Origin of the sequence: Pseudomonas fluorescens, from assembly GCF_001648775.1 — a bacterium.
Taxonomy (GTDB): domain Bacteria; phylum Pseudomonadota; class Gammaproteobacteria; order Pseudomonadales; family Pseudomonadaceae; genus Aquipseudomonas; species Aquipseudomonas fluorescens_M.
On sequence record NZ_LVEJ01000001.1, the window covers coordinates 1 to 55,860 of the forward strand.

56 protein-coding genes, 1 pseudogene and 1 riboswitch (1 of these 58 only partly in view) are annotated in these 55,860 nt (G+C 60.7%); of the genes and pseudogenes, 27 read left to right on the forward strand and 30 right to left on the reverse strand.

Going from position 1 to position 55,860, the window contains the following annotated elements; translation table 11 throughout:
* Window positions 1-80 precede the first annotated feature (80 nt).
* Together A8O26_RS00005 and A8O26_RS00010 are read right to left on the reverse strand one after the other, a co-directional pair.
* Window positions 81-464, reverse strand: coding sequence for an MAPEG family protein (locus tag A8O26_RS00005; protein WP_008081053.1), 384 nt, complete (start codon window positions 462-464; stop codon window positions 81-83).
* Window positions 465-503: 39 nt separating this feature from the next.
* Complete coding sequence (locus A8O26_RS00010) at window positions 504-1,337, reverse strand: EamA family transporter (RefSeq protein WP_064116237.1); 834 nt, start codon at window positions 1,335-1,337, stop codon at window positions 504-506.
* A 212-nt stretch (window positions 1,338-1,549) separates the two neighbouring features.
* On the opposite strand from A8O26_RS00010, the gene A8O26_RS00015 reads away from it, so the two are divergent.
* Both A8O26_RS00015 and A8O26_RS00020 read left to right on the forward strand, forming a co-directional pair.
* Window positions 1,550-2,719, forward strand: a complete 1,170-nt coding sequence (locus tag A8O26_RS00015; RefSeq protein WP_064116238.1) for an MFS transporter — start codon at window positions 1,550-1,552, stop codon at window positions 2,717-2,719.
* A 288-nt stretch (window positions 2,720-3,007) separates the two neighbouring features.
* Window positions 3,008-4,273 (forward strand): cation:proton antiporter, encoded by a 1,266-nt coding sequence (locus A8O26_RS00020; protein ID WP_064116239.1) that lies wholly within the window; start codon window positions 3,008-3,010, stop codon window positions 4,271-4,273.
* Here A8O26_RS00020 and A8O26_RS00025 read toward each other — a convergent pair whose 3' ends face one another.
* The gene (locus A8O26_RS00025) at window positions 4,274-5,161 is read right to left on the reverse strand and encodes a formate/nitrite transporter family protein (RefSeq protein ID WP_064116240.1); all 888 of its coding nucleotides are present in this window, start codon (window positions 5,159-5,161) and stop codon (window positions 4,274-4,276) included. It lies immediately after the preceding gene.
* A 176-nt stretch (window positions 5,162-5,337) separates the two neighbouring features.
* Window positions 5,338-5,745, reverse strand: a complete 408-nt coding sequence (locus A8O26_RS00030; RefSeq protein WP_016984776.1) for an acyl-CoA thioesterase — start codon at window positions 5,743-5,745, stop codon at window positions 5,338-5,340.
* Window positions 5,746-5,943: 198 nt separating this feature from the next.
* A riboswitch (S-adenosyl-L-homocysteine riboswitch) is annotated at window positions 5,944-6,042 on the forward strand.
* A 23-nt stretch (window positions 6,043-6,065) separates the two neighbouring features.
* Between A8O26_RS00030 and ahcY the strand changes: the two genes are divergently transcribed.
* From ahcY to A8O26_RS00050, 4 genes are all read left to right on the forward strand, one after another.
* A complete protein-coding gene (gene ahcY, locus A8O26_RS00035) occupies window positions 6,066-7,475 on the forward strand; it encodes an adenosylhomocysteinase (protein ID WP_064116241.1) in 1,410 nt (469 codons plus the stop codon).
* 159 nt (window positions 7,476-7,634) lie between these two features.
* A complete protein-coding gene (gene metF, locus A8O26_RS00040; RefSeq protein ID WP_053124662.1) occupies window positions 7,635-8,480 on the forward strand; it encodes a methylenetetrahydrofolate reductase [NAD(P)H] in 846 nt (281 codons plus the stop codon).
* Between the two features lie 124 nt (window positions 8,481-8,604).
* On the forward strand, window positions 8,605-9,417 hold the full coding sequence (locus A8O26_RS00045) for a substrate-binding periplasmic protein (RefSeq protein ID WP_064116242.1): 813 nt from the start codon (window positions 8,605-8,607) through the stop codon (window positions 9,415-9,417).
* A gap of 222 nt (window positions 9,418-9,639) precedes the next feature.
* Window positions 9,640-11,526 carry a DEAD/DEAH box helicase gene (locus A8O26_RS00050; RefSeq protein ID WP_034153634.1) on the forward strand — a complete coding sequence of 629 codons (1,887 nt, stop codon included), beginning with the start codon at window positions 9,640-9,642 and terminating at the stop codon, window positions 11,524-11,526.
* Window positions 11,527-11,795: 269 nt separating this feature from the next.
* Here the strand turns inward: A8O26_RS00050 and A8O26_RS00055 are convergent, their stop codons facing one another.
* The 3 genes from A8O26_RS00055 to A8O26_RS00065 all read right to left on the reverse strand — a co-directional run bounded on the left by A8O26_RS00055 (window position 11,796) and on the right by A8O26_RS00065 (window position 15,010).
* Complete coding sequence (locus A8O26_RS00055; protein ID WP_064116243.1) at window positions 11,796-12,374, reverse strand: YceI family protein; 579 nt, start codon at window positions 12,372-12,374, stop codon at window positions 11,796-11,798.
* A 31-nt stretch (window positions 12,375-12,405) separates the two neighbouring features.
* Entirely contained in the window at window positions 12,406-12,957 is a 552-nt protein-coding gene (locus tag A8O26_RS00060; RefSeq protein WP_034153635.1) for a cytochrome b, read from the reverse strand.
* A gap of 259 nt (window positions 12,958-13,216) precedes the next feature.
* Window positions 13,217-15,010, reverse strand: a complete 1,794-nt coding sequence (locus tag A8O26_RS00065; protein ID WP_064116244.1) for a flavin monoamine oxidase family protein — start codon at window positions 15,008-15,010, stop codon at window positions 13,217-13,219.
* Window positions 15,011-15,233: 223 nt separating this feature from the next.
* Between A8O26_RS00065 and A8O26_RS00070 the strand changes: the two genes are divergently transcribed.
* Together A8O26_RS00070 and A8O26_RS00075 are read left to right on the forward strand one after the other, a co-directional pair.
* Window positions 15,234-16,640, forward strand: a complete 1,407-nt coding sequence (locus A8O26_RS00070; protein ID WP_064116245.1) for an adenosylmethionine--8-amino-7-oxononanoate transaminase — start codon at window positions 15,234-15,236, stop codon at window positions 16,638-16,640.
* 143 nt (window positions 16,641-16,783) lie between these two features.
* Complete coding sequence (locus A8O26_RS00075; RefSeq protein WP_064116246.1) at window positions 16,784-17,503, forward strand: 16S rRNA (uracil(1498)-N(3))-methyltransferase; 720 nt, start codon at window positions 16,784-16,786, stop codon at window positions 17,501-17,503.
* A gap of 74 nt (window positions 17,504-17,577) precedes the next feature.
* On the opposite strand, the pseudogene A8O26_RS30090 reads toward A8O26_RS00075, so the two are convergent.
* Window positions 17,578-17,673: pseudogene (locus A8O26_RS30090) on the reverse strand (metal ABC transporter ATP-binding protein); the annotation flags it as partial.
* A 5-nt stretch (window positions 17,674-17,678) separates the two neighbouring features.
* Window positions 17,679-18,296 (reverse strand): PAQR family membrane homeostasis protein TrhA, encoded by a 618-nt coding sequence (gene trhA, locus A8O26_RS00080; RefSeq protein WP_064116247.1) that lies wholly within the window; start codon window positions 18,294-18,296, stop codon window positions 17,679-17,681.
* Between the two features lie 141 nt (window positions 18,297-18,437).
* On the opposite strand from trhA, the gene A8O26_RS00085 reads away from it, so the two are divergent.
* Window positions 18,438-19,358, forward strand: a complete 921-nt coding sequence (locus A8O26_RS00085) for a LysR family transcriptional regulator (RefSeq protein WP_034153639.1) — start codon at window positions 18,438-18,440, stop codon at window positions 19,356-19,358.
* 310 nt (window positions 19,359-19,668) lie between these two features.
* Here the strand turns inward: A8O26_RS00085 and madM are convergent, their stop codons facing one another.
* From madM to pilG, 16 genes are all read right to left on the reverse strand, one after another.
* Complete coding sequence (gene madM / locus A8O26_RS00090; protein ID WP_007913704.1) at window positions 19,669-20,433, reverse strand: malonate transporter subunit MadM; 765 nt, start codon at window positions 20,431-20,433, stop codon at window positions 19,669-19,671.
* A gap of 1 nt (window position 20,434) precedes the next feature.
* The gene (gene madL, locus A8O26_RS00095; protein ID WP_038358777.1) at window positions 20,435-20,851 is read right to left on the reverse strand and encodes a malonate transporter subunit MadL; all 417 of its coding nucleotides are present in this window, start codon (window positions 20,849-20,851) and stop codon (window positions 20,435-20,437) included.
* A gap of 66 nt (window positions 20,852-20,917) precedes the next feature.
* Entirely contained in the window at window positions 20,918-21,838 is a 921-nt protein-coding gene (mdcH, locus tag A8O26_RS00100; protein WP_064116248.1) for a malonate decarboxylase subunit epsilon, read from the reverse strand.
* Window positions 21,835-22,455 (reverse strand): malonate decarboxylase holo-ACP synthase, encoded by a 621-nt coding sequence (locus tag A8O26_RS00105; protein WP_064116249.1) that lies wholly within the window; start codon window positions 22,453-22,455, stop codon window positions 21,835-21,837. The genes mdcH and A8O26_RS00105 overlap by 4 nt, the downstream gene beginning before the upstream one ends.
* Window positions 22,449-23,234, reverse strand: coding sequence for a biotin-independent malonate decarboxylase subunit gamma (gene mdcE, locus A8O26_RS00110; protein WP_064116250.1), 786 nt, complete (start codon window positions 23,232-23,234; stop codon window positions 22,449-22,451). The genes A8O26_RS00105 and mdcE overlap by 7 nt, the downstream gene beginning before the upstream one ends.
* Complete coding sequence (locus A8O26_RS00115) at window positions 23,231-24,082, reverse strand: biotin-independent malonate decarboxylase subunit beta (RefSeq protein ID WP_064116251.1); 852 nt, start codon at window positions 24,080-24,082, stop codon at window positions 23,231-23,233. Before A8O26_RS00115 ends, mdcE begins: the two co-directional genes overlap by 4 nt.
* Window positions 24,075-24,374: a malonate decarboxylase subunit delta gene (locus A8O26_RS00120; RefSeq protein WP_007913697.1), complete on the reverse strand. Its 300-nt coding sequence runs from the start codon at window positions 24,372-24,374 to the stop codon at window positions 24,075-24,077. Before A8O26_RS00120 ends, A8O26_RS00115 begins: the two co-directional genes overlap by 8 nt.
* Window positions 24,374-25,246, reverse strand: coding sequence for a triphosphoribosyl-dephospho-CoA synthase (locus A8O26_RS00125; protein WP_064116252.1), 873 nt, complete (start codon window positions 25,244-25,246; stop codon window positions 24,374-24,376). The genes A8O26_RS00120 and A8O26_RS00125 overlap by 1 nt, the downstream gene beginning before the upstream one ends.
* Window positions 25,246-26,916 (reverse strand): malonate decarboxylase subunit alpha, encoded by a 1,671-nt coding sequence (gene mdcA, locus A8O26_RS00130; RefSeq protein WP_064116253.1) that lies wholly within the window; start codon window positions 26,914-26,916, stop codon window positions 25,246-25,248. Before mdcA ends, A8O26_RS00125 begins: the two co-directional genes overlap by 1 nt.
* A 322-nt stretch (window positions 26,917-27,238) precedes the next feature.
* Entirely contained in the window at window positions 27,239-27,604 is a 366-nt protein-coding gene (locus A8O26_RS00135) for a DUF6124 family protein (protein WP_064116254.1), read from the reverse strand.
* A gap of 536 nt (window positions 27,605-28,140) precedes the next feature.
* Entirely contained in the window at window positions 28,141-28,611 is a 471-nt protein-coding gene (locus A8O26_RS00140) for a chemotaxis protein CheW (RefSeq protein ID WP_064116255.1), read from the reverse strand.
* On the reverse strand, window positions 28,604-34,501 hold the full coding sequence (locus A8O26_RS00145; RefSeq protein WP_064116256.1) for an Hpt domain-containing protein: 5,898 nt from the start codon (window positions 34,499-34,501) through the stop codon (window positions 28,604-28,606). The genes A8O26_RS00140 and A8O26_RS00145 overlap by 8 nt, the downstream gene beginning before the upstream one ends.
* A gap of 11 nt (window positions 34,502-34,512) precedes the next feature.
* Window positions 34,513-36,561, reverse strand: coding sequence for a methyl-accepting chemotaxis protein (locus A8O26_RS00150; protein ID WP_064116257.1), 2,049 nt, complete (start codon window positions 36,559-36,561; stop codon window positions 34,513-34,515).
* 154 nt (window positions 36,562-36,715) lie between these two features.
* On the reverse strand, window positions 36,716-37,255 hold the full coding sequence (locus A8O26_RS00155; RefSeq protein WP_064116258.1) for a chemotaxis protein CheW: 540 nt from the start codon (window positions 37,253-37,255) through the stop codon (window positions 36,716-36,718).
* Between the two features lie 10 nt (window positions 37,256-37,265).
* A complete protein-coding gene (gene pilH, locus A8O26_RS00160; RefSeq protein WP_007913674.1) occupies window positions 37,266-37,631 on the reverse strand; it encodes a twitching motility response regulator PilH in 366 nt (121 codons plus the stop codon).
* A gap of 60 nt (window positions 37,632-37,691) precedes the next feature.
* Entirely contained in the window at window positions 37,692-38,096 is a 405-nt protein-coding gene (gene pilG / locus A8O26_RS00165) for a twitching motility response regulator PilG (RefSeq protein ID WP_007913673.1), read from the reverse strand.
* 225 nt (window positions 38,097-38,321) lie between these two features.
* Between pilG and gshB the strand changes: the two genes are divergently transcribed.
* The 7 genes from gshB (at window position 38,322) to A8O26_RS00200 (ending at window position 44,367) form a co-directional block, all read left to right on the forward strand.
* A complete protein-coding gene (gene gshB / locus A8O26_RS00170) occupies window positions 38,322-39,293 on the forward strand; it encodes a glutathione synthase (protein ID WP_064116259.1) in 972 nt (323 codons plus the stop codon).
* A gap of 107 nt (window positions 39,294-39,400) precedes the next feature.
* Window positions 39,401-40,300, forward strand: coding sequence for an energy transducer TonB (locus tag A8O26_RS00175; protein WP_038358807.1), 900 nt, complete (start codon window positions 39,401-39,403; stop codon window positions 40,298-40,300).
* Between the two features lie 170 nt (window positions 40,301-40,470).
* Entirely contained in the window at window positions 40,471-41,043 is a 573-nt protein-coding gene (locus A8O26_RS00180; RefSeq protein ID WP_064116260.1) for a YqgE/AlgH family protein, read from the forward strand.
* A complete protein-coding gene (gene ruvX, locus A8O26_RS00185; RefSeq protein WP_034153652.1) occupies window positions 41,043-41,480 on the forward strand; it encodes a Holliday junction resolvase RuvX in 438 nt (145 codons plus the stop codon). The genes A8O26_RS00180 and ruvX overlap by 1 nt, the downstream gene beginning before the upstream one ends.
* A gap of 80 nt (window positions 41,481-41,560) precedes the next feature.
* Window positions 41,561-42,067 carry a bifunctional pyr operon transcriptional regulator/uracil phosphoribosyltransferase PyrR gene (gene pyrR, locus A8O26_RS00190; RefSeq protein WP_064116261.1) on the forward strand — a complete coding sequence of 169 codons (507 nt, stop codon included), beginning with the start codon at window positions 41,561-41,563 and terminating at the stop codon, window positions 42,065-42,067.
* A 27-nt stretch (window positions 42,068-42,094) separates the two neighbouring features.
* Window positions 42,095-43,099: an aspartate carbamoyltransferase catalytic subunit gene (locus A8O26_RS00195; RefSeq protein WP_007913665.1), complete on the forward strand. Its 1,005-nt coding sequence runs from the start codon at window positions 42,095-42,097 to the stop codon at window positions 43,097-43,099.
* Entirely contained in the window at window positions 43,096-44,367 is a 1,272-nt protein-coding gene (locus A8O26_RS00200) for a dihydroorotase (RefSeq protein WP_064116262.1), read from the forward strand. The genes A8O26_RS00195 and A8O26_RS00200 overlap by 4 nt, the downstream gene beginning before the upstream one ends.
* A gap of 93 nt (window positions 44,368-44,460) precedes the next feature.
* Here A8O26_RS00200 and A8O26_RS00205 read toward each other — a convergent pair whose 3' ends face one another.
* Complete coding sequence (locus A8O26_RS00205) at window positions 44,461-44,892, reverse strand: NINE protein (protein ID WP_064116263.1); 432 nt, start codon at window positions 44,890-44,892, stop codon at window positions 44,461-44,463.
* Between the two features lie 249 nt (window positions 44,893-45,141).
* Here A8O26_RS00205 and A8O26_RS00210 point away from each other — a divergent pair, with 249 nt between their 5' ends.
* Window positions 45,142-45,765, forward strand: coding sequence for a C40 family peptidase (locus A8O26_RS00210; protein ID WP_064116264.1), 624 nt, complete (start codon window positions 45,142-45,144; stop codon window positions 45,763-45,765).
* A 132-nt stretch (window positions 45,766-45,897) separates the two neighbouring features.
* Here A8O26_RS00210 and A8O26_RS00215 read toward each other — a convergent pair whose 3' ends face one another.
* The gene (locus A8O26_RS00215) at window positions 45,898-46,932 is read right to left on the reverse strand and encodes a type IV pilus twitching motility protein PilT (RefSeq protein ID WP_064116265.1); all 1,035 of its coding nucleotides are present in this window, start codon (window positions 46,930-46,932) and stop codon (window positions 45,898-45,900) included.
* A gap of 56 nt (window positions 46,933-46,988) precedes the next feature.
* Between A8O26_RS00215 and A8O26_RS00220 the strand changes: the two genes are divergently transcribed.
* The 10 genes from A8O26_RS00220 to A8O26_RS00265 all read left to right on the forward strand — a co-directional run bounded on the left by A8O26_RS00220 (window position 46,989) and on the right by A8O26_RS00265 (window position 54,009).
* Window positions 46,989-47,675, forward strand: a complete 687-nt coding sequence (locus A8O26_RS00220) for a YggS family pyridoxal phosphate-dependent enzyme (RefSeq protein WP_064116266.1) — start codon at window positions 46,989-46,991, stop codon at window positions 47,673-47,675.
* A 23-nt stretch (window positions 47,676-47,698) separates the two neighbouring features.
* A complete protein-coding gene (gene proC, locus A8O26_RS00225; protein ID WP_064116267.1) occupies window positions 47,699-48,517 on the forward strand; it encodes a pyrroline-5-carboxylate reductase in 819 nt (272 codons plus the stop codon).
* A 10-nt stretch (window positions 48,518-48,527) separates the two neighbouring features.
* On the forward strand, window positions 48,528-49,118 hold the full coding sequence (locus A8O26_RS00230) for a YggT family protein (RefSeq protein WP_064116268.1): 591 nt from the start codon (window positions 48,528-48,530) through the stop codon (window positions 49,116-49,118).
* Entirely contained in the window at window positions 49,115-49,411 is a 297-nt protein-coding gene (locus A8O26_RS00235) for a DUF167 domain-containing protein (protein WP_007913642.1), read from the forward strand. The genes A8O26_RS00230 and A8O26_RS00235 overlap by 4 nt, the downstream gene beginning before the upstream one ends.
* Window positions 49,412-49,639: 228 nt before the next feature.
* Entirely contained in the window at window positions 49,640-50,779 is a 1,140-nt protein-coding gene (gene metX, locus A8O26_RS00240) for a homoserine O-succinyltransferase MetX (protein ID WP_064116269.1), read from the forward strand.
* Window positions 50,780-50,786: 7 nt separating this feature from the next.
* Window positions 50,787-51,407 (forward strand): methionine biosynthesis protein MetW, encoded by a 621-nt coding sequence (gene metW / locus A8O26_RS00245; protein WP_064116270.1) that lies wholly within the window; start codon window positions 50,787-50,789, stop codon window positions 51,405-51,407.
* Window positions 51,408-51,433: 26 nt separating this feature from the next.
* Window positions 51,434-51,868 carry a DUF4426 domain-containing protein gene (locus A8O26_RS00250; RefSeq protein ID WP_064116271.1) on the forward strand — a complete coding sequence of 145 codons (435 nt, stop codon included), beginning with the start codon at window positions 51,434-51,436 and terminating at the stop codon, window positions 51,866-51,868.
* Window positions 51,865-52,461: an RdgB/HAM1 family non-canonical purine NTP pyrophosphatase gene (gene rdgB / locus A8O26_RS00255; protein WP_064116272.1), complete on the forward strand. Its 597-nt coding sequence runs from the start codon at window positions 51,865-51,867 to the stop codon at window positions 52,459-52,461. The genes A8O26_RS00250 and rdgB overlap by 4 nt, the downstream gene beginning before the upstream one ends.
* Window positions 52,458-53,663: a radical SAM family heme chaperone HemW gene (gene hemW / locus A8O26_RS00260; protein ID WP_064116273.1), complete on the forward strand. Its 1,206-nt coding sequence runs from the start codon at window positions 52,458-52,460 to the stop codon at window positions 53,661-53,663. The genes rdgB and hemW overlap by 4 nt, the downstream gene beginning before the upstream one ends.
* 22 nt (window positions 53,664-53,685) lie before the next feature.
* Complete coding sequence (locus A8O26_RS00265; protein ID WP_064116274.1) at window positions 53,686-54,009, forward strand: DUF3392 domain-containing protein; 324 nt, start codon at window positions 53,686-53,688, stop codon at window positions 54,007-54,009.
* A 130-nt stretch (window positions 54,010-54,139) separates the two neighbouring features.
* On the opposite strand, the gene trmB is transcribed toward A8O26_RS00265, so the two are convergent.
* The 3 genes in view from trmB to thiS are tightly spaced (at most 60 nt apart) and all read right to left on the reverse strand, a layout consistent with a single transcriptional unit that may run on beyond the window.
* Window positions 54,140-54,865 (reverse strand): tRNA (guanosine(46)-N7)-methyltransferase TrmB, encoded by a 726-nt coding sequence (trmB, locus tag A8O26_RS00270; RefSeq protein ID WP_064116275.1) that lies wholly within the window; start codon window positions 54,863-54,865, stop codon window positions 54,140-54,142.
* Between the two features lie 9 nt (window positions 54,866-54,874).
* A complete protein-coding gene (locus A8O26_RS00275; protein ID WP_064116276.1) occupies window positions 54,875-55,669 on the reverse strand; it encodes a thiazole synthase in 795 nt (264 codons plus the stop codon).
* A 60-nt stretch (window positions 55,670-55,729) separates the two neighbouring features.
* Window positions 55,730-55,860 carry the 3' portion of a sulfur carrier protein ThiS gene (gene thiS / locus A8O26_RS00280; protein ID WP_122604433.1) on the reverse strand. The gene runs 70 nt beyond the window's last position, so only the last 131 of its 201 coding nucleotides appear in the window; its start codon lies off the right edge, out of view — the gene reads right to left on this strand; it ends in the stop codon at window positions 55,730-55,732.

The window sequence follows — 55,860 nt, forward strand, 5'->3', positions numbered from 1 at the left end:
GTAACCATTTCATTAGTTGGAATGCATATCCATGTGGGAGCGAGCCTGCTCGCGAATAGGCCATCGGCAACACCCAATAATCAGACCGAGACAAAGAAGAACGAAGCAATCAACCCCATCCCCACAAACCACACCAGCGACCGCAAGATCGCCCAGTCCGCCAGATAGCAAATGATGTACAGCAGGCGACTGGTGATAAACAGCACTGCCAGCACATTGACCGTCACCAGCTCCGCCGTGCCCACCAGGTGCGCAACGATCACTGCCGCCGCAAATGCCGGCGTCACTTCAAAACTGTTCATCTGCGCTGCATGCGCACGCCTCGCCACCCCGTTGAGACTTTCGAGAAAGTCGCGCGGATCATGGTTGTCACTCAGCCGGTAGCCGCCCACGGCTTTCGCCACGCCAGTGCAGATATACGGCAGAAAAATTGCGATTAACACACACCACAGAGCCACCGTCATAACGCCGTCCTTTTTTCGAGTTATAGAATTCGCGAGCGGTCAGAACTTCATCACCAGCATGCCGATCAGCACCAGCCCACAGGCTAAGAGCCGCGGGCGGCCGAAAGGTTCTTTCAAGTAGCGCATACCGAATAGCACCACCAGAATCACGCTGATCTCACGTAACGCTGCCGCTTCGGCAATCGAGCCCAGCTGCATCGCCCACAGCACCAGAGCGTAGCTGGCCAACACGCAGACGCCCACCGCCAGGCCCAGCCTCCATTGCTCACGCCAGAACAGCATGAACGCCGGACGCTTGGCGACCGACGCCAGCAAGGGAAACGGCCAGGCACTGAGCAGCGTGACCCAGACCAGGTAATCGAGCGGATGCGACCAGCGCCGCAGTGCCTGGCCATCAATGTAGGTGTAGCAACCGATGCACAGGCCGATCAGCGCCACCACCGGCAGCATCGACCACGGCAAGTGCTTGCCACCGCCGCCCTGCCACAGCAGGCAAACCATGCCCAACGGAATCAGCATGATGCCGAATATCTGCTGGGGGGTGAGCACTTCACCGGCGAAGATCAGGGTCAGCGCCAGCACTACCAGCGGCGACAAACCGCGCATCAGTGGATAAACCAGACCGAGATCGCCGACCCGATACGCCTGAATCAGCAGGTAGCGATACAGCAATTCAAACGCTGCCGACGCGAGAATCCATGGCCAGATTTCCATGGGCGGCAGGCTCACGAATGGCAACGCGATGGCGACGACCAGCAGCGCCACGCTGTCCATGCACGCCACCACCAGCAACCGTTCGGCGCTGAACTTGATTAACGTATTCCACGTCGCATGCAACAGCGCCGCCATCAATACCAAAGCTGTCGCCAGCACGTTCCACTCCTTATTGTTGTTAGCGAGCCAATTAGTCAGATTATTGATTCTCGATGTGTCAGCAGCTGTTTATACTGCAAGCGACCACGCCGCACTCAGTTGCGCACAGAAAAATACCAATAATTCCTGCCTGCACCGGCCTCTATCGAGATCGGTCGTCGGCCTGCGTATGCCTGATCAAAGCGTCAAGACTACCGACAGAGACCTTGCGCATGCCACTCGCCTTGCTTGCCCTCGCTGTTGCCGCATTCGGCATCGGCACAACCGAATTCGTCATCATGGGCTTGTTGCCCGACGTCGCCCGTGACCTCGCCGTGAGCATTCCTCACGCAGGTCTGTTGATCACCGGTTACGCGTTGGGCGTGGTGTTCGGCGCGCCGATCCTGGCGATCGGCACCGCGAACATGCCGCGCAAAGCGACGTTGCTGGGCATGACGCTGATGTTCATCCTCGGCAATATCCTCTGCGCCCTCGCCCCGAATTACGCGACGTTGATGGCTGCTCGCGTGGTCACCGCGCTGTGTCACGGCGCGTTCTTCGGCATTGGCTCGGTGGTTGCCGCCGGGCTGGTCGCGCCGAACAAACGCGCACAGGCGATTGCCATGATGTTTACCGGCCTGACGCTGGCCAATGTCCTCGGCGTGCCATTGGGCACGGCGCTCGGGCAATACGCCGGTTGGCGCTCGACCTTCTGGGCAGTGTCGGTGATTGGCGTGATCGCGGCGCTCGCGCAGTGGTTATGGCTGCCAAAACACATCCCGATGGACAAGGCCAATCTCGCCAGCGAATTCAAAGTGCTGGGCAAGGTCAATGTGCTGTTGGCGTTGGGCATGAGTGTATTGGCGTCCACCAGCCTGTTCAGCGTGTTCACTTACATCGCGCCGATCCTGCAGGACATCACCGGTGTCAGCCCGCACGGCGTGACCGTGATGTTGCTGCTGTTCGGCGTCGGCCTGACCGGTGGCAGCATGCTCGGCGGGCGCTTGGCTGATAGCCGTTTGCTGCCGTCGCTGGTCGGTGTGGCCCTGGCGGTGGTGGTGATTCTGGCGGCGTTCAGTCAGACCAGTCGTTCGGTGGTGCCGGCGGCGATCACGCTGGTGCTGTGGGGGATTTTTGCTTTTGCGCTATGCCCGATTCTGCAACTGCTGATCATCGATCAGGCCCATGAAGCACCGAACCTTGGCTCGACGTTGAACCAGAGCGCGTTCAATCTCGGTAACGCGGCGGGGGCGTGGATTGGCGGGCTGGTGGTTGCCAGTGGTGCGGATCTGGCGGACTTGCCGTGGACGGGGGCGCTGGTTGGTGTACTGACGGTGCTGACGGCGCTGTTTTTCATCTATCTGCAACGTCGCGAAGCGGCTGCGGTCAATGTGTCCGGCTGATACGTGTTGTGCCAGACAGAGCCCTCACCCTAGCCCTCTCCCAGAGGGAGAGGGGACTGAACGGGGGATATTTAAGAGATACGCCGACGTGAACCCGCTTTGCTGAATCCATAATCGATAAGGTCTTCCAGGTCGATGCATGCCACAAGACAATAAGGTCGGCTCCCTCTCCCTCCGGGAGAGGGCTGGGGTGAGGGAAGCTTGTGCCCTCAGTCGTTCTCGGCCCATCCAATCCCTGCACCAAAGATTCGGTGCGCTATCTTTCACCCCTCATCCAAAGGACCCCGGATGCTTGAACTTGTCGCCGCTTTCATCTGCCTCACCACCCTCCTCACCTTCGTCAACTTCCGCTTCATCGGCCTGCCGCCGACCATCGGCGTAATGGTCACCGCACTGCTGTTCTCTCTGCTGTTGCAAGGCCTGAGCGTGCTCGGCTATCCCGGTCTCGAAGAACGCGTGCAACAACTGATCGGCCAGATCGACTTCGGCGATCTGCTGATGAACTGGATGCTGTCGTTCCTGCTGTTCGCCGGCGCCTTGCACGTCAACCTGAATGACCTGCGCAGCTACCGCTGGCCCATCGGCCTGCTGGCGACCTTCGGCGTATTGATTGCCACCACGGTGATCGGCAGCCTCGCCTATTACATTTTTGCCTTGTTCGGCTGGCACGTGAGTTTCCTCTACTGCCTGTTGTTCGGCGCATTGATTTCGCCGACCGACCCAATTGCCGTGCTCGGCGTGTTGCGGACCGCCAACGCCTCGAAGCCGCTGAAAACCACCATCGTCGGCGAGTCGTTGTTCAACGACGGCACAGCTGTTGTGGTGTTCACCGTATTGCTGGGCATCGCCCAACTTGGCGAAACCCCGACCGTCAGCGCCACGGCGATGTTGTTTGTTCATGAAGCCATCGGCGGTGTGTTGTTCGGCGGGCTGATCGGTTATCTGGTCTATCGGATGATCAAGAGCGTCGAACAGCATCAGATCACCGTGATGCTGACCCTGGCGCTGGTCATCGGCGGTTCGGCGATGGCCACGGAGATTCATGTTTCAGCGCCGATCGCGATGGTCGTCGCCGGTCTGATCATCGGCAACGTCGGGCGTAACCTGGCGATGAATGACATGACCCGCCGCTACCTCGACGGCTTCTGGGAATTGCTCGATGACATGCTCAACGCGCTGCTGTTCGCGCTGATCGGCATGGAGTTGTTGCTGCTGCCCTTCAACTGGCTGCACATGGCCGCGGCAGGTTTGCTGGCGGTGGCGATTCTGCTGTCGCGTCTGCTCACTGTAGCGCCAGCGATTCTGCTGCTGCGCCGCTGGCGGACAGTGCCGGCCGGCACCATCCGGATTTTGACCTGGGGCGGCTTGCGCGGCGGTGTTTCGGTGGCACTGGCGCTGGCCCTGCCGCTGGGCCCGGAGCGCGATCTGCTGCTGAGCATCACTTACATCGTGGTGCTGTCGTCGATCCTGTTGCAGGGTCTGACCATCGGCAAACTGGTCAAGCACGCGACTCGCAATGAGCCCGCAACCGTGACTGAACCAGCGCATCACTGATCATTTTTTGATCTCTCGCGGATCAGGTTTCTCGGCCTGATCCGCAGACTCTTTCGGCGCCCCGCTCTCGCTGCGGATCTGCGCATGACTGATCAGCGCGAAGATAAAGCTGCCGCCAATGATGTTCCCTGCCAGCGTCGGCCCCGCGAAGACCATCCAGAAATCACTCCACGGCAACTCGCCGGCGAACACCAGATACGACACCTCGGCCGAACCGACGACGATGTGGGTGAAATCGCCGAGCGCCATGAGGTAGGTGATGAGAATGATGATCCACATCTTCGCGCTCTCCATGGACGGAATCATCCAGACCATGGTGGCGATCATCCAGCCAGACACGATGCCTTTGGCGAACATCTGGCTGGCATGGTTTTCCATGACCTTGCGACCGATTTCGAGGAAGGCATGGTCAGTCTTGGTGTCGAAGATCGGCAGTTCGAGCATCACGTACGCGACCAGAATCGTGCCGCACAGGTTGCCGACCAGCACCACTGTCCACAGGCGGATCAGCCGGCCGAAGTTTTGCAGGGTCGGCTTGGTCATGACCGGCAGCACTGCAGTCAGGGTGTTTTCAGTAAACAGTTGCTGACGGGCGAGGATCACCGCGAGAAAACCTGCGCAGTAGCCGAAGCTGGCGATCACTTTGAATTCGTCGCCCTCAGGCAGACGCGAATTCAGCAAACCCATGCCCATCAATGACAGGCCCATGGTCAGCCCCGCCGCCAGCGCCGACCACCAGAGCGCGGCGATGCTGCGCTCCAGTTCCTGATCGCCTTGTGAGCGGATGATTTCATGCAGGACGGCCGCGCGGGGCGGCTGGCTCTTCTCGACTTCGTGCTGTTCTTTGGCCGAGAGGTCGGGGGTTTTGCCGTCAGTGGGAGTGGTCATGGCGTGGGAACCGTGGGGGGGTGGTGTTTACCTACGACCCCGGCGGTTCATGGCTGTTCAGTGGCCAGGTCAATCTACGGTGACAGGACCACCGCTTTCGCGAGCAGGCTCGCTCCCACAGGTACAGCGTGATCCTTGTGGGAGCGAGCCTGCTCGCGAAGAAAGCGCCGCTGATGTCACTTGGTAACTAATTCATCTTCCTGAAACTGGTCTTTCACATATTTGATTTCAGTGCGACCGTGCGGCGCCGGCAAACCGTCTTCGCCGAGGTTCACAAACACCATCTTCTCAACCGTCAGAATGCTCTTGCGGGTAATCTTGTTGCGCACTTCGCAGGTCAGGGTGATCGAGGTGCGGCCGAACTCGGTGGCGGTGATGCCCAGTTCGATGATGTCGCCCTGGCGCGAGGCGCTGACGAAGTTGATCTCGGAAATGTACTTGGTCACCACGCGCTGATTGCCCAACTGCACGATGGCGTAAATCGCCGCTTCCTCGTCGATCCAGCGCAGCAGGCTGCCGCCGAACAGGGTGCCGTTGGGGTTGAGGTCTTCGGGTTTTACCCATTTGCGGGTGTGGAAATTCATCTTCACTCCTGAGTGTCTTGCCGAACGATGGACGGTATCTTGGCAGACTGAGCGGTCAGGCTCCATGCGGCTTCGACTATGGTCGTCATTAACGATCTTCATCTGGCCGACAGAAACCCTTTGGAAGATCAGTCTAGACGGCTATAATCGCCCCCGTTTCAAAACGGTCATCTTCAATTGATACCGTTTTCCCGCCACCTGTCCGAGGGGCGCTGCAGCAGGTTCAACCTGTCAGGCTCGGATGGGGCGTTGACCGGCCACGGCCGGACACTAAACGCACAACGGCGCCCATTCGCATACATTACGAATGGAGGCTCTTCATGAGCGCTGTTATCACGCCTGCAGATTTTAACGATTACAAAGTTGCCGACATGTCCCTGGCTGCCTGGGGCCGTCGCGAAACCATCATCGCCGAATCGGAAATGCCGGCTCTGATGGGTCTGCGTCGCAAGTACTCCGGCGAGCAGCCGTTGAAAGGCGCCAAGATCCTCGGCTGCATCCACATGACCATTCAGACTGCCGTGCTGATCGAAACCCTGGTTGCCCTGGGTGCCGAAGTACGCTGGTCGTCGTGCAACATTTTCTCCACTCAGGATCAGGCTGCTGCCGCTATCGCTGCTGCCGGCATCCCGGTTTTCGCCTGGAAAGGCGAAACTGAAGAAGAGTACGAGTGGTGCCTGGAGCAGACCATCCTCAAGGATGGCGCGCCATGGGATGCCAACATGATCCTCGACGACGGCGGCGACCTGACTCAGCTGCTGCACGACAAGTACCCACAAGTACTGGACCGCGTTCACGGCGTGACCGAAGAAACCACCACCGGCGTACACCGTCTGCTGGACATGCTGGCCAAGGGCGAACTGCGCATCCCGGCCATCAACGTCAACGACTCGGTGACCAAGTCCAAGAACGACAACAAGTACGGCTGCCGTCACAGCCTGAACGACGCAATCAAGCGCGGTACCGACCACCTGCTGTCCGGCAAGCAAGCGCTGGTCATCGGTTACGGTGACGTGGGCAAGGGTTCGGCTCAGTCCCTGCGTCAGGAAGGCATGATCGTCAAGGTTTCCGAAGTTGACCCGATCTGCGCCATGCAAGCGTGCATGGACGGTTTCGAACTGGTGTCGCCGTTCATCGACGGGATCAACGACGGTTCCGAAGCAAGCATCGACAAAGCGCTGCTGGGCAAGATCGACCTGATCGTGACCACCACCGGTAACGTCAATGTTTGCGACTCGAACATGCTCAAAGCTCTGAAGAAGCGCGCTGTTGTCTGCAACATCGGTCACTTCGACAACGAAATCGACACCGCTTTCATGCGCAAGAACTGGGCATGGGAAGAAGTGAAGCCACAGGTACACAAGATCCACCGTACCGGCCCGGGCGCTTTCGACGCGCAAAACGATGACTACCTGATCCTGCTGGCCGAAGGCCGTCTGGTCAACCTGGGCAACGCCACTGGTCACCCAAGCCGCATCATGGACGGCTCGTTCGCCAACCAGGTGCTGGCGCAGATCTTCCTGTTCGGCCAGAAGTACGCCGACCTGTCGCCAGCCCAGAAAGCCGAGCGCCTGACCGTTGAAGTACTGCCGAAGAAACTCGACGAAGAAGTGGCTCTGGAAATGGTTCGCGGCTTCGGCGGCGTGGTCACCCAACTGACCAAGCAACAGGCTGACTACATCGGCGTCACCGTCGAAGGCCCGTTCAAGCCGCACGCTTACCGCTACTAACAGGCGCTGACTGCTCGCTTTCCCTGTGGGAGCGAGCCTGCTCGCGAAGGCGGCGTATCATTCAACATCCGTGTTGTCTGACCCAGCGCTTTCGCGAGCAGGCTCGCTCCCACACGGGATTGCAGCGCCTCGAAGGTTCTTGTTTCCAAGGGTATGACCATGTCCCAAGACCGTCGCTACAGCTTCGAGTTCTTCCCGACCAAGACCGATGCTGGGCATGAAAAACTGCTCGCCACTGCCCGTCAGCTGGCCACTTATAACCCCGACTTCTTTTCCTGCACCTATGGCGCTGGTGGTTCGACCCGTGATCGCACCCTCAACACCGTTCTGCAACTGGAAAGCGAAGTCAAAGTACCGGCCGCACCGCACCTGTCGTGCGTCGGCGACAGCAAGGACGACTTGCGCGGCCTGCTGAACGAGTACAAGGCGGCCGGCATCAAGCGCATCGTTGCGCTGCGTGGCGACCTGCCGTCCGGCATGGGCATGACCAGCGGTGAGCTGCGTCACGCCAATGAACTGGTGGAATTCATTCGTGAAGAAACCGGTGATCACTTCCACATCGAAGTCGCCGCTTACCCGGAGATGCATCCGCAAGCGCGCAACTACGAAGACGATCTGGCCAACTTCGTGCGCAAAGCCAAGGCTGGCGCCGACAGCGCAATCACCCAGTATTTCTTCAACGCCGACAGCTATTTCTACTTCGTCGACCGTTTGCAGGCACAGGGTGTCGATCTGCCGATCGTCCCGGGGATCATGCCGATCACAAACTACAGCAAACTCGCGCGCTTCTCCGATGCCTGCGGTGCGGAAATCCCGCGCTGGATCCGCAAGCAACTGGAAGCCTACGGCGACGACACACAAAGCATTCAGCGCTTTGGCGAGCAAGTCGTCAGCGAGATGTGCGAACGCCTGTTGCAGGGCGGCGCACCGGGGCTGCATTTTTATTCCATGAACCAGGCTGAACCTAGTCTGGCGATCTGGAATAACCTGAAGTTGCCGCGCTAAAAACTGCTGACGCTGTACCCAAAAGATCGCAGCCTCAACTGCGATCTTTTGCTTTTAACCCCCGAAACAGAGCTTGTGCCGGCACTTTCTGGCTCTTTCGCGTTTCTCGTCGTAATCTCAAGCCATGCCTTTGATCACGCAGTTATTCGCCGTGCTGGTTTTTGCTTGCCTGAGCTTCGCCGCTCGGGGCGAGAAGCTGCGTATTGTCACCGAGCCATGGGCGCCTTACGTGTATGAAGAAGGCGGCAAGAACCTCGGCCTGGACTACGAAACCACCGCCATCGTGTTCAAACGTCTGGGCATCGAGGTCGAATGGCAATTCCTGCCGTGGAAGCGCTGCCTGTCGATGCTCGAAACCGGTCAGGCCGACGGTGCGCTGGATATTTTTCACAGCGATGAACGCGACGCCACCCTGCTTTACCCGATCGAGCCGCTGTCGGACGTCGAGTTTGTGATGTTCTACGCCAACGACCGGCCGCACCCGTTCCGCCAACTCGAAGAGCTCAAAGGCCTGACCATCGGCACCTCGCCGGGTTATCTGTACAGCCCCGACTTTAGCGACTCGACGCTGTTTACCCGTGAACCGGCACCGACCCACGAAGCCAACTTTGGCAAACTGGTGCGCGGCCGCATCGACTTGCTGATCACCGATCGCCGCGTCGGTCAGCATTTGCTCGATGAATTGAATATTCGCGATCAGATCACTGAAAACCCCTCGGTCATTAGCCGCCAGAGCCAGTTTCTCGCAGTTCGACGCAATGCCGGCATGGATTTGCTGGTGCAGCGTTTCGGCGCCGAGCTCAAGCGATTCAAGCGTGAACCCGCGTATGCAGAGTTGAGCGCCCGCTATGGCGCCGCGCCCGCCAGCAGCCCCTCGATGGATTCAGCCACCGCCAGCGGCAAAACCGTTGAGCAGCAGGAAAGCGGCGCGCAGTGATTGCTCTGTTATACTCCGGCGTTCCCGCCAGGCTCACGCCCGGACGCCCGGAACCGTAACAGGCCTCTCGACCCGCTACAGCGCAGCTTTGCAGCCCGCGCGAGCGCTCCAGACGTGCCTTCGGAACCGCAGCAGGACCGGACGGGATTGCGTCCTCTTAAACGTGATTCGCGCCAGGCAAGACTCCCATTGGGCCAAGCCCTAACTAAAACAGGATTACTCATGTCCTTTGCTTCCCTCGGTCTCTCCGAGGCTTTAGTCCGCGCCATCGAAGATGCGGGCTATACCGAGCCTACTCCGGTGCAACAGCGGGCCATTCCCGCCGTGTTGCAAGGTCGCGACCTGATGGTTGCGGCACAGACAGGTACCGGTAAAACCGGCGGTTTCGCCCTTCCGATCCTGGAGCGGTTGTTCCCCAACGGTCACCCGGACAAATCCCAGCGTCATGGCCCGCGCCAACCGCGCGTACTGGTCCTGACCCCGACCCGCGAACTCGCGGCCCAGGTTCACGAGAGCTTCAAGATCTACGCCCGTGACCTGAAATTCGTCAGCGCCTGCATCTTCGGCGGCGTCGGCATGAACCCACAGGTTCAGGCCATGTCCCGTGGTGTTGACGTACTCGTCGCCTGCCCGGGTCGTTTGCTCGATCTGTGCGGCCAGGGCAGCGTTGACCTGTCCCATGTGGAAATCCTCGTCCTCGACGAAGCTGACCGCATGCTCGACATGGGTTTCGTGCACGACGTGAAGAAAGTCCTCGCGCGCCTGCCGTCCAAGCGTCAGAACCTGCTGTTCTCGGCGACGTTCTCCAAGGACATCACCGACCTCGCCGGCAAGCTGCTGCACAACCCGGAACGCATCGAAGTGACGCCGCCGAACACCACGGTCGAGCGCATCGAACAACGCGTCTTCCGTCTGCCGGCCAGCCACAAGCGTGCGCTGCTGGCGCACCTGATCACCGCCGGCGCGTGGGAACAGGTACTGGTGTTCACCCGTACCAAGCACGGCGCCAACCGTCTGGCCGAGTACCTGGACAAACACGGCCTACCGGCTGTGGCGATCCACGGCAACAAGAGCCAGAACGCTCGCACCAAAGCGCTGGCCGACTTCAAGGCCAACCAGGTACGCATTCTGGTAGCGACCGACATCGCCGCACGCGGTCTGGACATCGATCAGTTGCCACATGTGGTCAACTTCGAACTGCCGAACGTCGATGAAGATTACGTGCACCGTATCGGCCGTACTGGCCGTGCCGGTCGTTCGGGCGAGGCGATCTCGCTGGTCGCGCCGGACGAAGAAAAACTGCTGAAAAGCATCGAACGCATGACCAAGCAGAAAATCGCCGATGGCGACCTGATGGGCTTCGATTCGAGCACCATTGAAGCCGAGAAGCCGGAAGTGCGTGAGCGTCCGGACGTGCGTAACCCGCGCAACCCACGTGGCCCACGCGGCGACGGCCCGAATGGCGGCGGTGGCGGCGGCGGTCGTAAAGACAAAGGCAAAGACAAGGGCAAGGAAAAACCGGCCGGTGAACGTGGCGAGCGTCCTGCCCGTCAGCAGAAGCCGCGCGAAGGCACCCCGGCCCGCGAACAGCGCCCGAGTCAACCGCCACGTGCGGCGGCTGATCGTGCGCCGGACGAGTTCCTCGACGACGATGTAGATAACTTCGGTAACCGCGTTGACTACGTACCGAAGCCTGCTCCTGCCGGCGGCCGTGGTCGTCGTCCAGGCGCACCGGCTCAGGGCGCAGGCGCAGGTTCGGGCGCACCACGAGGCGGTCAGTCGCAGGGTCGTCAGAATGGTCCGCGCAACAGCAACGGCTCGAGCACCGGCACCCCGCCAGCCAAACGCAGCGGCGGCCCGCGCAACGGCGCACCGCGTGATGGTCAGTCGGGTCGTCGCGACGATTCCGCCTCGTCCTCGCGCAACCGCCGTCCAGCCCGTGACGATCAGCCTCGCAGCGAGCCAGCCGTGCAGAACCCGCGCAGCAACGGCCCGAAGATCATGCACAAGGAATCGAAAGCCGACCGCTTCCCGACGCCTGAGCAGCTCGATCAACTGCCAAGCCGCCCGCGTGGCGAAAAACCAGCGCTGCTGACTCGCAATCGCTGAGTTGACGCCGCCATAAAGGATGCCCCGCCTCGCAAGAGCCGGGGCATTTTTTTGCCGCCGCGAATCTCTGCATCACCACAATCCCCCTGTGGGAGCGAGCTTGCTCGCGAAAGCGTCGGATCAATCGAGACCTCTGGTGAATGACACACCGCATTCGCGAGCAAGCTCGCTCCCACAGTGGATATGCGGTGATCTCAAGTCATGAGACGGGCAATAAAAAAACGCCCCCGGTCTTTCGACCGGGGGCGTTTTTATGTGGCGGACGAAAGTTATTTAACTTTCACGCCTTCCAGCGAGATGTCCAGATCCGCAGTTTGCGAGGTAGGACCTGGGCCCTTGATCCCGAAATCGTTCAGGTTGAGGGTGGTGGTGGCGTTGAAGCCAGCACGCTCGCCGCCCCATGGATCCTTGCCTTCGCCGTTGAACGTAGCCTTGAAGGTTACTGGCTTGGTCACGCCGTGCAGGGTCAGGTCGCCGGTCACGTCAGCGGTCTTTTCACCGGTCGACTTAACAGCGGTGGAGACGAACTTGGCATCAGCAAACTTGCCGACATCCAGGAAGTCTTTGCTGGCGATGTGCTTGTCACGTTCAGCGTGGTTCGACCACAGGCTGGCGGTTTTCACATCAACAGCGATCTTGCTGGCTTCAGGCTTGGCCGAATCCCACGAGAACGTACCGTCGAAATCTTTGAAAGTACCGTGGATGAAGCTGTAACCCAGGTGGCTGATTTTCCAGTCAACGAAGGCGTGCTGGCCTTCCTTGTCGATTTTGTAGTCCGCAGCCATGGCCTGACCAGCCGAGAGCAGTGCAGAACCGATTGCCAGAGCGGCCAGAGTCTTTTTCAACATGCTTTCTTTTCCTTTGAGTCGAGGTTGAATTTCAGGCTTTGCGACCGAGCATTCGCTTCAGGGTCGCATCACGATCGATAAAGTGGTGCTTCAATGCTGCCAACGCATGGAGGCCGGAAAAAATTACCAGCGCCCACGCCAGCCAGAGATGAATCACCCCAGCGGTATCTGCCTGATCCGGTAGCCCGGAAACCAGTGCAGGAACTTCAAACAGGCCAAACACCGGGATCCCGACACCGTCTGCGGTGGAAATCAGGTAACCGGCAAGCATCACAGCGAACAGCGCCAGATACAGAAACCCGTGGCCGAACTTGGCGCCGATACGGGTCATGCGGCTGTAGCTTTGCAGCGTCGGCGGCGGTGGGCTGATAAAACGCCACAGCACCCGCAACACCATCACACCCAACAGCACCAGACCGATGCTCTTGTGCAGATCCGGCGCCTCTTTGCGCCAGCTGCTGTAGTAATCCAGCCCGACCATCCACAGGCCCAGCGCGAACAGCCCGAAGACCACCAGCGCTACACCCCAGTGCATGAAGATGCTGACCCAACCATAGCGCGAAGAAGAGTTACGTAGCTGCATTGCCCAAATCCTGTGAGAACTGCGAACCAAGACTAGCGAGTTATCTATCGAATTAAAGCGGAAAATTTCGCTTTGAAATATCGAGAAATACGATCAAGAGTTTGAAAGTGGCTTGTTAAGGAAAGATTAAAGGGAAAAGTGTGGCGGGATGTTGTTGCCAGGCAATGGATTTGCATTGTCTGAGCCTGCTCGCGATAGCGGTCTTACAGGCAAAAAAAAGCGCGGCATAAACGCCGCGCTTCTTCATTCACCGCAAGGCTTACTGCGCCTTGGTATCGGTCGTTGCCGCCGGAGCTGCTGCGGGCTTGGCCGCAGGTTTGGCCGCTGGCTTCTTCGCCGGCTCAGCCTTCTTCGCCGCCGGTTTCGCCGCAGGCTTTTTCGCCTCGGTTTTAGCTGCAGGCTTCTTAGCCACAGGCTTGGCCGCCGCTTTCTTCGCCGGTTCAGCTTTCACTGGTGCCGCAGGCTTCGGCGCTTCCACCGGAGCTGGCGCAACTGCCGGGGTCGGCGCAGGCGCTGGAGCAACCGGAGCAGGAGCCGGCTCTGGCGCCTTCACAGGCTCAGGTTTCTTCTCGTCATCCGAACCACCGAACAGGTTGCTGAAGAAGTTGCCCTTCTTCGCCGCCACGGCACCCGCCGCGCCTGCCGCTGCAGCGGCCGGGACCACTTTCGCCGGTTCAAACGATTTGCCCGCTGCCAGATCTTCAACCTGACTGGCTGCACGCTGACCAGTGCGCAGTGCGCCTTCCAGGGTGCCCGGGTACAAGGTATCGGTGTGTTCGCCAGCGAACGTCACGCGTTGCAGCGGACGTTCCCACAGGCGCCAGAACTTGCTGATCTGGCCCGGGCCGTAAGCCAGATACGCGCCGCCCATCGACGGGTCGGTGCTGTAGCGACGGATTTCATAACCGGTGAACGAGCCACGGGCCTGTGGATAAAACGCGTGCAGGCGGATCAGCACCTGATCGACCATCTGCTTGTCGCCGAACGCCTGCATCACGCGGGCGTTGTCGCCGGACAGGTTGATCACCACGTTGGCGCCGCCCTTCAGGGCTGGCTCGATCCACAACATCCCGAGACCTGCGTTGCTGTAGATCTCGCCGGACATGCGCGCCTTGCTCTCCCACACCGGCGTCTTGAACTTCAGCATGATCTGGTCGCGCCAGCCGTAGTTGGTGCCTTTGATCGCGGCCAGATGCTGGGCATCCAGTGCCGGCGTCAAAGCAATCTTGTTCAGCGCACGCAATGGCACGGCCAGCACCACGTAGTCAGCCTGATAGCCAACGCTGCCGACCTTGACGGTCACGCCGTCCTTGTCTTGATTGATCGCCGATACCGGCGAGTTGGTCTTGATGGTTTTGATCTGTTTAACGAACGCCTGCGCCAGCACCTGGCTGCCGCCGACCAGACGCGAAGCGCGCAGGTCACGGTCGGAGATGCCGCGATAGACGCGGTTCTGCTGAGCGAAGTACAACAGGGACAGACGCGAAGGTTCGTCGTAGTGAGTGCGGATGTCCTGGTTGATCAACTGACGCGCGGTGGCTGGCAGGTTCTGCTTGTCGAGCCAGCTCGACACGTTGATCTGATCCAGCGCGTGCAGCGTGCTGGTCGCCGCCGGGTTCTGCGGGTCGTCGATCGAACGCGCCAGATCGTCGAGGGTTTTCTGGTAGCGCTTCAAGGCATCGGCGGTGGCCGGTTGCTTGGTCGCCAGATCAGCGGCGGAGAAGTACTCGCCGTCGATCAGGTAGCCCGGGGTACGCACAAATTCCGGCGCGGGCGTGGTACCGAGCTTGAAGGTCGAGACGTACTTGTTCAGCACCGGCTGCGTCTTGTCGTTGCCGATCCACTCGCTGGTGGCCATGCCCGAGCGCCCGCCCAGGCTCGGCTTGGCTTCCAGCAGCGTGACCTGCCAGCCTTTGTTTTGCAGCTCATAAGCAGCGGTCAGGCCCGAGAGGCCGCCGCCGATCACGATTGCAGTTTTATCCTTGGCCAGCGCTGTAACGCTGAACAGCCCCAACATCACCAGCGCACAGGCGCGCAGCCAACCGACAGACATTCAGCGAACTCCGGAAATACACGTAGGAAAAAGCAGTTTTGCGGGTCAGACGACCCAAAGAACCGCGAAGAATACGTTAGCCATCAAAACGCCGCCAGCGACGTCTATCGGCTCATACAAAGTAGCTCAATCGACACAATGGGTTGTCCCCGCGCGACGCATTGCATAGGCTTGCGCGATTGTTTGCCCGCGCCTGTCGCGAGCCGCCTCGAGGAGACTGTAAATGGGCCTGAATAACCAGTGGATGCAACGCGACCTCGCGGTGTTGTGGCATCCCTGCACCCAGATGAAAGACCACGAACAGCTGCCGCTGATCCCGATCAAGCGCGGTGAAGGCGTCTGGCTCGAAGACTTCGAAGGCAAGCGCTACCTCGACGCTGTCAGCTCGTGGTGGGTCAACGTGTTCGGCCATGCCAACCCGCGCATCAACCAGCGCATCAAGGATCAGGTCGATCAACTGGAGCACGTGATTCTCGCCGGTTTCAGCCATCAACCGGTGATCGAGCTGTCCGAGCGTCTGGTGAAGATGACGCCGCAAGGCCTGAACCGGGTGTTCTACGCCGATAACGGTTCGTCCTGCATCGAAGTCGCGCTGAAAATGAGCTTTCATTACTGGCTCAATCGCGGCCAGCCAAACAAGAAACGCTTCGTCACCCTGACCAACAGCTACCACGGCGAAACCATGGCGGCGATGGCGGTCGGCGACGTGCCGCTGTTCACCGAAACCTACAAAGCGCTGCTGATGGACACCATCAAGGTGCCGAGCCCGGATTGCTACGGGCGCCCCGAAGGCATGAGCTGGGAAGAGCATTCGCGCAACATGTTCACGGCCATGGAACAGACACTGGCAGAGAACCAAGACAGCGTCGCGGCAGTGATCGTCGAGCCGCTGATTCAGGGCGCTGGCGGCATGCGCATGTATCACCCGGTGTATCTGAAGCTACTGCGCGAGTCCTGCGACCGTTATGGCGTGCATTTGATCCTTGATGAAATCGCCGTTGGTTTCGGCCGCACCGGGACGATGTTTGCCTGCGAACAGGCCGGCATTCGCCCGGATTTCCTTTGCCTGTCGAAAGCCCTGACCGGCGGCTACCTGCCGCTGGCCGCGTGCCTGACCACAGACGAGGTCTACAGCGCGTTCTACGACGACTATCCGACCTTGCGCGCCTTCCTCCATTCGCACAGCTACACCGGCAACCCGCTGGCGTGCGCGGCGGCACTGGCGACGCTGGATATCTTCGAGCAGGACAACGTCATCGAGAACAACAAGGCGCTGGCCCAGCGCATGGCCTCGGCGACAGCGCATCTGGTCGATCACCCGAACGTGTCGGAAGTGCGCCAGACCGGCATGGTGCTGGCCATCGAGATGGTCAAGGATAAAGCCACGAAAGAGGCCTACCCTTGGCAGGAACGACGCGGTTTGAAGGTGTTCCAGCATGCGCTGGAGCGTGGCGCGCTGCTGCGCCCGCTGGGCAGCGTGGTGTATTTCCTGCCGCCGTACGTGATCACCCCGGAGCAGATCGACTTCCTCGCCGAAGTCGCCAGCGAAGGCATCGATATCGCTACGCGTGACAGCGTCAGCGTGGCCGTGCCGAAAGACTTCCACCCGGGCTTCCGCGATCCAGGCTGATTCAAAATTTGTGGCGCCTGAACTGCCGCTTTCGCGAGCAAGCTCGCTCCCACAGGGGAATGCATTCCAAATGTGGGAGCGAGCTTGCTCGCGAATGAAGTCGACACCGTTTTAACTGATTCACATCTTTCCAGAGACCCGAAATGAGACTGTCCCGCTTCTTTATCGACGCCCCCCTGAGCACCGGCGAACACGAATTGCCGGAAGCCCAGGCGCATTACATCAGCCGCGTGCTGCGCATGGCCGAGGGCGATGCGGTGCAGCTGTTCGACGGTTCTGGCCATGAGTTTCGCGGCGCCCTGCTGGAAGTCGGCAAGAAACGCGTGACCGTGCAGATCGACGAGCAATTCGCCGGTCAGATCGAGTCGCCGCTGCACATCCACCTCGGCCAAGGCCTGTCCCGTGGCGAGCGCATGGATTGGGCGATCCAGAAAGCCACCGAACTGGGCGTGAATGAAATCACCCCGATCTTCAGTGACCGCTGCGAAGTCCGTCTCAAGGACGAACGCGCCGACAAACGCCTGCTGCACTGGCGTCAGGTGGCGATCAGTGCGTGCGAACAATGCGGTCGTTCGCGGGTGCCGGTGATTCATCCGCCGGTGTTGTTGGCAGACTGGATCAAGCAGAGCGAAGCCGAGTTGAAACTGGTGTTGCATCCGGTGGCAGAGCCGTTAGTGAGTCATGCCAAACCGGCGACGCTGGCGTTCTTGATCGGGCCTGAGGGCGGTTTGACGGATGCCGAAGTCGAGCAGGCCAAAGGCAACGGCTTCCACGCCGCCCGCCTCGGCCCGCGCGTATTGCGTACCGAGACCGCGCCGGTGGTTGCACTGGCGGTGGCCCAGCAGCTTTGGGGTGACTTCTAAGGCCCCATCGCTGGCAGGCTAGCTCCCACATTGGATCTAGGGTGTTCACAAAATCTGTGTTCACTGAAGATCTACTGTGGGAGCGAGCTTGCTCGCGAATGCGGTGTGTCATTCAGCAAAAATGTTGGTTGACCTGACACCTTCGCGAGCAAGCTCGCTCCCACAGGAATTGCATTTACAGGACGTAAAACAGAATCGCCACAAAGTGCAGCAAACTCCCGGCGATCACGAACAGATGCCAGATCCCGTGCGCATGTCGCAACCGGTGATCGAGGGCAAAAAAGATAATCCCCACCGTGTACAAAATCCCACCCGACGCCAGCCAGGCAAACCCTGTAGTGCCCAGCGCCGCGATCAAAGGTTTCACCGCCACCAACACAATCCAGCCCATCACCGCGTAAATCACGATCGACAGAATCCGCGCCTCGGAGCGCGGTTTGATCTCTTGCAGGATGCCGATCAGCGCCAGTCCCCAGACAATCCCGAACAGCGTCCAGCCCCACGGCCCGCGCAGGGTCACCAGGCAGAACGGCGTGTAGCTGCCGGCAATCAGCAGGTAGATCGAAAAATGATCGACTTTCTTCATGATCGCTTTCTTGCGCCCGCGCACGCTGTGGTACACGGTCGAGGCACTGTAGAGCACCAGCAAGGTAAACGCGTAAATCGCCACACTGACGATCTTCCACGGGCTGCCATCCAGGCAGGCGATCGCCAGCATCCATACGCCGCCGACAAAAGCCGCCACTGCCCCGACCAGATGGGTCCAGGCGTTCAATCGTTCTCCGTGATACATGTATTGCTCACCTCACATTCGTTACCGCAGCGCGCAAGGCTCGGGCCTTGAGCGTAAAAGCGCAATGTTTCTGTTCAACATCAGCCTGCGCGCGTCGTGGTAATTGGGCACAATCGGCCGATACCAAAAAGAGTCCGCGCCATGCTGATCGACGAAGAATTGACCCTGAAAAAACTCGAGGTGTTCCTCGCCTTCATGCGCACCGGCAACCTCGCCCGCGCCGCCGCCGAGCTGCAGACCAGCAACGTCAGCGTGCACCGCGCGATTCACTCGCTGGAAAGCGCCCTGCGCTGCCCGCTGTTCAAACACGAAGGCCGCAACCTGACGCCGCTGGAAAGCGCTTATGTGCTGGAAGAACGCGCGCAGAAGCTGATCAACGACGTCGTCGAAAGCGTGCGCCTGACCCGTGAAGCCGCCGGGTTCTCCGCCGAGCGCTTCAAACTTGGCTCGCTGTATTCGCTGACAGTGAAAACCGTGCCGCAGCTGATCATGGGTTTGAAGATCCGCCGCAGCGAACTCAATATCGACCTGATCCTCGGCTCGAACATCGACCTGCTCTACAAGCTGAAAAACATGGAAGTCGACGCGATCCTGGTGTCGCTGGACGACAGCATCAATGACCCGGATTGCGAACAGATTGCGCTGTTTTCCGACGACATCTTCCTCGCCACCCCGGCGGATTCAAAGTTCGCCCAGCGCAGTGAAGTGGACTTGGCGGAAGTGCGCGATGAAACGTTCATCACCCTGACCCAAGGCTTTGCCACGCATCAGGACGGTAACCGGGTATTCAAGCAGGCGGGGTTCGAGCCGAAGGTGGCGATGCAAGTGAATGACATTTTCACGCTGTTGAGCATGGTCAGTTCGGGGGTGGGTTATGCATTGCTGCCGGGGCGGATTGCGGCGGTGTATGAGAATCGGGTGAAGTTGATTCCGTTGCAGGAGAAGTACCGGTTGCAGCAGCATATTGGCGTGGTGTTTTTGAAGGCCAAGGAGAGGGATCCGAATTTGCTGGCGTTGCTGGCGGAGTGTCGGATGTATGCGAATCGGCAGGCAGGGGTTTAGATCAAGATCAAGATCAAGAGCTACCCCCTCACCCCAGCCCTCTCCCCCAAGGGGTAGAGGGGAAAGGGAGCAGATCTTCATGGGTTTCAAGACCTGAGTTCGACTCAGGACTTTCAAGTCGGCGTACCTCCAACATCAACCTCGGTCAGTCCCCTCTGCCTCAAAGGTTAGATGGGGAAAGCGAGCAGATCTCCGTGGGTTTCAAGGCCTGAGTTCGACATAAGAATTTCAGGTCGATGTATAACGCCAAGACACCTCGGTCAGTCCCCTCTCCCTCCGGGAGAGGGCTAGGGTGAGGGGCTGTTGATCTTCAGCCCACAATCCCGCGAACAATGAAAAACAACAGCGATGGCCCAAGCAAGCACCCAAGCCCGGTATGAAACGTAGCCGTCAACGCCCCGTAAGGCACCAACCGCCGATCCGTCGCCGCCAATCCGGCGGTCACGCCGCTGACAGTACCGGCCAACCCACCAAACACCATCGCCGAACGCGGGTTATCCAGGCCCATCCAGCGCGCCGCCACCGGCGTGCCGACCATCACCAGAATCGCCTTGATCAACCCGGTGGCAATCGACAGCGCCATCACATCCGACGTCGCGCCAATCGCCGCACCCGTCACCGGCCCAACAATATAAGTCACCGCACCCGCGCCAATGGTGGTCATGCTCACCGCATCGCGATAACCGAACGCCCACGCCATGCACGCGCCGACAATGAACGGCAAAATCGTGCCCAGCAACAACGCGATCACACCAATCAACCCGGCCTTCTTCGCCTCGGTCGCCTGCACTTCAAACGCGGTGGCCACAATCGCAAAGTCACGCAGCATCGCCCCGCCCATCAGGCCGATACCGGAGAACAGTGTCAGATCCGCCAAGCCCTTCTGGCCGCCAGTCATGGTGCCGCCGACCCAGGCCAACACCAGACCGATGACGATGGCAATTGCCGAGCCGTGAATGCGTCCGAACGTCAGGCGCTTGGAGAGCACCACCGACACCCACATGATCACGCCGACAAAAGCGAATGCAGTGACCAGCCCGTTGTGTTCCAGACCTTTCTCGATGAGATCCCACATATCAGCGACCTCCTACTGGGGTGCCGACCGGGGAGATTTCCGCCGGTTCGTCGGGCAATGGCTCGCCTTTATGCGTGCGGCTGATCAGGGCAATCGTGCAACCACAGACCACCACCGAACCGATCGCCGCCAGAACCGCGACCGGGCCGCCGTGCAGCGCGGTGACGACGTTCTGTTGCGCGGCCATCGCCACCACCACTGGAATGTACATGGCGCCCCAGAAGCCGACGCCCATCTCGCATTCCTTGGTCATGCCGCCGCGCTTCTGCATCCACAACCGCGCGCAGATCAACAGGATCATGGCGATGCCGACCCCGCCGACATTGGATTTCACGCCCAACAACACGCCGAGCATGTCACCCATGATCACCCCTGCCAGCGTACAGATCGCGAGCAGCGCCACACCGTAAATAATCATTGTTGTAGTCCTCAAAGTGCATCGTCGAATGTTGTTTTTGTTGTTCGAAGCTTGAGTCGCGGCGGTTTAGGGTTGGCGGCTACCCTCCTCAAGCAACAGCGCTTGCAGGGTGTCGAGGCGAGCACTGTCGAAGGCAGTGACCGTGCCCTGCTCGAACACCCGGCGTGCCAGTCCGGTGAGTACTGCACCGGGCGGCAGTTCGATCTGTAAACGCACGCCGCGCTCGTAGGCGCTTTGCACGGTGCCGCGCCAATCCACCACGCGGCACATGTTGAAGGCGAGGTCGTCGCGCAGCGCCTCTACTTTGGTCACAGGACGCGCGCGGCTGCCGCTCAGGTAAGCGATTTTCGGGGTTTTCAGTTCAATCTTGGTGAAGGCTTCGGCGAGGGTTTGCGCCGGTTCGTCCAGCAGTGGGCAGTGCGACGGCACACTCACTGCCAGACGTTTCGCCAGACCGGCACCACGACTGCGCGCCAGTTCGGCCACGGCTTGCATGGCTTTGTCACTACCGGCAATCACCACTTGGTTGTCGGCGTTGATGTTGGCCAGATACACCGGCGAATCTTCGCTGTGCACCTGCGCCATCAGCGTTTCGACTGTGGATAATTGCAGGCCGATAATCGCGGTCATGCCGTAGCCTTGTGGATAAGCTTGCTGCATCAGCTCACCGCGCAGGCTGACCAGATGCAACGCGTCGCTGAAGCTCAGCGCCCCGGCGACCACTGCTGCCGGATAGGCGCCGATGGACAGGCCGGCGACGTAATCCGCCGTGAGTCCGTCCTGCAACAGCTGCCGTGAAGCCGCGACTCCCGCGATCAGCAAACAGAGTTGAACTGCTCTAGTCGTGCTCAATGCTTCGGCAGAATCGAGTAGTAAAACATCTTCGCCGAGTACATCGCTGGCCTCGGTCAACGTTTCCCGAGGCAAGCGTTGAAGCATGCCCGCCTGCTGCGCGCCCTGGCCGGGGAATACCAACAAGCTGCTCACGCTGCCTGCTCCTGCGGATTCCACGGGTCAGTCACCAAACAGGCCTGATACTCGTTTTTCAGCAGCACGCGTGCCGATCCGCTGGCCCACTCGCGCAATGCGACCGCACCGAACGGCGTCTGCAACTGCATGTCGATCCGGCACACGGCTTGATCGAAAATCGCGACGAATTTGCGTGCCTGATTACGGGTGATCAGTTGCGGTGTCCGCAGAATCAGATCGAGATCGCTGGCCGCGTGCATCGCAGTAAAACCACTGGCCAATTCAAACCCGACACTGCCGCTGACACCCCAGATCCAACCGCAATCGTCGAGCATTGGCCGCAGTTGTTTGAGCGCGTGCATGACCGGCAAATCACGCTCGCACTCAACATGACAAAGCGCTTCCGGACTGACGCGACAGGCAATCGAATCGACCGCCATAAACGCCGCCAGCCGCTGCTCGCGCAGCACACCCCGCACGCCAACCGCGATTAAACCTTCCTCGCTCAACGCCCGCCGCACCACCACCGGTTGCCCGGAGGCCAGCGACTCGACTGCCCACAGCGGCGCATCCGCCGGCAACTGCGCCGGGGTCATGCCCCAGAGCAGGTCGTGGGCCAGAGGCGTGTTCACCACTGCGCCCTCAACAGTTCGCGAACCTTGCTGGAGGCCGCACGATTTTTCGCGCCGAGACGATTGCTCAGATCAGTGCTGGAGATATCGCTGATGGCCTGTTTGAGGCATTCGTTCACCCGCGCCAGATCCTCCGCCGTCGGCTGTTCAATCTGCTCAACCGACAGGGTTTCCCAAAGCAATCCGAGACTCGCATAACTGTCGATGTCATAAGCCATCGGCGGCACACTGGCGGCCAGTGCTTCCAGCTCTTCAACACTGCGCAACGTCACCCGCGCCGCCGACGCCTTGCCCATCGCATGCACCATCACACCCGGATCACGCAGCGCGATCAAACGATTGGCCTGGTAACCATGAGCCAGAAACGCCCCGGACATCGCTTTACCGACCAACAACGCAATCACCGGATGCCCGGCCAAACGCGCACGGGCGTAGCCGTCCGCCGCACCGGCCAGCGCCTGATGAATGCCAAGCGCTTCTTCGCGCCGACCATAAGCCTGGCTCGGCACATCGACGATGGCGATAATCGGGCGCTTCTGCGCTTTATCACGATCAGCAGTGATCGCATCATCCACAGCCTTGGCCAACCCCCAGCCTTCGAGCAAACCGACCTCACCATTGCGAGCGCGAGGAAAACGATTGTCCGGGTCAGCCACCACAGCGATGAAACGCCCCAGCTCACCGTCAGCAACTTTCAACGAGGGCGGCAGCCCTTCGACGGCGACAGCGCCCACGCTCAAGGCGTTGAACCAGTTCAAACCGCGCAGTGAATAACCGTTCATGAGCGCTCTCCTTGATACAGGTCGCGAACCACCGACGGTTCGATTTGCCGGTCAGTGTTCAAACTCGCCAGACGTTGCAGAAACCAGTCGGCACGTTGACTGCGCGGCTGCGCCGGCAAACCTTGCTGGAGCAATTCACCGACCTGCTGACGAATCTTCGCCACGTCATCGGCGACATAACGATCGACCAGACCACTGGCGAAACGCTGCTCGCCGCCAGTCAGGCTCCAGATGAATGGCCGGTCGCGCGAGTCGTACTCCTCGATCCCCGCTTCCTGCTCAATCACTTGCGGGCCGTTCAAACCGAGGCGTGCTTCCTGAGTCACCAACAAATAACTGCACAGCGCAGCGGCAATCGACATGCCGCCGAAACACCCAACACTGCCCGCGACCACACCGACCACCGGCTGGTACTGCTGCAAATCGACAATCGCCGCATGAATATCAGCAATCGCCGCCAGCCCGAGATTGGCTTCCTGCAAGCGCACGCCACCGGTTTCCAGCAACAACACCGCGCGCGTCGGAATGCCTTTGCGGTTGTCTTCAGCCGCCAGTTCCAGCGCGCCGGCAATCTTCGCCCCGCCGACTTCGCCAAGGCTGCCACCCTGAAACGCGCCTTCAATCGCGGCAATGACTACCGGCAAACCGTCGAGGCTGCCCTTGGCGATCACTACACCGTCATCGGCCTGCGGCACCACGCCCTGACGTTCAAGCCACGGCGACATCACCCGCTGAAACGGGTCGAGCAATTCGCGAAAGCTGCCGGCATCAAGCAAGGCTTTCGCCCGTTGCCGCGCACCGAGTTCGACGAAGCTGTGTTTGTTGAGCAACGCTGCGCTGTCAGTCATGGCCGATCTCCTCGAAACCTTGTTCCAGACGCAAGCGCACCACCCCCGGCGTCGCGCCGAAATCGTGGATATCGATGGCCATCGCCGGCGGCGTGGTGCCGTCGAACATCCGCGCAAACAGGTGCTGCCAGCGCAGCTGCGCGCCGTTGACCGAGGTCTGCACATTGATCGTCAGCTTGCCGGCCAGACCCGGTTCGATCAGCACTTCCAGATCACCCGAGCCGACACAACCGACCAGCGCGCGACCGCGTGGCGGCTGCCCGGCGGGGAATTCAAACGATAGGGTTTCCATCAAAACGCTCCCTGAAGGATGCCGTCGCGCTCGATACGGTCGAGCAACAGCGTGGCGGCGAGCAAGTCGGCGGCGCCACCGGGCGAGGCATTCAATGCGATGAGTTGTTGATCCAGTTCGTGCAAGCGGCGGCGACCGCTGAGGCTGGCGCTGCCACCGGCGTCGAGCACGGCTTGCGCGCCGAGTTGCATGGCCTGCAAACCCTCTTCACCGGCGCGATAGAGCACGCAGGTGTCGGCCAGATTGGTCATGATTGCGAGCAAGGCGTCGAGCCGGGCGTTCTGTTCACCGTGGCCGTTAGCGCGGCTGAGTTTGAGTTGCGGCAGACCGCGTTGCTGCACCGAGGGGAAGCCGAGTTGCGCTTCTTCCCGAGCGCCGCGAGCGCCGTAACGCAGGGCCACTTGGGCGCCGTGGCTCAAGGGTTTGGGGGCGTGGCGATCGTCCAGCAAGGCCAGGCGTGCGGCGCGTAGGGTCACGGCATTGGCGCTGGAGGATTGCGGTTCCAGCGCAGCGGCCGTCACCAATAATCCCAGCGCCCAAATGGCACCGCGATGCGTGTTCACACCGTTGGTGGTCGTGAGCATGGCTTGCTCGCCTTCACGACCGATGCGGCCAATCGCTTCGCGCAACGTTGAATCGACTTCACCGATTTCAACCGCCGCTTCAGCCATTTCCTTGAACGCCGGCCACAACGACAGCGCCGAAGCGTGCATCAGGCCCAGGTGCAGATCGGTGTGCGCGCCATTGCCGCGACGGTCGACCAGCGCCGGTTTCGGCGACAGATCGGCTTCGTCGATCAAGGCGTCCACCGCCAGATCAGCCAATCGATCAACCAGAGACAGCGGTTTCGCTTGCAGATTAAATGCGTGCATTACCAGCTCCTGAATTTGGCGGGCGGGTTGTACAGCCCGCCGGACCACTCGACCAAATCAGCCACGCTCTTCGCCGCGAGCAGTTCGCGGGTGGCGTCGGTGCGGCGGATGCCGAGGTCTTCGGGCAAGGCGATCAGGCCTTCACGGCGCATGCGTTCGGTGTCTTTCGGGTTGTGGCGCAGGCCGATGGCGGTGACGCCGGCGACCGCAGCGATCATTGCCTGTCGTTCTTCCAGTGAGCGCGCCTTGTACAGGTAGGCGATGCCTTCTTCGGTGAGCAGGTGGGTGACGTCGTCGCCGTAGATCATGATCGGTGCCAGCGGCATGCCGCTTTTCTTCGCCACTTCCACGGCGTCGAGGGTTTCGACGAAGGTCGGTTTGCCGCCCTCCTGGAACGTCTCGACCATTTGCACCACGAGTTTCTTGCCGCGTTCGAGCATCGGTTGCTGCGAGTCGTCGTGGCGCATGTCCAGCCACGCCGGGGTGCCGTGACGGCGACCGCGCGGGTCGTGGCCCATGTTTGGCGCACCACCAAAACCGGCGAGGCGGCCACGGGTGACGGTCGAGGAATGGCCGTCGCCATCGACTTGCAACGTCGCGCCGATAAACAGATCCACCGCGTATTGTCCGGCGAGTTGGCAGAACATCCGGTTGGAACGCAGCGAGCCGTCGCGACCGGTGAAGAACACGTCCGGGCGCGCGGCGATGTAGTTTTCCATGCCCAGTTCGGTGCCGAAGCAATGCACACTTTCGACCCAGCCGCTTTCAATCGCCGGGATCAACGTCGGGTGCGGGTTGAGCGTCCAGTTGCGGCAGATCTTGCCCTTGAGGCCGAGGGATTCGCCGTAGGTCGGCAGGATCAGTTCGATGGCGGCGGTGTTGAAACCGATGCCGTGGTTGAGCGATTGCACGTTGTGTTTTTCGTAGATGCCGCGGATCGCCATCATCGCCATCAACACGTGCACAGGCTTGATGTGGCGTGGGTCGCGGGTGAACAGCGGTTCGATGTAGAACGGCTTGTCGGCGACCACGACGAAATCGACCCACGACGCCGGGATATCCACGCGCGGCAGTTCGCTGACGTCGTCGACCAATTGGTTGACCTGGACGATGACGATGCCGTCGCTGAACGCCGCCGGTTCGATCAGTGCCGGGGTGTCTTCGGTGCTCGGGCCGGTGTAGATGTTGCCGGCGCGGTCGGCCATGAAACCGGCCGAGAGCACGACGTTGGGGATCAGGTCCACCACCAGCCGGGCGTAGAGTTCGATGTAAGTGTGGATCGCGCCGACTTCGAGTAAACCGTCTTCAAGCAACTGGCTGATGCGCAGGCTCTGGGTGCCAGCGAAGGAGAAATCGAGCTTGCGGGCGATGCCGCGTTCGAACAGGTCGAGGTGCTCGGAACGGCCGACGCTGGGCATGATCATGTGCAGGTCGTGGAGCTTTTCCGGGTCGGCTTTGGCCAGCGAACGCGAGAGGAAATCCGCCTGCTTCTGGTTGTTGCCCTCCAGCACCACACGGTCGCCGGGATGGATCAGCGCTTCGAGCGCGGCGACGATCTTGTCGGTGGGCAACACCACACCGTCGGCCAGCCCGCGCACCTGGTCGAGCCGGCGCTGCTTCTCATCGCGCCGCCGCGTCCAGCGCGAGTCGGGGGAAATTGTTGTTGTCATGCTCACTCCACGGGGTTCGCTGTCGTGGAGCTAAGGTAGGCGCGTGGGGTGGGGGCATCAATCAAGCGCGGTGGTGAATCGTTACGCTCAGGGTAACGATCAAGAGCGCCCTCACCCTAGCCCTCTCCCGGAGGGAGAGGGGACCGATTGGGGGATGCTCAAGGAATACGCCGACCTGATCGTGCTTTACCGAATCCATAATCGACTCGGTTTACCAAACCCATAATCGACTCGGATTTTTCAGGTCGATGTATAGCGCAAGACACCTCGGTCGGCCCCCTCTCCCTCCGGGAGAGGGCTGGGGTGAGGGTCGGCTTCTAAATCACTCCGTCGGCACCAACCTGTCCAATACACGATTCACCGCCATTTCCGCCACCATCACCACCTGCGCAATACCTTGCAGCGTTTTACGGTGCGTGCCTTCAACCATAGCCGCGTGGTTATTGAGCATGACCGTGGCCGAGCCGAGAGTTTCGCTGGCGTCGGCCAGCAGGGATTCGGTGTCAGCCTTGGGGTTGGCCATGTACAACGTGTTGGGGGTGTAGGGCGCAGCCATCAGGTCGGGTGACGGCGGGCCGAGGTAATGGTCGAGGGCGCGCTCGGCGGCTTCGTGGAATTTCTTTGAGTCGGGGGATTCGTAGGGGGATGCCGGGTCGGTGGCCGGCGGGTTAGGCGTTGGTTTGAACATGGGGATGAACCTCTATTAGGCCTCACCATCTCGCTGCTAAACGGTAGGGTGGCGGCTATGCGCAAGTTAGCAGACCGGTCAAACCCCAACCCGGCGCACCCGAAGGTGCCATGCGCACAGCCACCATCAAGCGCAGGCGAATGCCTGACTGGATGCGACTTGTACAACCGAGGTAAGGACAAAGCCGGGCTGCTAAACCCGATCACTGGGAATCAGTGACCCAATCCACGTTACGCAGCCAGCCCACGGCGCACAAGCCGGCGGATTCTGGTGCATGCGTAGGCAGCGGCGCAAGGATTTGTAGGCTAGGGAGCCGTAACACAGAGTGTCTTTAAACAACGCGACTGGAAGGCGTTTATTGCGCACAGAGATTGAGGATTTGTCTGTCGGATTGAGGTGTGGCGACTGGCGCTTTCGCGAGCAAGCTCGCTCCCACAGGAGATCTTCAGAGATCGCAGATTTTGTGTACGACATAAGCCCACTGTGGGAGCGAGCTTGCTCGCGAAGAGGCCAGCAAGATCACCGCAAACTCAGGATCAGTGGACGAGACCCGCCTCCACCAACAACTTCTCCAACCCCAACAAATCCGGCACCTTCGCCACTTGCTCCCCGACCTGCACCGCCGCCTGCTCCAGCGAGCACAACGGCACATCGACATAACTCAACTGGCTATCAAGCTTGTACGACCGCGGAATCCCCTGCACCAGCAGCGCAATGAACTTCAACTCCGGCAATCCACCCAGCGCATTGAGAATCACGATCCGCGCGCGCTCGCCAATGACGATTTTCTGCCCGCACGCCGACTCAAAACTCAGCAACGGAATCTGCCGCTCACGCCACTTCACTCGCCCCAGATACCAAGGCGGCGTATCCAGATCGAAGGCGCTGGCCTGGTAATCGATCAGCTCAGCGACAGCGACGTTAGGCAGGATCAAATTGCGATCCGCCAGCGGCAGCAACAACCCGGTCAGTTGACTGGTGCGCGGATTATGCCGGCGCTCATGCATGTTTCTTGCTCCACTGGGCAATGCTTTCAAGCAGCACCGACTCTTGATACGGCTTGCCGAGGTAGTCGTTGACGCCGATGGCCATGGCGCGGTCGCGGTGTTTCTGCCCGGTGCGCGAGGTGATCATGATGATCGGCAGGTGTTGCAGGCGCTCGTCGTTGCGCACCTGGGTGGCGACTTCGAAGCCGTCCATGCGCGGCATTTCGATGTCGAGCAGCATCAGGTCGGGCATGTGCTCTTCGAGCAGCAGCATGGCGTCGACACCGTCCTTGGCGGTCAGCACGTTCATGCCGTGGCGTTCGAGCAAACGACTGGTGACCTTGCGCACGGTGACCGAGTCGTCGACCACCATCACCAGCAGCGGCTTGTGCGGTTCGCTGTCGATCTCCGGCAGCGTCGGCGTCTGCGCAACCCGCGCTTGCATCGCCCGAATCGGTGCGAGCAAATCGAGAATCAGCACCACCCGGCCATCGCCGAGAATCGTCGCGCCGGACACGCCCTGCACCGCCGCGAATTGTGCGCCAAGGCTCTTGACCACGATCTCGCGAGTGCCGGCCATGGTGTCGACCTGCACGGCGATGCGCCGGTCGTTGTAGTGCACCAGCAGCACCGGCAATGGCAGGTTCTGGCCAAGCAGTTTCGGCCGTGGCGCGGTTTTCAGCAGTTCGCCGAGGTAGCACAGCTCATAGGTCTGGCCGCCGTATTGGTAGCGCGGCGGATCAACCCGGAAGTGCGCTTCCAGGTCATTCGGCAACACGCGAACAATGCCTTCGATGGTGTTCAGCGGAATCGCGTATTGATCCTCGCCACACTGCACCATCAGCGCACGGTTGACCGACACGGTGAACGGCAGACGAATGCGGAAATGCACGCCCTGCCCCGGCACCGAATCAATGCTCATGCTGCCGCCCAGTTGCCGCACCTCTTCATGCACCACGTCCATGCCGACGCCGCGCCCGGAAATCTGCGTAATCTTTTCCGCTGTGGAAAACCCCGGTTGAAGGATGAACTGCAACACGTCGCGGTCGCTGATCTCGGCTTCCGGCGCGAGCATGCCGCGCTTGATTGCCTTCTTGCGCACGGCTTCCAGAGGCACCCCGGCACCGTCGTCGCGAATATCGAAAACAATGTCGCCGCCCTCGCGGGACAGGTCGAGGCTGATCTGCCCTTGCGCCGGTTTACCCGCCGCCAGCCGCACTTCGGCGGACTCCAGACCGTGGTCGACGGCGTTGCGCAGCATGTGTTCCAGCGGCGCCGCCATGCGTTCGAGTACGTTACGATCCATTTCGCCTTCGGCGTTGCCGACGACGAAGGCGACGTCTTTGTTCAGTTCTTCGGCGACTTGGCGGACGATGCGTTTCAAACGCGGCAACATGCGTTCGAACGGCACCATGCGCGTGCGCATCAGGCCTTCCTGCAATTCGGTGTTGATGCGGCCCTGTTGCTGCAACAGGTTCTCGGCGTCGTGATTGCGGCGGTCGAGGGTTTCCTTGAGGTCGAGCAAGTCGGATGCCGATTCGAACAGCGCCCGCGACAATTGCTGCAACTGCGAATGGCGGTCCATTTCCAGCGGGTCGAATTCTTCGTAGCCGAGGCGTTCGGCGTCGACTTGCTGACGGCTGAGAATCCGCCCCTGAGTTTCGGTGTCGAGGCGGCGCAACTGATCACGCATGCGTTCGATGGTGGTTTCCATCTCGTTCAGGGCGATCTGCGCGTCGTTGACCTGCTGTTCAATACGGCCACGGAAAATCGAGGTTTCGCCGGCCAGATTGACCAACTCGTCGAGCAGTTCGGCGGAGACTTTGACCATGTCCGCGCCAGCCTCGGCAGCCGGCGGTGCAGGTTCAGTCTTGGCGGGCAGCGGCAACGCTGGCGGTGTTTCGACCGTTACCGGATGACTGAAATTCTGGATCGCATTGATCAACCGATCCGCCGGCGGGCACGGTTGCCCGGCGCGCACGCCATCAAGCATTTGCGCCAAGCGATCATGCCCACGCTGCACCAGCGCAAACAGCTCCGCCGATGGCTGCAACGTGCCGCTGGAAAGACTTTCGTAAAGGTATTCCAGCTCATGCGCGAGGTCGCCGATCGGGCCGATTTCGACCATTCGCGCGCCACCCTTGAGCGTGTGCAGATCGCGCAGCAGGGTTTCCACTTCCTGACGATTGCCCGGCTCCGCCTGCCAGCGCAGCAACGCGGCGCCGGAGTTTTCGATGATGTCGAAACCTTCTTCGAGGAAGATCTCCAGCAACTCCGGATCATGGCCAGCGCTGTCGTGCTCGGTTGTAGCTGGCGGCGCTTCGGCAACGTTCTGACCTTGGCGGACCTGACGGATGACTTCGATCAGATCCTGTGCCGGCGTCAGCGGCTGATGATTTTGCAGTTGATCAAGCAACAACGCCAAGCGGTCATGGCTCTTGAGCAGCAAGCGCCCCAGGCTTTCGCTGTAGTGATAACGACGATCAACCAGACCTTCGTAAAGGCTTTCCAGCTCCTGTGCCAGATCGCCGATGGCCTCGACTTCGGCCATCCGCGCGCCACCCTTGAGCGTATGCAAATCGCGCTGCAACGAGGACAGCGGCGCAACGTTGTCCGGGTCGCTCAGCCAGCGCTGCAAGGCTTGGCCTGAGCTGTCGAGAATGTCCACGGCCTCTTCAAGGAAGATCTCGACAATCTCGTCATCGGGTTCAAGCGCCGTTGCCTTTTGCTGCAACTCAGCGGTGGCGCTGCCCAGTTCACGGATGCTCAAAGTGCGGCTGCCATCGCTGCGGATCAAGCCCATGGACGACGGGTCAAGACTCTCATCGAGCAGATCATGCAAAGCACGAATCCGCTCTGGCTGCGGCGTGACTTCCTGCCCGGCCGCCAGTTCGTCGAGCATGTTGATCAGCGCTTCGTGAGCGTTTTGCGCCTCCTGGAAAAACCGTTCGCTTACCGCCAGGCTGCTTTCTTCCACAGCGCCATACAGGTCGAGCAAGGCTTCACACAGGACATCGACCGGCAGCAGATCGGCCATGTGCGCGCCTTCGCCAAGCGTCGTCAGTTCATCCAGCAAGGCGCTGAGTTCCTGACGCTCGCCGGGGTGTTGCTGCCAGCGCTGCAAGAGGTTTTCGGCGTCGAGGAGGATGTCCATGCCTTGGGCGAGGAAGTTGTTGATCAGTTGCGGATCACGCTTGATCCGCAGGCCGGTGTGCGGCGCATCGAGGATCGACGCCAGACGCTCGGCGAGCAGGGTTTCCGAGCGTTTGATCAGCGACTGCGCACCGACAATCGGTGCCAGCGGATCATGCTTGAGTTGACGCAGGCCGACGCGGAACAAGCCCTCGGCTTCGAGCAGCAATTCCACTTCGTCGAGGTCCAGCGGCAACTGGTGCGCCTTGAACTCGCGGGCCAGTTGATCGAGCGGTGCAGCGAGTTCAGCAATCGGCAACACCCCGGCCATCGACGCACTGCCCTTGAGCGTATGCAAGGCGCGCTGCAACTCGTCGCTGGCCTGCAACGGCACGTGTTCGGCGGCTTGATCGAGAAAGCGATTGAGGCTGGCGAGGTGGGTCTCGGCTTCTTTGCGGAAGATCTCCAGCAACAGCGGATCGAGCGCGGCGACATCGTCGACGTCTTCGGCGGCCAGCGGCTCGTCGCCCTTGGCCAAAGCGTGAGCACGGGCAGCGAGTTGATCGACATCGCTGCGCTGCCGTTGGCTGTTAGTGGCGAATTCGCTGATCAGTTCGGGCAGCAACAGCACGGTGTCGGTCAGCACTTGCTGCACCACCGAGCCCGGCTCGACACTTTGTTCGAGCACACGGTTGAGCAGGTTTTCCACCGACCACGCCAGTTCACCGAGAATCAGCGCGCGGACCATGCGCCCGCTGCCCTTCAAGGTGTGAAAGGCGCGACGCAGTTCGGTCAGCGCATCGCGGTCCTGCGAATTGGCGATCCAGCGCGGCAGGTATTCATGGAGGACTTCGAGGACTTCATCGGTCTCTTCGAGGAACACTTCGCGCAGTTCATCGTCGACCGGCTCTTCATCGGCCGGCGGCGGCATCAGGCTGCCGGGCGTCATCAATGCAGGGGGATTGAGCGCTGACACCGGGCTGGCCAGAACGTCGGCCAGCGACTGTACGGTTTCCGGATCATCGAGCGCCTGCATGTCCTGCATCACCAACGCTTCGCTGGGGCTGAGCACGTCTTCGAGCACCGGCACGTGCGGCTCATTTGGAAAAAAACCCAGACTGGCGAGGGACTTCTGCGCGACGTCCAGCAATTGCTCGCCCGGGGCCTGTGGGTCATCGCTCAAGCGTTCCAGGTAATACTCGAGGCTGCTGATGACATCGGCCAGATGATCGAGTTGCTCCCAACCCGGCTCGTGCGGATCGAGCAGCAAATGTTCGCGGATAAACCCGTTGCACGCTTCGACCAGACTCGCCGCGCGGCTGAGCGGAATCATCGCCAGCGCACCGCGCACCTGGGTCAGCAGCGCCGGCAACGGTTGCAGGTGCTGGCGATCCCAATCGGCGTCGATGTAGTCGACGATCATGTCCTTGGCCTGTTGCAGGCAGATGCGTGCTTCCTTGATGACGATCTGATGGATCTGCGTCAGGTCGGTGGTCGGCAGGCGCGAATCTTCCGGGCTTTCCGGCTCGACGGTGCCGACCATGCCGGCCAGCGTCGCTTCGACGTAAAGCAGCGCACCGGCAACGTCCATCAGGATCGCGTCATTCGGTTCGCGCTGGCCTTGGGCAAGGCTGAGCACCACGGCCAATTGATCGATGATGACTTTGCGCGGCTGGCCGAAACCGAGCACGGCCAACGTGTCGGCGATCTGCCGCAGCGGCGCCAGCAAACTCTCCAGATCCGAGGTGTGCTGACGGTCGCTGCGCACGAACAGGTCGAGGCGTTCCTTGACCCGCACCAGTTCTTCGCACAGTGCTGCCAGCACCGAGCGCATCGCATCGCGGTCGGGGCCGGCCAGGCGCGCGCGTTCTTCGTCGACCATCGCGCTGTCGGGCAACGCGTCGTCCAGGGAGTAGCGATCTTTCATGGTCAGCATCTGCCCGGTGGGATGTTCGGCTTTGGCAATATAGAACAACAGGCTTTTCAGCAGCTCCGCCGGCGCCGGCTGATTGAGGCCAGACAGGCCTTGTTCGAGCAGACGCTTGAGTTCTTTGTCGGCGTCCTTGAACAGACTGCGCAGCGCCGGGCTGTTGGCAATGACGCCTTCGCGCATGCCTTCGACCAGCGCCGAGGCGACCTGCCACAACGGGCTCAGCGGCGAATCACCGCTCAGCGCTTCGAGGCGGGTGAAGACTTTGGCCAGATATTCGAGGTGCGTCTGGTCATCTTGTTCGCGCAGCAAACCGACCAAAGCCATTTGCAGCATCTGCCGCAGTTTACGCAGCACGTTCGGCAGTTCCGCCGGTTCCAGCAGTGCCAACGCCGCTGCGTTGAGCGGCGGTAAATCGGGCAGTTGCGGGCTGAACAGGCTGGTTTCCGAGAGCAGGCTTTCGCCCCGGGCACTGCGCAGATCGTTGATCAGCGGCAACACCACCAACGGCAGATCCCGGCGAGCGCTCTGCACACGGTCGAGGTAGATCGGCAATTGCCCAAGGGCTTGCAGCAACAAGTGCAGCGCTTCGTCGCGGTGGCTGACGCGCTCGTGCTGCAGGGCCTCGACCAGATGCTCCATCTCTTCGGCGAGCAAGGCTGCACCGTAGAACTCGACCATCTGCAGGCTGCCGTGAACCTGATGGATGTAATCCAGGCACTCGTCCAGCCCCGGAAAAGCCTGCGGATCATCGAGCACGGCTTCAATCGCCTGATGCGCCTGCTTCAGCGTTTCGGCAATTTCGCCCTTGACCCATTCCAGGGCCACATAGTCGTGCCGATCACCCATAACCACTCCACTCACGCTTTATCTGTCGCCGCCGGCAAGGTGAATCCGGACACCGAACGCCGCAGCTGACTGGCCATTTTCGCCAGATTGCCGATGCTTTCGGCGGTGGCGGTGGAGCCGGACGACGTCTGCGAGGTGATCTGCTGGATCACGTTCATCGTCAGCGAGATCTGCCCGGCCGACGAGGTCTGCTGCTGCGCCGCGTTGGAGATGCTTTGAATCAGCGCCGCGAGGGTCTTCGACACGCCTTCGATTTCTTCCAGGGCCACACCGGCATCCTGCGCCAGTCGCGCGCCGCGCACCACTTCGGTGGTGGTTTGTTCCATGGAAATCACGGCTTCGTTGGTGTCGGTCTGAATCGCCCGCACCAGGGTTTCGATCTGCCGGGTAGCAGCGGACGAACGTTCCGCCAGCCGCTGCACTTCGTCGGCGACCACGGCAAAACCGCGCCCGGCATCACCGGCCATCGACGCCTGAATCGCTGCGTTGAGGGCGAGGATGTTGGTCTGGTCGGCGATGTCGTCGATCAGGCTGACGATGTCGCCGATTTCCTGCGACGACTCGCCGAGGCGCTTGATGCGTTTGGCGGTGTCCTGAATCTGTTCGCGAATGTTGTCCATGCCGTGGATAGTGTTGTGCACCACCTCGTTGCCCTTGTTGGCGATTTCCACGGAACGCTCGGCCACCGCCGAAGACTCGGCGGCGTTGGCCGAAACCTGATCGATGGACTCGGCCATGTCGCTGATTGCCGTCGACGCTTCGGAAATCTGCTGGGCCTGATGCTCCGAGGCCTGCGCCAGGTGCATGGCGGTGGCCTGGGTTTCCTGCACCGCAGCGGCGACCTGGCCGGCAGTGAGGTTGATGGTCGCGACCAGATCGCGCAGTTGGTCGACGGAGTAGTTGATCGAGTCGGCGATGGTGCCGGTGAAGTCTTCTGTCACCGAGGCGGTCACGGTGAGATCGCCATCGGCGAGGTCTTCGATTTCATCGAGCAGGCGCATGATCGCGTTCTGGTTACGCTCGTTCTTCTCGGCGGTTTCGCGCAACTGGCGATTGGTCTCGCGGACCATGACCATACCGATCAGGATGATCGAGGCCAGCGCCAGCAAACCAAGAACGTAGCCGCCGATGGTGTCGGTGTTGCGCCCGCCAGCAAGGTTCTCGAAACCGGTGGCCAGGTGCGAGGCTTCGTCGAGCAGGGTTTGCGAGAGGCTGAAGATGTTGCTCGCCGATTCGCGAACCTTGAACAGCTCGGGTGAGGTTTCGAGGATTTCATCGACGGAACCGGAGACGAACTGGAACAGCTCGGAGATTTCACTCAATCGGGCGCGGGCATCGTGGTCTTCGACCTGGCTGATTTTCAGCGCCGGGTTGCCTTGCAGCATGCCGTTGAGCACTTGGCCGAAACGCGTGGCGTCGCGGCCAAAGGCGTCGGCGGCTTGTTGGGAGTTTTCATCGCCGGCGAGCACGGTGTTGACCGCGCCGAGGATGCGTTCAGCCAGCAGCGACTGACGCTGGGCCATCGCCACTTGCGCAGCCGGGGCCCCACGCTGGAGGAGGATTTCGACGACTTTTTCGTATTCGATCTGCAACTGCGGCACGGTTTCGGCCAGGGTCGCGGCGACCTGATGCAGCGACAGCACGGTCTGCTCGCTGGAGAGAATCGCGTCGGTGTTTTTCAGCAGGCGTTCCCAGTCGAGCTGCACTGCGCGCATTTCCGGGCGCACGGTGGCGGGCGCTGGTGGCAGGCCGGTGGCCGGGTCGCCCTTTTTCAGGTAACCCCAGCGCTGGGCGAAATCGTTGCGCGCATCGCTGAGCAACTTGAACGCGGCCGCCTTGCCGGCGGCGGCTTCGGTGGCGTTCTTGGCAATGCGTTGCGAGAGTACGCGCAGCTCACCGGCGTGGCCGATGTACTGTTTGTCGTAGTTCGCCTGGGTGTTGAGGTAAGCGAAGTTGGCGAACAGCAGCATGATGAACACGATCAGTGCGATGAACAGCACGATGATCTGCGAGCGACTGCGCGATCCTTCCGCCGGCTTGCCTGTTTTTGCTTTTGTCATCGGTCCTCGCCCTTAACCCACACCTTTGAGGCCTGCTGCAATCCCTGTGGGAGCGAGCCTGCTCGCGAAAGCGCTGGGTCAGCCAATATTGATCTTGCCTGACACGCCCTCTTCGCGAGCAGGCTCGCTCCCACAGGGGACGGCGTTGAATCTGTTATATCGCGACACTCATGAACACCGGGGATTTGGCCAGGGCAAACAGGCTGAACACCCGCCAGTTCTGCTCACGGCGAAAATAGCCTTTGACGAACTCGGCCTTGGAGCCCTGGCGCTTGCTGATCGACAGCGGTTCAAAGCTGTCCTGCTCAAAGTGCTGCAAGCCAATGACCTCATCGACCATCAGCCCGGCAAACACGTCCCCATGTTCCACCACTAACACCCGCCGCTGTTTACGCAGTGGCGACAGCTCATGGCCGAAGAACCCGCACAGGTCCATGATCGGCAGCAGCCGCCCGCGCAAGTTAGCCACGCCTTTGACCCACGGCTTGACCCCGGGCAACTGGGTGAAGCGCGGTTCGTGCAGCACTTCGCTGACTTCGCCCATCGGCGCCACATACCAATGCTCGCCGAGGCGAAAGCCGATGCCGCTCCAGCGATCCTGACGCGCCGGTTGCGACGGCAGGTCCGCCGCCAGCAAGCGGCAGCGCTGGTCGATTTGCCAGAGCAGTTCGAACGCGGTCAGCGATTCGCTCATGGTCGCGCGATCAGCCTTTGAGTACGTTGTTCAGGGTCTTGATCAGGGTGTCTTCGTCGACCGGTTTGGTCAGGTAGTCCTTGGCGCCCTGACGGGTGCCCCAGACCTTGTCGGTTTCCTGATCCTTGGTGGTGATGATGATCACCGGGATGTGGCTGGTGTCGGCGTCTTTGGTCAACTGGCGAGTCGCCTGGAAACCGTTGAGGCCGGGCATGACGATGTCCATCAGTACCGCATCAGGTTTTTCCTGACGGGCCAGTGCTACGCCGTCGGCGCCGTTTTCGGCCTTGAGCACTTCATGGCCGTGCTTTTCGAGCATGCCGGTGAGTTTGTACATTTCAGTCGGCGAATCATCGACGATCAGGATACGTGCCATGGTTTTCCCCATTTTTCTTGTCGACCCCCGGCCCGCTGGCCGAGCGTCACTGTACGTGTCTTACTGCGGCAAAACGGCGGCGAAGCCCGGAACATGGGCCTGAATCGCGTTGAGCAGTTCTTCCTTGCTGAAAGGCTTGGTCAAAAATTGATCGGAACCGACAATCCGCCCCTTAGCCTTGTCGAACAGCCCGTCACGCGATGACAGCATGATCACCGGCGTGGCCTTGAACGCGCTGTTGTTCTTGATTAAAGCGCAGGTCTGATAACCATCCAGACGCGGCATCATGATGTCGACAAAAATGATCCCGGGATGGTTGTCGGCGATCTTCGCCAGGGCGTCGAAACCGTCGATCGCCGTGATCACTTCGCAACCGACATTCTTCAACAATGTTTCGGCGGTGCGACGAATCGTTTTCGAGTCGTCGATCACCATGACCTTCAAGGCGCTGGACTGCTGTTCCATAAGAGGGCTCTACCGTCGCCTTTGCGAATCAATTTGTCCGTTTTGCGGTTATGAATGGCTCGAAACCCTTGATGCTCAAGGGCCAGCACGCTACGCCAGCCTTTTTAGCACAGTCTCCAGATGCAATCTATCGACGGGTTTTTCCTTGACCGAAAACCCGCCCGGCGCCACTCTGGCGGCACTTTTTCAATACCGATCCGGTAGCCAATTTTCGAGGAAAACCCAATGAGCGTTCGCGTCGGGATTGTCATGGACCCTATCGCCAGCATCTCCTATAAAAAGGATAGCTCGCTGGCCATGCTGCTGGCCGCGCAGAAGCGTGGCTGGGAACTGTTCTATATGGAACAGCGCGACCTGTATCAGGGCGAAGGTCAGGCCCGGGCGCGCATGAAGCCGCTGAAAGTCTTCGCCAACCCGGAAAAATGGTTCGAACTGGACGCCGAGCAGGACAACCTGCTGAGCGATCTGGACGTGATCCTGATGCGCAAGGATCCACCGTTCGACATGGAGTTCGTCTACTCCACCTACCTGCTCGAACAGGCCGAAACCGCTGGCGTACTGGTGGTGAACAAGCCGCAAAGCCTGCGCGACTGCAATGAAAAACTGTTTGCCACGCTGTTCCCGCAGTGCACGCCGCCAACCCTCGTCAGCCGCCGCGCCGACGTGCTGCGCGAATTCGCCGCCAAGCATGGCGACGTGATCCTCAAGCCGCTGGACGGCATGGGCGGCACTTCGATTTTCCGTCATCGCGCCGGTGATCCGAACCTGTCGGTGATTCTGGAAACCCTGACCGCCCTCGGTGGCCAGCAGATCATGGGCCAGGCTTACCTGCCGGCAATCAAGGACGGCGACAAACGCATCCTGATGATCGACGGCGAGCCGGTGGATTACTGCCTGGCGCGGATTCCGGCGCAGGGCGAAACCCGTGGCAACCTCGCCGCCGGCGGCCGTGGTGAAGCGCGTCCGCTGACTGAAAAGGATCGCTGGATCGCTGCACAAGTCGGCCCGACCCTGCGTGAGAAAGGTCTGCTGTTCGTCGGTCTCGATGTGATCGGCGAAAGCCTCACCGAAATCAACGTCACCAGCCCGACCTGCATCCGTGAAATCGACAATGCCTTCGGCACTGACATTGGCGGCCTGCTGATGGACGCGATCGCCAAGAAGCTGCAAGCTGCCGGCAAATTGCCACAAGCTTGATGCACGTCACATGCAGTCTGTCGCTTGAAGCGTGAAGCCCAAGGCGTGAAACCAACATTGCGTTATCATGCGCAGCCTCTGAAAAACGCGATGTTGGTTTTCTTGTCATGACCCTCCCGTCCGATCTGCCCGCAGAACTCGCCCACCGTGGCGTGCGCCCGGCCGATCGCCTCGGATTTACCCTATTCCTTGCTGCGTTGATCCATTTGGCGCTGCTGCTCGGCGTCGGCTTCACGATGGTCGAGCCGAAGCAGATCAGCAAAACCCTGGAAATCACCCTCGCCACCTTCAAGAGCGAAAAGAAGCCGGAGAAGGCTGACTTCCTCGCCCAAGAGCATCAGGAAGGCAGCGGCACACTGGACAAGAAGGCGATCCCGAAAACCACTGAAGTGGCGCCATTCCAGGACAATCAGGTCAAAAAAGTTACGCCGCCACCGGCCGCCAAGCCGGAAGTGCAGGAGGCCGCGCCCAAGGCTGCGGTGACCACCGTCGCGCCGAAGCCGAAAAAAGCGCCGACCAAGAAAGAAGAAAGCAAAACCGAAGTCAAACCGACGGTCGACGCGCCCGAGTTCGATAGCTCGCAGCTGTCCAGCGACATCGCCAGCCTCGAAGCCGAACTGGCCAAGGAACAACAGCTTTACGCCAAGCGCCCGCGCATCCATCGCTTGAGCGCGGCGTCGACCATGCGCGACAAGGGTGCCTGGTATAAAGACGACTGGCGCAAGAAGGTCGAGCGCATCGGCAACCTCAATTACCCCGAGGAAGCACGGCGCAAGCAGATCTACGGCAATTTGCGCCTGATGGTGTCGATCAATCGCGACGGTTCGCTGTATGAAGTGCTGGTGCTGGAATCGTCCGGCCAGCCGCTGCTGGATCAGGCGGCGCAGCGCATCGTCAGGTTGGCGGCGCCGTTTGCCCCGTTTACCGGGGACTTGTCGGATATCGATCGGCTGGAAATCATTCGGACCTGGAAATTCGCCCGCGGCGACAAGCTCTCGAGCAACTGACACACCACACAACCCTTGTGGGAGCGAGCCTGCTCGCGAATGCGGTTGTCATCCAACATTGATGTGACTGATCCACCGCTTTCGCGAGCAGGCTCGCTCCCACATTTGATCTGCGTGGTTCTCTGATCCTCAGCTTGTCAGTTTGCCCCTTCGACGCCACACTAGCGCACATGAAAAACGTCAGCCCCAGCTTCCTCAAGCATCAATTCCTGATCGCCATGCCACACATGGCCGACCCGAACTTTGCCCACACCTTGACCTACATCGTCGAGCACACGGCCAATGGCGCTATGGGGATCGTGGTTAACAGGCCGCAAGAGCTGAATCTGGCCGACATTCTTGAGCAACTGCGCCCGGACATCGAGCCGCCAGCACTGTGCCAGCATGTGCCGATATTCATTGGCGGTCCGGTGCAGACCGATCGCGGTTTTGTCCTGCACCCGGCCGGCAAAACCTTCCAGGCCACCGCGCAACTGGACGGTGATCTGGCCCTGTCGACCTCGCAGGATGTGCTATTCGCCATCGCGGACGGCGTCGGCCCTTCGAAAAGCCTGATTGCCCTCGGTTACGCCGGTTGGGAAGCCGGGCAACTGGAAGCGGAACTCGCCGACAACGCCTGGCTGACTTGCCCGTACGACGCCGACATCCTCTTCAACACCAGCAGCGAACTGCGCCTGGAAGCGGCGGCCAGGCATTTGGGGATCAACCTCAGCCTGCTGACCAGCCAGGCAGGTCACGCCTGATGGCCCTGCGCCTGATTCTCGGCTTCGACTACGGCACCAAACAGATCGGCGTCGCGGTCGGCCAGGTGATTACCGGCCAGGCCCGCGAACTGTGCACCTTGAAGGCACAGAACGGCGTGCCGGACTGGAACCAGGTCGAAGCCCTTATAAAAGAATGGAAACCCGACGCCGTCGTTGTCGGTCTGCCGCTGAACATGGACGGCACGCCAAGCGACATGTGCGTACGCGCGGAAAAATTCGCCCGCCGCCTCAACGGCCGTTTCAACGTGCCCTTCTATACCCACGACGAGCGCCTGACCACCTTCGAGGCCAAAGGCGAGCGACTGGCCCGTGGCGGTCAGAAAGGCAGTTATCGCGACAACCCGGTGGACGCCATCGCCGCCGCTCTGCTGTTGCAGGGCTGGCTCGATGAAAACACTGCATTGTTTGAATCCTGACAAGCGCTTCGGCGCTTTTCTTTTGAGTGAAAAACCGAGCCGCGTCCAAGGACCCGGCTCGCCCCCAACAAGGAGCAACCATGAGCCTGCCAAATCCCGCCGATCTGATCAGCCAGATGGCGACCCGCCTCAAGGCGCACCTTGCCCAGCGTGACATCACTGAACCGCGTTACATCGGCATCCGCACTGGCGGCATCTGGGTCGCGCAGGCCTTGCTCAAGGAATTGGGCAGCGACGCGCCACTGGGCACGCTGGACGTGTCCTTCTACCGCGACGACTTCAGCCAGAACGGCCTGCACCCGCAAGTGCGCCCGTCGGCCCTGCCCTTCGAGATCGAAGGCCAGCATCTGGTGCTGATCGACGACGTACTGATGAGCGGTCGCACCATCCGCGCCGCCATGAACGAATTGTTCGACTACGGCCGCCCGGCCAGCGTGACCCTGGTCTGCCTGCTGGACCTCGACGCCGGCGAGCTGCCGATCCGCCCGAACGTGGTTGGCGCGACGCTGTCGCTGGCCGCTCACGAACGGGTGAAGCTGTCCGGCCCCGAGCCGCTGACGCTCGAACTGCAAGACTTCAACCTTTAATCCGCCCTATTGAGAGTCCCCTTCGCGATGACGCCTCTAGATACCAAGCGCCCGCTGCAGCTCAATGATCAGGGCCAGCTGCGCCACTTCCTCTCGCTCGACGGCCTGCGCCGCGAGTTGTTGACGGAAATCCTCGACACTGCCGACTCGTTCCTCGAAGTCGGTGCCCGGGCGGTGAAGAAAGTCCCGTTGCTGCGCGGCAAGACCGTGTGCAACGTGTTCTTCGAAAACTCCACGCGCACCCGCACCACCTTCGAACTGGCGGCCCAGCGGCTGTCGGCGGACGTGATCACCCTGAACGTGTCGACCTCGTCGGCGAGCAAGGGCGAAACCCTGCTCGACACCCTGCGCAACCTTGAAGCCATGGCCGCCGACATGTTCGTCGTACGCCACGGTGATTCCGGCGCCGCGCACTTCATCGCCGAACATGTCTGCCCGCAAGTGGCGATCATCAACGGCGGCGACGGCCGTCACGCCCACCCGACGCAGGGCATGCTCGACATGCTCACCATCCGTCGGCACAAGGGCGGTTTCGAAAACCTCTCGGTGGCCATCGTCGGCGACATCCTGCATTCGAGGGTCGCACGCTCGAACATGCTCGCGCTGAAAACCCTCGGTTGCCCGGACATCCGCGTGATCGCGCCGAAAACCCTGCTGCCGATCGGCATCGAGCAATACGGCGTGAAGGTGTACACCGACATGACCGAAGGCCTGAAAGACGTCGACGTCGTGATCATGCTGCGCCTGCAACGTGAACGCATGACCGGCGGCCTGCTGCCGAGCGAAGGCGAGTTCTATCGCCTGTTCGGCCTGACCACCGCGCGTCTGGCCGGGGCCAAACCCGATTGCATCGTCATGCACCCGGGGCCGATCAACCGTGGCGTGGAAATCGAGTCCGCAGTGGCCGACGGCCCTCACTCGGTGATCCTCAATCAGGTCACCTACGGCATCGCCATTCGTATGGCCGTGCTGTCCATGGCCATGAGCGGGCAAACCGCGCAGCGTCAATTCGAGCAGGAGAACGCCCAGTGAAGCTCAGCATTCTCGGCGCACGCGTCATCGATCCAAGCAGCGGCCTGGATCAAGTTACCAACATTCACGTTGAAGCCTGCAAGATCGTCGCCCTCGGCGCGGCTCCGGCCGGCTTCAGCGCAGTAGAAACCATTGATGCCCAAGGCCTCGTCGCCGCTCCCGGCCTGGTCGACCTGAACGTTGCCCTGCGCGAGCCGGGTTACAGCCGCAAAGGCAGCATCATCAGCGAAACCCGCGCCGCCGCTGCCGGCGGTGTGACCAGCCTGTGCTGCCCGCCGAAAACCAAACCGGTGCTCGACACCTCCGCCGTGGCCGAGCTGATCCTCGACCGCGCCCGCGAGGCCGGCAACACCAAGGTGTTCCCGATCGGCGCACTGAGCAAAGGTCTGGACGGCGAGCAACTGGCTGAGCTGGTGGCGCTGCGCGACGCTGGTTGCGTGGCGTTCGGCAATGGTCTCGAAAGCTTCCGCAACACCCGCACCCTGTGCCGGGCGCTGGAATATGCGGCGACTTTCGACCTGACGGTGATTTTCAATTCGCAGGATCATGATCTGGCCGAAGGTGGCTTGGCTCACGAAGGCGCGGTTGCCAGTTTCCTCGGCTTGCCGGGTATTCCGGAAACCGCTGAAACCGTGGCCTTGGCCCGGGATCTGTTGCTGGTCGAGCAGACTGGCGTGCGTGCGCACTTCAGCCAGTTGACCAGCGCTCGCGGTGTTGCCCTGATCGCTCAGGCGCAGGCCCGTGGCTTGAAAGTGACGGCGGATGTCGCGTTGTATCAGCTGATTCTGACGGACGAAGCGCTGATCGACTTCAGCAGCCTTTATCACGTGCAGCCACCGCTGCGCACCCGTGCGGATCGCGATGGCCTGCGTGAAGCGGTGAAGTCCGGGGTTGTCTCGGCGATCTCCAGCCATCACCAGCCGCACGAACGTGACGCCAAACTGGCACCGTTCGGCGCGACCGAACCGGGCATCAGCAGTGTTGAACTGTTGCTGCCGTTGGCGATGACATTGGTTGAGGATGGTTTGCTCGATCTGCCGACCTTGCTGGCGCGTTTGAGCGCGGGCCCGGCTGAAGCACTGCGTCTGCCCGCCGGCAAACTGGCGGTGGGTGGGGCGGCGGATATCGTGCTGTTCGATCCGCAGGCTTCGACGGTGGCCGGTGAAACCTGGCTGTCGAAGGGCGAGAACTGCCCGTTCATTGGCCACACTTTGCCGGGCGTGGTTCGTTACACGCTGGTGGACGGGCGGATCAGTCACCAGGCTTGATACCGCGTCGCCCCATTCGCGAGCAGGCTCGCTCCCCCATTGGATCTGTGAACGACACAAATCCCCTGTGGGAGCGAGCCTGCTCGCGAAGACTTACTGGAAGGCGCCTCTGCCTTCGGCATTACGCACCGAGACCTGATCATTCAGCGTCCAGAAGTCATACAGCACGCCCAGAAAGAACAACCCGCCCGTCAACAGATAGATCAGTCCGCTGATCCATTTGCCCTGATACATCCGGTGCACGCCCAGCGCGCCAAGGAACGTCAGCAGAATCCACGCCACGTTGTACTCGATCGGCCCTGCGGTAAAGCGCAGATCCGCTTCACGGTCCATCGCCGGGATCAGGAACAGGTCGATCAGCCAGCCAATCCCGAGCAAACCGAAGGTGAAGAACCAGATCGTCCCGGTCACCGGTTTACCGTAATAGAAGCGGTGAGCGCCGGTAAAGCCAAAAATCCACAGCAGATAGCCGATCACCTTGCTGTGCGTATCCTGGGGTTGTGCAACCTGCTGATAGCGGTTCATGGATGACCTCATTTGCCTTGATAGATAAATTTTTTCTGACTTTCTGTGACTTTTTTGTGTCGAGCCGACAAGTGGCTCTTCACTGTTACACCCTGCGCAAAGCCTTATTACACCGGACTCCTGTCCGACAATCGCGTCAATCTGCCGCTTATTTGGTTCCGTTGCCCGCCAGTTGAATCGACCAACGGACTCAGAAGGGACAAAAAAGCTGTTATAAAGTTGCGCGCTATCACTTAAGAGCCACGCCTAATGCGATCATTTTTCAAGACATGGCTAACCATCTGCCTATTAATGCCACTGGCCGCCCACGCCACCAATCGTGAGCAACGTCTTCCTAACGTTAACGGTTTCACCCCTAAATCCCATGCTTCGGCTCCCTCGAGCAAAAGCAGCAAAAGCAAAACCACCACGCTGAGCAGCAAGAGCCACAGCAAGCTGGTGCCACCGATGGCGAGCAAGGAAAGCAGCAATGTGCTGAGCCGTGCGGTCAACGTCCTCGGTACGCCTTACCGTTGGGGCGGCAGCAGCCCAAGTAAAGGCTTCGATTGCAGCGGTCTGGTGAAATACGCGTTCAACGACGCCACGTTCGACCTGCCACGTACCTCGAACGCCATGGCCAGCGGCCACGGCGAGAAAGTCGAGCGCAAGGATCTGAAGCCGGGCGACCTGATTTTCTTCAACATCAAGAGCCGTCGGGTCAACCACGTTGCCATCTACCTGGGCAACGACCGCTTCATCCACGCCCCGCGTCGTGGCAAAGCGGTGAGCATCGATACGCTGAACAAGCCGTATTGGGAACAGCATTACGTGGTGGCCAAGCGGGTGTTGCCGAAAGAGCCTTCAAGCAAGCAGATGCGCGTGGTTCAGCGCTGAGCTGACTGATCCGTAATCCGCTCAAGCAGTACTGGCCCCTTCGCGAGCAGGCTCGCTCCCACATTGGAATGCATTTCCATGTGGGAGCGAGCCTGCTCGCGAAGAGGCCGATAATAGCAATACAACTCTCCCTCAGAAGTTATCCGGCGTCCGCGCCTTCTCCCGTGCATGCTCGCGGCTGATCAAGCCCTTGGTCAGCAGATCCTTCAGGCACATGTCCAGTGTCTGCATCCCCAACGCTCCCCCCGTCTGAATCGCCGAATACATCTGCGCCACTTTGTCCTCGCGGATCAGGTTACGGATCGCCGACGTCCCCAGCATGATCTCGTGCGCCGCCACGCGCCCGCCGCCGATCTTCTTGATCAGCGTCTGCGAGACCACTGCCAGCAACGACTCCGAAAGCATCGAACGCACCATCGACTTCTCGTCACCGGGGAACACATCGACCACCCGGTCGATGGTTTTCGCCGCTGAAGTGGTGTGCAGCGTGCCGAACACCAAGTGCCCGGTCTCGGCAGCGGTCAGCGCCAGGCGAATGGTTTCCAGATCGCGCATCTCGCCGACCAGAATCACGTCCGGGTCTTCACGCAGCGCCGAACGCAAAGCCGTGGCGAAACTGCGGGTATCACGGTGGACTTCACGCTGATTGATCAGGCATTTTCGCGATTCGTGAACGAATTCGATCGGATCTTCAATAGTCAGGATGTGGTGATGGCGATGGGTATTGAGGTAATCGATCATCGCCGCCAGCGTGGTCGACTTGCCGGAACCGGTCGGCCCGGTGACCAGCACCAGGCCACGTGGCGCATCGGTGATCTTGCGGAAGACGTCGCCCATGGCCAGGTCCTCCATGCTCAGCACTTTCGAGGGAATGGTACGAAACACCGCCCCGGCGCCACGGTTCTGGTTGAAGGCGTTAACCCGGAAACGCGCGACACCCGGCACTTCGAAGGAAAAGTCGGTTTCCAGATGTTTCTCGAAGTCGACCCGCTGCGTGTCGTTCATGATGTCGTAGATCAATTCGTGCACTTGCTTGTGATCCAGCGCCGGCAGATTGATCCGCCGCACATCGCCATCGACGCGAATCATCGGCGGCAGACCGGCCGACAGGTGCAGGTCGGAAGCGCCTTGTTTGGCGCTGAAGGCCAGCAGTTCAGTGATATCCATAGCGCTCCTCAATTCCAGTAGAATGCCGCGAACCTTCAGACCGCCGGCGCCTCTTGATGTCCACGATAGCAGACAACATTCTCCACGTTGGTTCGCGCATCCAGACCGCGACCCAAGCCGCACACCGTCCTGAAAACAGTGTCCAGTTGCTCGCCGTGAGCAAAACCAAACCCGCCGAGGCCCTGCGCGAAGCGTATGCCGCCGGCCTGCGCAATTTTGGCGAGAACTACCTGCAGGAAGCCTTGAGCAAACAGTCCGAACTGGCCGACCTGCCCTTGATCTGGCACTTCATCGGCCCCATTCAATCGAACAAGACTCGGGCGATTGCCGAGCATTTCGACTGGGTGCACTCCGTGGATCGCCTGAAAATCGCTCAACGCCTGTCCGAACAACGCCCGGCCGAGCTGCCGCCGTTGAACATCTGCATTCAGGTCAACGTCAGCGGTGAAGCCAGCAAATCCGGCTGCACCCCGGCCGATCTGCCGGCTCTGGCTGGCGCGATCAGCGCTTTGCCACGCCTGCAACTGCGCGGTTTGATGGCGATTCCCGAGCCGACCGACGACCGCGCCGAGCAAGACGCGGCCTTCGCCGCCGTGCAGAAATTGCAGGCGAGCCTCGATTTGCCGCTCGACACACTGTCCATGGGCATGAGCCACGACCTCGAGTCGGCCATTGCCCAAGGCGCCACTTGGGTGCGTATCGGTACGGCCCTGTTCGGCGCCCGCGATTATTCCCAATCTTGAACGTTTTCAGATAAGGACCACACATGAGCAACACACGTATTGCGTTTATCGGTGCGGGCAACATGGCGGCCAGTTTGATCGGCGGCCTGCGCGCCAAGGGTCTGGAAGCGGCGCAGATCCGCGCCAGCGACCCGGGTGAAGAAACCCGCGCCAAGGTCAGTGCCGAACACGGTATCGAAACTTTCGCCGACAACGCCCAGGCCATCGACGGCGTCGATGTGATCGTGCTGGCGGTCAAGCCGCAGGCGATGAAAGCCGTGTGCGAGGCCATTCGCCCAAGCCTGAAACCCAATCAATTAGTGGTGTCGATTGCTGCCGGTATTACCTGCGCCAGCATGACCGCGTGGCTCGGCGAGCAGCCGATCGTGCGCTGCATGCCCAACACCCCGGCGCTGCTGCGTCAGGGCGTCAGCGGTTTGTACGCGACCAGCGAAGTGACCGCCGAGCAACGCCAGCAAGCCGAAGAGCTGCTGTCCGCCGTCGGCATCGCCCTGTGGCTGAAAGAAGAGCAACAACTGGATGCCGTGACCGCTGTGTCGGGCTCCGGCCCGGCGTACTTCTTCCTGCTGATCGAAGCGATGACCGCCGCCGGCGTCAAACTCGGCCTGCCGAAGGACATCGCTGAGCAACTGACCCTGCAGACCGCGCTGGGCGCCGCGCACATGGCCGTCTCCAGCGACGTTGACGCTGCCGAACTGCGTCGTCGTGTGACTTCGCCAAACGGCACCACGGAAGCTGCAATCAAATCATTCCAGGCCAATGGCTTTGAAGCCCTGGTCGAAACCGCACTCGGCGCCGCCGCGCACCGCTCGGCCGAAATGGCCGAACAACTGGGCAAATAAGGAGCCTTACATGATTGGATTGAACACTGCAGCGGTTTATGTGCTGCAAACCCTCGGCAGCCTGTACCTGCTGATCGTGCTGCTGCGTTTCGTGCTGCAATTGGTGCGGGCGAATTTCTACAACCCGCTGTGCCAGTTCATCGTCAAAGCGACCCAGCCTCTGCTCAAACCGCTGCGCCGGATCATTCCGAGCGTGTTCGGTCTGGACATGTCGTCGCTGGTATTGGCGATTCTGGTGCAACTGGCGTTGATGGCACTGACCCTGCTGCTGACTTACGGCACCACCGGTAACCCGCTGCAACTGTTTATCTGGTCGATCATCGGCGTGACCGCGCTGTTCCTGAAGATTTTCTTCTTCGCCCTGATCATCAGCGTGATTCTGTCGTGGGTCGCACCGGGCAGCCACAATCCGGGTGCTGAGCTGGTCAACCAGATCTGCGAGCCGGCGCTGGCGCCGTTCCGCAAAATCCTGCCAAACCTTGGCGGTCTGGATCTGTCGCCGATCTTCGCCTTCCTCGCGCTGAAGTTGATCGACATGCTGGTGATCAACAATCTGGCAGCGATGACGATGATGCCGGAAATCCTCCGCCTGCTGATGTGAGCTGGTTCCGATGGGACGGTGATGACTTGATCCTCGAGTGTCACCTGCAACCGGCAGCCCGCAGCGATGACTTCGCCGGGCTGCACGGCGATCGCCTGAAAATCCGCCTGACCGCGCCGCCGGTCGAGGGCAAGGCCAATGCTTATCTGATGGGCTTTCTGGCCAAGGCGTTTGGGGTGTCCAAGAGCCAGGTGAGTTTGCTCAGCGGCGAGTTGAACCGGCAGAAGCGGGTGAAGATTTGTTCGCCGAAGAAGTTGCCGGATTTGCCTGGGTTGGTTGGGCGCTTGTCTTGAGTTTTGCGGCGTCTGCACCCCTCACCCCAGCCCTCTCCCCCTAGAGAGGGAGCCGATCTATGGTGTTTTCGGAATCTGAGTTCACCCCGGACATATCAGGTCGGCGTAGCTCAAAAGAACACCTCGGTCAGTCCCCTCTACCTCTGGGAGAGGGTTAGGGTGAGGGCTGCTTGCCGCTAACCCCCCCGGTCTTTAGACTTACGCCTCATTTCAACGAGAGCAGGGTCGATGCCAACTGCCTTTCCCCCCGATTCTGTTGGTCTGGTGACGCCGCAAACCGCGCACTTCAGCGAACCGCTGGCGCTGGCCTGCGGCCGTTCGCTGCCCGCCTATGACCTGATCTACGAAACCTACGGCACGCTGAACGCGCAAGCGAGCAACGCCGTGCTGATTTGCCACGCCTTGTCCGGCCATCATCACGCTGCCGGCTATCACAGCGTCGACGACCGCAAACCCGGTTGGTGGGACAGTTGCATCGGCCCCGGCAAACCGATCGACACCGCCAAGTTCTTCGTGGTCAGCCTGAATAATCTGGGCGGCTGCAACGGCTCCACCGGCCCGAGCAGCGTCAACCCGGAGACCGGCAAACCGTTCGGCGCCGATTTCCCGGTGCTCACCGTGGAAGACTGGGTGCACAGCCAGGCACGTCTCGCTGACTTGCTCGGCATCGGCCAGTGGGCGGCGGTGATTGGCGGCAGCCTCGGCGGCATGCAGGCGCTGCAATGGACCATCACCTATCCGGATCGCGTCCGCCACTGCCTGGCCATCGCCTCGGCACCGAAGTTGTCGGCACAGAACATCGCCTTCAACGAAGTCGCGCGTCAGGCGATCCTGACTGACCCGGAATTCCACGGCGGTTCCTTCCAGGAAGCCGGCGTGATCCCCAAGCGCGGCCTGATGCTGGCGCGCATGGTCGGCCACATCACTTATCTGTCCGACGACTCAATGGGCGAGAAATTCGGCCGTGGCCTGAAGAGCGAGAAGCTCAACTACGACTTCCACAGTGTCGAGTTCCAGGTCGAAAGCTACCTGCGTTATCAGGGCGAAGAGTTTTCCGGACGCTTCGACGCCAACACCTATCTGTTGATGACCAAGGCGCTGGATTACTTCGATCCCGCGGCGAGCTTCGACGATAACCTGGCGAAAACCTTTGAAAACGCCACGGCAAAGTTCTGCGTGATGTCGTTCACCACCGACTGGCGCTTCTCCCCGGCGCGTTCGCGCGAACTGGTGGATGCGCTGATGGCGGCGCGCAAGGACGTCAGTTATCTGGAAATCGATGCGCCGCAGGGCCACGACGCCTTCCTGATTCCGATCCCGCGCTACTTGCAGGCGTTCGGCAATTACATGAACCGCATCACGTTGTGAGAAAGCCATGAGAGCTGATCTGGAAATCATCCAGGAATGGATCCCCGCCGGCAGCCGCGTCCTCGACCTCGGTTGCGGCGACGGCGAGTTGCTGACCTGGCTGCGCGACAACAAGAATGTCACCGGTTATGGCCTGGAAAACGACGCCGACAACATTGCCGAGTGCGTGGCTAAAGGCATCAATGTCATCGAGCAGGATCTGGACAAAGGGCTGGGCAACTTCGCCAGCAACAGTTTCGACATCGTCGTCATGACTCAGGCCCTGCAAGCCGTGCATTACCCGGACAGGATCCTCGACGAAATGCTGCGGGTCGGTCGTCAGTGCATCATCACTTTCCCGAATTTCGGTCACTGGCGCTGCCGCTGGTACCTGGCGAGCAAGGGCCGCATGCCGGTTTCGGAATTTTTGCCGTACACCTGGTACAACACGCCGAACATTCACTTCTGCACCTTCGAAGATTTTGAAGAACTGTGCCGCGAACGTGATGCGAAGGTCATTGATCGGCTTGCCGTGGATCAACAGCACCGCCACGGGTGGGCCAGTAAGCTATGGCCTAATCTGTTAGGTGAGATCGGTATCTACCGCGTCAGCAGCCCGCAGCTTGCAGACCACAAAGTCGCGGTCTGAATCCCGGCATTTCGAGGAGCACGATCATGGGTCGTTTAGCGTTGTTGTTATTGACTGCCTGCCTGAGCGCCAGCGCCCTGGCGGCCGACATCATCAAAGGGGAGCGCAAGGAAACCTTTGGCGACGTCACGGTGCACTACAACACTTTCAACTCGACGTACCTGCAACCGGACATCGCCAAGGCCGCAGAGCTGGTGCGCAGCAAGAATCAGGGCGTGATCAATGTCTCGGTGATCAAGGACGGCAAACCACTGATCGCCAGCGTCACCGGCACGGTCAAAGACCTGACCAGCCAGAGCGTGCCGCTGAATTTCCGCCAGATCACCGAACAGGGTGCGATCTATTACATCGCCCAGTACCCGGTGGAGCAGCAGGAAACCCGCACCTTTGAAATCAAGGTGCAGAACGGCGACAAGATCAACACCATCAATTTCAACCAAGAACTCTTTCCCGGCGAATGATGAACATCAAGCAGCTCGTACTGGCCAGCCATAACGCCGGCAAACTCAAAGAACTCCAGGCCATGCTCGGCGACTCGGTGCAACTGCGCTCGATTGGCGAGTGGAGCAAGGTCGAGCCGGAAGAAACCGGTCTGTCGTTCGTCGAGAACGCGATCCTCAAGGCACGCAACGCTGCGCGCATTTCCGGGCTGCCGGCGCTGGCCGATGACTCGGGTCTGGCGGTGGATTTCCTCGGCGGTGCGCCGGGCATCTATTCGGCGCGTTATGCCGACGGCAAGGGCGATGCGGCGAACAACGCGAAACTGCTCGACGCCCTGAAGGACGTGCCGGAAGCCGAACGCGGTGCGCAGTTCGTGTGCGTGCTGGCGCTGGTACGTCATGCCGACGATCCGTTGCCGATCCTCTGCGAAGGCCTGTGGCACGGGCGGATTCTGACCGCTGCCAGCGGCGAACACGGTTTCGGTTATGACCCGCTGTTCTGGGTGCCGGAACGTGACGTGTCCAGCGCCGAATTGAGCCCGGCCGACAAGAACCAGATCAGCCACCGCGCCCGTGCAATGGATCTGCTGCGCCAGCGTCTGGGCTTGAAATGACCCGTGATTCTTCTGCGTCGTCGCTGATCGTCGGCGGCGCCGCCTCTTCGCCTCGGGCGCCGTTGCCGACGCTGCCACCCCTGGCGCTGTACATCCACATCCCGTGGTGTGTACGCAAATGCCCGTATTGCGACTTCAACTCGCACACTGCCAGCCCGGTGTTGCCGGAGCAGGAATACGTCGACGCCTTGCTGGCCGATCTCGATCAGGACCTGCACGCCGTGTACGGGCGTGAAATCAGTTCGATCTTTTTCGGTGGCGGCACGCCGAGCCTGTTCAGCGCCGAAGCCCTCGGTCGACTGCTGGAAGGCGTCGAGCAGCGCATTCCATTTGCCCACGACATCGAAATCACTCTGGAAGCCAATCCGGGCACCTTCGAACAAGAGAAGTTCGTCGCCTACCGCAAACTGGGGATCAATCGCCTGTCGATCGGCATCCAGAGCTTCCAGCAGGAAAAGCTCAAGGCGCTGGGCCGCATTCACAACGGTGATGAAGCGGTGCGCGCGGCGGGCATGGCGCGGCAGGCCGGGTTCGATAACTTCAACCTCGACTTGATGCACGGCTTGCCCGATCAGTCGCTGGACGACGCCCTGAGCGATCTGCGCCAGGCTATCGCGCTGAATCCGACGCACATTTCCTGGTATCAACTGACACTGGAGCCGAACACGGTGTTCTGGAACCAGCCGCCGGTGCTGCCGGAAGATGACACGCTGTGGGACATTCAAGAGGCCGGGCAGGCGCTGCTGGCCGAGCACGGTTACGCGCAGTACGAAGTGTCGGCTTATGCACAGGCCGGGCGTCCGGCGCGACATAACCTCAATTACTGGAGTTTTGGCGATTTCATCGGCATCGGCGCGGGCGCGCACGGCAAGTTGAGTCATCCCGACGGACGCATCGTTCGTACCTGGAAGACCCGTTTGCCAAAGGACTATCTGAATCCGGCGAAAAGCTTCCAGGCTGGCGAAAAAGCGCTGACCAATGACGAGATGCCGTTCGAGTTTCTGATGAACGCTTTGCGCCTGACTGACGGCGTCGAATCGCTCCTGTATCCGGAGCGCACCGGGCTGTCGCTGGAAAGCCTTGCCGAAGGCCGGGCAGCGGCCGAACAAAGCGGTCTGTTGCAGGTCGAACCGTCACGTCTGGCGGCCACCGAGCGCGGACAGCTGTTTCTCAACGACTTGCTGCAACAATTTCTGAACTGATTTCAGTGCTAAGGGAAAACGCATGGATTTGATACTCGACCTGCTCGCCACCGTCTCCCGCTGGAGCCGCAGCAACCTCTCGGAAATCGCCCTGGCGCTGGTCGGCTGCCTGCTGGTGCTGTTCGGCGCCGACTTCAAAGGCTGGGTCGAACAACGCCTGGGCAGCATCGCCGGCGCCTTGCGCGTGCCGCTGATGTCGCTGCTGTGCGTGATCGGCAGCGGCGCGGCGCTGATCTACGCCACGCCGTGGGTGGTCAAGGGCTTGAGCCAGTTCAACAACTACAGCCTGGCGCCCGTCCTGCTGGTAGTACTCGTTCTCATAGGCGTAGTCGCCGACCGCCGCTAAACCCACAAACACCCCAAAACAACTGTGGGAGCGAGCCTGCTCGCGAATACGTGTGTCAGTCAACATCAGTGTTGAATGAACATCCGCTTTCGTGAGCAGGCTCGCTCCCACAGGTTTTATTGCGTGATGCTTAAGCGAGTTTTTCGAACTTCAGATCCCACACGCCATGGCCAAGACGCTCGCCGCGGCGTTCGAACTTGGTGATCGGGCGTTCGGCCGGGCGCGGTACGCATTTGCCATCTTCGGCGAGGTTGCGGTAGCCCGGGGCGACGTTCATCACTTCCAGCATGTATTCGGCGTACGGTTCCCAGTCGGTGGCCATGTGCAGAATGCCGCCGACCTTCAACTTGCTGCGCACCAGTTCAGCGAACGAGGCCTGAACGATGCGACGCTTGTGGTGACGGCTCTTGTGCCACGGATCCGGGAAGAACAGCATCAGGCGATCGAGGCTGTTGTCGGCGATGCAGCGGTTGAGCACTTCGATGGCGTCGCAATCGTAGACCCGCAGGTTGGTCAGGCCCTGCGTCAGCACGCCATTGAGCAACGCACCAACACCGGGGCGGTGAACCTCAACGCCGATGAAATCCTGATCTGGCGCCGCCGCGGCCATTTCCAGCAGCGAGTGGCCCATGCCGAAACCGATCTCCAGCGAGCGCGGTGCCGAACGGCCAAACACTTGGTCGTAATCCACCGGCGCATCGGTCAGCGGCAGCACGAACAGCGGCGTGCCTTGATCCAGACCTTTTTGCTGGCCTTCGGTCATGCGCCCGGCGCGCATCACGAAGCTCTTGATGCGGCGGTGTTGGCGCTCGTCGCCCTCTTCCGTCTGGATAGGCGTGTCGTTCGATTCAGTCATCAATGGCTCTTACTTGATCAGACCATCCAGCGGCGAAGAGGCGCTGGCATAGAGTTTTTTCGGCATACGGCCAGCGAGGTAGGCCAGACGGCCTGCAACGATGGCGTGTTTCATGGCTTCAGCCATCATCACCGGCTGCTGGGCGTGGGCGATGGCCGAGTTCATCAGCACCGCATCGCAACCCAGTTCCATGGCGATGGTTGCGTCGGAGGCAGTACCAACACCGGCATCGACCAACACAGGAATTCTGGCTTCTTCGAGGATGATCTGCAGGTTATACGGGTTGCAGATCCCCAGACCGGAACCGATCAGACCGGCCAGCGGCATCACTGCGATGCAGCCGATTTCTGCCAGTTGACGGGCGATGATCGGGTCATCGCTGGTGTAAACCATCACGTCAAAACCTTCCTTGACCAGCGTTTCCGCGGCCTTGAGGGTTTCGATGACATTCGGGAACAGGGTCTTTTGGTCAGCCAGTACTTCCAGCTTCACCAGATTGTGGCCATCGAGCAGCTCACGGGCCAGGCGGCAGGTGCGCACGGCTTCGATAGCGTCGTAGCAACCGGCGGTGTTTGGCAGGAAGGTGTAGCGCTCCGGCGACAGCACGTCGAGCAGGTTCGGCTCGCCTTCGATCTGGCCCAGGTTGGTGCGGCGCACGGCGAAGGTGACGATCTCGGCACCCGAGGCTTCGATGGCCTGACGGGTTTCTTCCATGTCACGGTACTTGCCGGTACCGACCAGCAAACGCGACTGGTAAGTACGACCGGCCAGCACAAAAGGCTTGTCGCTACGAACGATGCTCATGGGGAATCCTCTTTAGGGGTGAGGGTCTTGCAGAATTCTGTGCCCTCGCGGGCCGGGCGATCAGCCGCCGCCGATGGCGTGCACCACTTCAACGTTGTCGCCGTCGTTGAGCGTGGTGTCGGCATGCTGGCTGCGCGGGACGATATCCAGATTGAGTTCGACTGCCACTCGACGCCCGGTCAGTTCCAGAC

Coding starts and splice junctions, on each gene's coding strand:
- metX (WP_064116269.1), top strand. CDS start 49,640: ATGCCAACTGCCTTTCCCCCCGATTCTGTTGGTCTGGTGACGCCGCAA.
- A8O26_RS00205 (WP_064116263.1), bottom strand. CDS start 44,892: ATGAACCGCTATCAGCAGGTTGCACAACCCCAGGATACGCACAGCAAG.
- A8O26_RS00070 (WP_064116245.1), top strand. CDS start 15,234: ATGGGCCTGAATAACCAGTGGATGCAACGCGACCTCGCGGTGTTGTGG.
- ruvX (WP_034153652.1), top strand. CDS start 41,043: ATGGCCCTGCGCCTGATTCTCGGCTTCGACTACGGCACCAAACAGATC.
- A8O26_RS00265 (WP_064116274.1), top strand. CDS start 53,686: ATGGATTTGATACTCGACCTGCTCGCCACCGTCTCCCGCTGGAGCCGC.
- mdcE (WP_064116250.1), bottom strand. CDS start 23,234: ATGAACGGTTATTCACTGCGCGGTTTGAACTGGTTCAACGCCTTGAGC.
- A8O26_RS00020 (WP_064116239.1), top strand. CDS start 3,008: ATGCTTGAACTTGTCGCCGCTTTCATCTGCCTCACCACCCTCCTCACC.
- A8O26_RS00140 (WP_064116255.1), bottom strand. CDS start 28,611: ATGCATGAGCGCCGGCATAATCCGCGCACCAGTCAACTGACCGGGTTG.
- A8O26_RS00230 (WP_064116268.1), top strand. CDS start 48,528: ATGATTGGATTGAACACTGCAGCGGTTTATGTGCTGCAAACCCTCGGC.
- A8O26_RS00060 (WP_034153635.1), bottom strand. CDS start 12,957: ATGCAGCTACGTAACTCTTCTTCGCGCTATGGTTGGGTCAGCATCTTC.
- A8O26_RS00135 (WP_064116254.1), bottom strand. CDS start 27,604: ATGTTCAAACCAACGCCTAACCCGCCGGCCACCGACCCGGCATCCCCC.
- pyrR (WP_064116261.1), top strand. CDS start 41,561: ATGAGCCTGCCAAATCCCGCCGATCTGATCAGCCAGATGGCGACCCGC.
- A8O26_RS00075 (WP_064116246.1), top strand. CDS start 16,784: ATGAGACTGTCCCGCTTCTTTATCGACGCCCCCCTGAGCACCGGCGAA.
- A8O26_RS00120 (WP_007913697.1), bottom strand. CDS start 24,374: ATGGAAACCCTATCGTTTGAATTCCCCGCCGGGCAGCCGCCACGCGGT.
- A8O26_RS00220 (WP_064116266.1), top strand. CDS start 46,989: ATGTCCACGATAGCAGACAACATTCTCCACGTTGGTTCGCGCATCCAG.
- madM (WP_007913704.1), bottom strand. CDS start 20,433: ATGTGGGATCTCATCGAGAAAGGTCTGGAACACAACGGGCTGGTCACT.
- rdgB (WP_064116272.1), top strand. CDS start 51,865: ATGATGAACATCAAGCAGCTCGTACTGGCCAGCCATAACGCCGGCAAA.
- A8O26_RS00005 (WP_008081053.1), bottom strand. CDS start 464: ATGACGGTGGCTCTGTGGTGTGTGTTAATCGCAATTTTTCTGCCGTAT.
- A8O26_RS00045 (WP_064116242.1), top strand. CDS start 8,605: ATGCCTTTGATCACGCAGTTATTCGCCGTGCTGGTTTTTGCTTGCCTG.
- A8O26_RS00195 (WP_007913665.1), top strand. CDS start 42,095: ATGACGCCTCTAGATACCAAGCGCCCGCTGCAGCTCAATGATCAGGGC.
- pilH (WP_007913674.1), bottom strand. CDS start 37,631: ATGGCACGTATCCTGATCGTCGATGATTCGCCGACTGAAATGTACAAA.
- A8O26_RS00210 (WP_064116264.1), top strand. CDS start 45,142: ATGCGATCATTTTTCAAGACATGGCTAACCATCTGCCTATTAATGCCA.
- A8O26_RS00150 (WP_064116257.1), bottom strand. CDS start 36,561: ATGACAAAAGCAAAAACAGGCAAGCCGGCGGAAGGATCGCGCAGTCGC.
- trhA (WP_064116247.1), bottom strand. CDS start 18,296: ATGTATCACGGAGAACGATTGAACGCCTGGACCCATCTGGTCGGGGCA.
- gshB (WP_064116259.1), top strand. CDS start 38,322: ATGAGCGTTCGCGTCGGGATTGTCATGGACCCTATCGCCAGCATCTCC.
- A8O26_RS00215 (WP_064116265.1), bottom strand. CDS start 46,932: ATGGATATCACTGAACTGCTGGCCTTCAGCGCCAAACAAGGCGCTTCC.
- A8O26_RS00025 (WP_064116240.1), bottom strand. CDS start 5,161: ATGACCACTCCCACTGACGGCAAAACCCCCGACCTCTCGGCCAAAGAA.
- A8O26_RS00155 (WP_064116258.1), bottom strand. CDS start 37,255: ATGAGCGAATCGCTGACCGCGTTCGAACTGCTCTGGCAAATCGACCAG.
- mdcA (WP_064116253.1), bottom strand. CDS start 26,916: ATGACAACAACAATTTCCCCCGACTCGCGCTGGACGCGGCGGCGCGAT.
- A8O26_RS00180 (WP_064116260.1), top strand. CDS start 40,471: ATGAAAAACGTCAGCCCCAGCTTCCTCAAGCATCAATTCCTGATCGCC.
- trmB (WP_064116275.1), bottom strand. CDS start 54,865: ATGACTGAATCGAACGACACGCCTATCCAGACGGAAGAGGGCGACGAG.
- metF (WP_053124662.1), top strand. CDS start 7,635: ATGTCCCAAGACCGTCGCTACAGCTTCGAGTTCTTCCCGACCAAGACC.
- A8O26_RS00275 (WP_064116276.1), bottom strand. CDS start 55,669: ATGAGCATCGTTCGTAGCGACAAGCCTTTTGTGCTGGCCGGTCGTACT.
- proC (WP_064116267.1), top strand. CDS start 47,699: ATGAGCAACACACGTATTGCGTTTATCGGTGCGGGCAACATGGCGGCC.
- madL (WP_038358777.1), bottom strand. CDS start 20,851: ATGATTATTTACGGTGTGGCGCTGCTCGCGATCTGTACGCTGGCAGGG.
- pilG (WP_007913673.1), bottom strand. CDS start 38,096: ATGGAACAGCAGTCCAGCGCCTTGAAGGTCATGGTGATCGACGACTCG.
- A8O26_RS00125 (WP_064116252.1), bottom strand. CDS start 25,246: ATGCACGCATTTAATCTGCAAGCGAAACCGCTGTCTCTGGTTGATCGA.
- A8O26_RS00145 (WP_064116256.1), bottom strand. CDS start 34,501: ATGGGTGATCGGCACGACTATGTGGCCCTGGAATGGGTCAAGGGCGAA.
- A8O26_RS00015 (WP_064116238.1), top strand. CDS start 1,550: ATGCCACTCGCCTTGCTTGCCCTCGCTGTTGCCGCATTCGGCATCGGC.
- ahcY (WP_064116241.1), top strand. CDS start 6,066: ATGAGCGCTGTTATCACGCCTGCAGATTTTAACGATTACAAAGTTGCC.
- A8O26_RS00030 (WP_016984776.1), bottom strand. CDS start 5,745: ATGAATTTCCACACCCGCAAATGGGTAAAACCCGAAGACCTCAACCCC.
- A8O26_RS00115 (WP_064116251.1), bottom strand. CDS start 24,082: ATGACTGACAGCGCAGCGTTGCTCAACAAACACAGCTTCGTCGAACTC.
- A8O26_RS00085 (WP_034153639.1), top strand. CDS start 18,438: ATGCTGATCGACGAAGAATTGACCCTGAAAAAACTCGAGGTGTTCCTC.
- metW (WP_064116270.1), top strand. CDS start 50,787: ATGAGAGCTGATCTGGAAATCATCCAGGAATGGATCCCCGCCGGCAGC.
- A8O26_RS00050 (WP_034153634.1), top strand. CDS start 9,640: ATGTCCTTTGCTTCCCTCGGTCTCTCCGAGGCTTTAGTCCGCGCCATC.
- hemW (WP_064116273.1), top strand. CDS start 52,458: ATGACCCGTGATTCTTCTGCGTCGTCGCTGATCGTCGGCGGCGCCGCC.
- A8O26_RS00065 (WP_064116244.1), bottom strand. CDS start 15,010: ATGTCTGTCGGTTGGCTGCGCGCCTGTGCGCTGGTGATGTTGGGGCTG.
- A8O26_RS00250 (WP_064116271.1), top strand. CDS start 51,434: ATGGGTCGTTTAGCGTTGTTGTTATTGACTGCCTGCCTGAGCGCCAGC.
- A8O26_RS00055 (WP_064116243.1), bottom strand. CDS start 12,374: ATGTTGAAAAAGACTCTGGCCGCTCTGGCAATCGGTTCTGCACTGCTC.
- A8O26_RS00175 (WP_038358807.1), top strand. CDS start 39,401: ATGACCCTCCCGTCCGATCTGCCCGCAGAACTCGCCCACCGTGGCGTG.